Here is a 57671-nt window from a genome sequence, read left to right on the forward strand (position 1 = left end):
GGTGGTGAAGTTGGATGCGATCAACAGCGCAATCGACGACAGCGGCGACATCGCGCAGCCAACCCAGAAGGCCTGCTTCCAGCTGGCGCCGCTGCCGGGGTTGGCAATGGCCACGCCCGCGATCTTGGCAAACAGGCGAACCACGATCACGGCCAGCACCACGCTGGCAACGGGCAACGTCCAGTCGGCCTGCGCCGCCACGATGGACACCAGCACGAACATCAGCATGGTGAGCAGCGAAGCGGCCGTGCCGAGCTGCCGCTGCCAGGCCCAGGGCTTGGGGTTGAGGGTCTTGAGCAGCACGCCGCCGATCAGCGCGGCGAGCGGTGCGGAGCCGCCGACGTGCGCCGTGAGCGCGGCGCCGGCCGCAATGAGCGCGAGCAGCAGGATCGAGGTGCTCTCGCTCGTCGGGCTCATGAACCGCAGCGCCGTGCGAAGCGCCAGCGCCAGGATGGCGCCGATCACGAAAGACAGGCCAAGCACCACCGCCACCGGATAGAGCTTTTGCAGCAGGGTTTGCGGCGCGCGCTCGATGAGGCCCGCCTGCGCATAGCCGAGCGCCAGCGCATAGAAGGTGTTGAGCGTGGCCAGCGTCATGGCGCGCTCGGTCACAGGGCCCGAGGCGCGCGTGTCCATGATCACGCGGCTCAGCACGGCCGGCGAGGCGACGATGGCCATCAGTGCGATGGGGTTGGCCACCGGGTCGGGCAGGCCCAGCAGCTGCAGCGTCCACAGCACGCCGAAGTAGGTGAGCGTGGCTTCCAGCAGGCTTTGTCCCAGCACCATCGGGTTGTGGCGGAACCAGCGCAGCGGCAGCCGGCCGCCGGCTTCGAACAGCACCACGGCGGCGCCCAGCTCCAGCAGGAACAGGCTGATGCCGCGCAGCGGCCAGATGGCGCCCTCGAAGCCGGCAAAGCCGACCACCGCGCCGACGATCGAATAGCCCACCACCTTGGGCAGGCCCAGGTAGCGCTGCACCAGGTGGCCGGAAGCCGCCGCGGCGGCCAGCAAAAGCGACCAAAGCACCGTGGGCAGGCCCGCCGAGGGGCGCAGCCACTCGGACCAGAAGCCCAGCAGGTCGTTGAAGAGACTCGTCAAATTCATGCAGGTAGAAAAAAGCTTACGGGCCGGCTGCGCCAGCGTGCCCAGATGGCGCTGCGGATGCGCGCGCGGTCACCAAGGCTCACGCTGTGCGCGCGCAGGGCCAGACGGAATGCGAAATAGAAACTCACGCTCACATTGAGCGCACCGATCACCGGGATGGCCGCCACCGCCCACCACAGCGCGGGCTGCTGGAGCACCGGCATGCCCACGGAGGCCGCGGCCGCGGCTATTTGCCCGGCTGACAGTGTCACGTGGCGCACGTCCAGGCCTAGCCCGAAGAAACCCGCGAATGCGGGCAGCAGGCCAAGCATGAGTCCGAGCGAAATGTTGGAAGCGAAGCCCGAGATGTGTGTGCGCATGAAGGTGGCCCAGCGGCGGGCACGGGCGGCACCCAGAAAAGCGCCGATGCGAGGGTTGTAACGCATGGCGGAGTCCAGCCTGTGCAGGACAAAGGCGTTTTCTGTCCAGCCCGCGACGATGCTGGCGGCAAACAGCAGCACGCCCGTGAGCGCAGCGTAGAGCGCGGTGGGGCCCAAGAGCGAGAGCGATTGCAGCGTGGCCGCGGCATGCGCCGCATCGAGCAGCGGGCGGCCAAGCGCGAGCTGCACCAGAAGCGCCAACCCCAGCATCGCCGGCACCACCACACCCACATTGCCCAGCACCGCCGCCACTTGCGAGCGCACCAGGTTGGCCACCTCGTCGACAAAATCGGCCACCGCGGCGTCGGTCTTGATGTCGCGCAGGCGCGCCGCCATGGCGGGCGCCGTCATCGCGGGCTGCTTGGTGGCCAGGGTCAGGTGCAGCAGCTGGATGGCGACGAAGCTGGCGGCATACATCAGGCCCGACCAGAAGCCGCTCCAGAACGCCGACAGGCCAATGGCATAGATGCTGAACTTGAGCAGCACCGTCAATGAGGTGAGCGCGCCGCCGCCCGCGGCCTTGCGCACCATCTGCAGGTAGCTCGCGCGGTCGCGCGTGATGTAGTGCTCGCCGGTTTCGGCGCTGCGCTCGGTCACCCGGGCCGCAAGCATCGACGAGTTCGATGCAATCAGCGCGCGGATGCTGTTGCGCTCGCCGCCCGCCAGCACCAGCCGGCCCACCAGCCGCGCCACGTTGGGCGCCGGCGCGGCCGGCATCAGGCAGTCGAGCAGCTCGCGGATGCGCAGCACCCGCTCGCGCAGCTGGCGCAGCCGGAACACCAAGCCGACCGAAATGCCGTTGTCCTCGAAGTGCGCATAGACCGACGAGGCACTGGCACGGCAGGCGTCGAGCCGGTCGCGAAAGGCCAGGAAGGCGGCTTGCAGCGCCGCATCGCCCTTTTCGCCTTCTTCGCCCGCGGGCTTTTCGAACATCTGCTCGCGCAATTCGTCCAGGTCGGCCATGAGCGCGTGGAACGGCCGGGCCTCGTGATGCTCCACGCTGGTGCGCAGGCGAAGCTCGGGCGAGAAGCCGGCCGCCACCACCTGGCTGCTGCAGTAGGTGACCGCGTCCATCACCGTGTGGCGCCAGCGAGGCGTTCCGTCGGCCTCCAGGGTTGCGTCGGCGAGCAGGGCGCCGATGCGGGCAAGCTGGGTTTCGTCGAGCAGCGCGATCCAGCCCGCGTCGAACACGCCGGGCAGCACCATGCGAAAGAGGTCCGACGCGTCGGTGGTCTCGGGCGTGCCGGGCAGGATTTTCCGTCGAAGGCGTTCGGTGAGCTCGCTCACAAACGCAGTGCGCGGCGCAAAACCGTAGTCCGCCAGCAGCGTGGTCAGGTCGACCGCCTGCGTGAACGCGTGCCACCACGCGCGCAGCCGTTCGCGCAGCTCGGGCCGCGCCTCCACTGCGTCGAGCAGCAGCGACACGCGCCCCACGGCGGCCTGCGGTGACGCGCGGTCGCCGCGAAGCCAGTCGAAAACGTCGATCAGCCAGACATGGCGGTGCGCCACGTCCGCCGTCGGATCAAGCCGGGCCAACAGGCCCTGCAGGTCATGCGATGCAGCAGCCATAAAAAATGTGAAAACGGAAAACCAAATACCAGAAACACCGAGGAACCGGCTTTGCCGGGCCTCTGGTGTTGCCCCCGGCGAGGGGGGGGAGAAGCGACACGCAGTGCGCGAAGCCTGGGGGAGTACTAGTGCAATACGCGCGAGACAGGCGCGCCGCCAATGTCGGCTTCCAGCACGAACATCGGAACCGGCACGTCGAAGCGCTCGCCCTCTTCAGTCACCACGAAGAAGCTGCCGTGCATGGTGCCGCTCGGCGCCTGCAGGCGGCAGCCGCTGGTGTAGCGGAACGATTCGCCCGGCGCCAGGAGCGGCTGCTGGCCGATCACGCCAAGGCCTTTGACTTCCTGCGCATGGCCGGAAGCGTCGTTGATGAGCCAGTGGCGCGCGATCAGCTGCGCACCCACCTGGCCCACGTTCGAGATGGTGATCGTGTAGGAGAAGGTGTAGATGTTGTCCTTGGCGGAGGACTGGTCGGCCAGGTAGCGGGGCTCGACCTGGACGCTGAAGGGGCTGTGTGACATGCGCGCGATGGTAACTGGAGCCTTCTCTTGCACGGCTTTCCGGGTTTTGCGGCGGCTGCGACAATCGGCGCATGAGCACGCCGTTCCGCATCGCCCCCTCCATTCTTTCCGCCGATTTCGCGCATCTTGGCGACGAACTGACCAAGGTCATCGCCGCCGGCGCCGACTGGATCCATTTCGACGTGATGGACAACCATTACGTGCCGAACCTGACCTTCGGCCCCATGATCTGCAAGGCCCTGAAGCCCTACGCCAAGACGGCGGACGGCGAGCCGGTGCCGGTCGACGTGCACCTGATGATCCAGCCCGTCGACGCGCTGGCCGCGTCTTTTGCGGAAGCGGGCGCCGACTACATCAGCTTTCACCCCGACGCATCGCCCCACGTCAACCGCAGCATCCAGGCCATCAAGGGCGCGGGCTGCAAGGCGGGGCTGGTGTTCAACCCGGGCCTGGGTCTGGAGGCGCTGGACTGGGCCATCGACGACATCGACCTCATCCTGATCATGTCTGTGAACCCGGGTTTCGGCGGGCAGAGCTTCATCGACTCGGCGCTGCGCAAGATCGAACTCGCGCGCAAGCGCATCGAGCAGAGCGGCCGCGACATCCGCCTGGAGGTGGACGGCGGCATCAAGGCCGACAACATTGCGCGCGTGGCCTCCGCGGGCGCCGACACCTTCGTGGCCGGCAGCGCGATCTTCAACGCCAAGGACTACGGCGCGGTGATCTCGTCGATGCGCGACCAGCTCGCCGGCGTCGGCAAGAAAAAGTAAACCAAGCTCAGCGCTTGACCTTGTCGTTGTAGACGCGGTCCGTCACCGGGCCGCGGTCGGTATCGACGGCGCCGCGCTCGATGTCGTCATGGCCCTTGCGGCCCACCTCGCTCGGCTGCCCGTCCTGCGCCTCCTGGCTGTCGGAAGACTGGTCGCGCTCATGCGGCAGGCGCGGCGCCGAATCGCCTCCTTGCTCGACCTTGGTGTTGCCGCCGCCGGCGTCCCGCACCGGGTCGTCCGGTGTGCCGGGGTCTTTCGATCGGGGCTTGCTGCTGCTCATGGCGTGTTCCTCTCGGTGTCTATCTGATGAGTCGAGCCTGCACCGCTCGGCCGGCAGCGGCGGTAGGACAGCCGAGGCGGGCCCTGTAGGCGTGCCGCGCCGCTATGAAACCAGTAGCGTCTTTGCGCACAGGGCAACCCCTCCGCAATAATCGGCCGGATGTCTTCCGATGATCCTTTTGCCGGCGCCGCCACCGACAGCCTGCGCATCCACACCTTCGCCTCGCTGAACCCCGGCCCGCGGCTGCTGGTGCTGGGCGGGGTGCACGGCGACGAAACCTGCGGCACCGTGGGCATCGAGCGCGTGCTGGCCGAGCTCGACGGCGGCGCGCTCCAGTTGCTGCGCGGCCAGCTCACCTTGGTGCCCGTGGCCAATCCGCTCGCGCGGAGGCGCCTGCAGCGGGAGGGCGAGCGCAACCTCAATCGCCTGTTCAAGCCCAGCGAGGCGCCGGCCGACTATGAAGGCCGGGTGACCAATGTGCTGTGCCCGCTCATCGAACGGCACGACGTGCTGCTCGACCTGCATTCCTTCCAGAGCGAGGGCGACGCCTTCGCGATGATCGGCCCGCGCGACAACACCGGCCCGCTGGAACCCTTTGCCCGCGCCGCCGAGGAGGGGCTGCTCGCGCTCCACCTGGGCACGTCCATCGTGGTGGAAGGCTGGCTCGACATCTATGCGGCAGGGCTCGCGCAGCTCCGCGGGCGTTTCGGTCGACGAAGACGCGATCGACTTCGGCCGCGGCACCAACGAATACATCCGCAATTGCGGCGGCTACGGCGTCACGCTCGAATGCGGCCAGCACCGGGACCCGAAGGCCCCCGAGGTGGCGTGGCGCGCCATTCGCCGCGCGCTGGCGCTGCTCGGCATGGCGGAGCTGCCGCAAGGCATGCCAGCCGCGCCGCCCAGCCCGCCCCAACTGCTGCGGCTGGCGAGCGTGACAGACCGGCTGCACGAAGAAGACAGCTTCGTGCGCGACTGGGCCACCTTCGATGCGGTGCAGCGCGGCGAGCCCATCGGCATGCGCCACGACGGCACGCTGGTCAGCGCGCCGGACGACGGGTTCATCGTCTTCCCCAACGCACTGGCACTGCCCGGCGCCGAGTGGTTCTACTTCGCGCGGCCGAGCGAGCGCGTGCTCGACTCTGTGGCCTGAAGCATCTGCTCCTTCCCCTTCTGGGGAAGGCTGGGATGGGGGCGGGCAGAGCGCCCAGTAGACACGCCGCTTGCCCCCACCCCGGCCCTCCCCGGAAGGGAGGGAGAAAAGCCGGGCCGCGCCTTACGGCAGGCGCCGCAGCGCTCCTACACGGGCCGGAGGCCCTTGGCGCAAAGTCTCGAGCCTGAAGGAGTGTGTCCATGGCAGTCTCGAAAAAAGCACCCGCGCCGCGCGTCCTGTGGAAAGGCGCGATCAGCTTCGGCCTCGTCCACATCCCGGTGGCGCTGTACTCGGCCACCACCAGCCAGAGCATCGACTTCGACTGGCTCGACAAGCGCACCATGGACCCCGTGGGCTACAAGCGCATCAACAAGAAGACCGGCAAGGAGATCGCGCGCGAGAACATCGTCAAGGGCGTCGAATACGAAGACGGCGAATACGTGGTGCTGAGCGACAAGGAAATTGCCGACGCATACCCCAAGACCACCCAGACCATCGAGATCGAGACCTTCGTGCCCGCCAACGGCATTCCGTTTCTCTACCTCGAGCGCCCCTACTACGTGGCGCCCATCAACCGCGGCGCCAAGGTGTATGCGCTGCTGCGCGAAACGCTGCAGCGCAGCGGCCGCATCGGCGTGGCGCGCGTGGTGATCCAGACCAAGCAGCACCTTGCCGCGCTGGTGCCCGTGGGCCCGGGGCTGGTGCTGAACCTGCTGCGCTGGGGAACCGACATCCGGCCCTGGACCGAGCTGCCGCTGCCCTCCGAAGACGCGAAGAAGGCCGGCCTGAACGAACGCGAGATCAAGATGGCCGAACAGTTGGTGGAGGACATGAGCGCCGACTGGGACCCTGACGAATACAAGGACGAGTTCAAGGACGAGATCCTGCGGCTCGTCGACCGCAAGGTGGCCGCGGGCCAGACCGAGACCGTGACGCAGATCGAGCCCGAGGAAGGCCAGGCCGTGGAAGGCCGCGGCGCAAAGATCATCGACCTGACCGAGCTGCTGCAGCGCAGCCTGCGCAAGGGCGGCGGCGCCAAGGCTTCCACCAGGACCGCCGACGCGGACGAAGAGGAAGACGACGAAGACGAGCCCGCCAAGCCGTCTGCCAAGAGCAGGACCACGGCCAAGGCCAAGCCGAAGACCAAGGCCCACGCCAAGGCCACCGCCAAAAGTACCAGCGGCAGTGCCGCGGGCAAGCGCAGCGCTGCCAAGACAGCTCCCGCCCGGCGCCGCGCAGCATGAACGGCCGGGAGAGCGACCGGATGGAGACCAAGGCACCGCGCATCACCCATGCGGAACGCGTGATCGACACCGTGAGCGGCGTCACCAAGGGAGACCTCGCAGAGTACTACGCCACCGTGGCGCCGCTGATCCTGCCGCACCTCAAGGGGCGCCCCGTGGCGCTGGTGCGCGCGCCCGAGGGCGTGGGCGGCGAGCTGTTCTTCCAGAAGCATGCGCAGCATAGCGACATTGCCGGCATCAAGCTGCTCGACCCGGCGCTGGACCCGGGGCATGACCCGCTGCTGCAGATCGACACGGCCCAGGCGCTCATCGGCGCGGCGCAGTACAACACCATCGAGCTGCACACCTGGAACGCAACCTCGCGCGCCATCGGCAAGCCCGACCGCATGACCTTCGACCTCGACCCCGGCGAGGGCGTCGACTGGCAGCAGATCCAGGAGGCCGCGCTGCTGGTGCATGTGCTGCTCGACGAACTCGGCCTGCCTTCGTTCCTGAAGACCAGCGGCGGCAAGGGGCTGCACGTGGTGGTGCCGCTCAAGCGCGAGCTTGGCTGGGACGAGGTGCGGGGCTTTTCGCGGGCTATCGTGCAGCACCTGGCGCGCATCGTTCCAGACCGCTTCGTGGCCAAGAGCGGGCCGCGCAACCGCGTGGGCAAGATCTTTGCGGACTACCTGCGCAACGGCTTCGGCGCCACCACGGCCTGTGCCTGGTCGGCGCGCGCGCGTCCGGGCATGGGCGTGTCGGTGCCGCTGGCGTGGGAAGAACTGCCCGACCTGGGCAGCGCCGCCCACTGGACGGTGGCCACCATTGCCGACCGCATCGGCGTGGGCAACACGCCATGGGACGCCATGGAGAGCAGCCGAACGGGTCTGCGGGCCGCCATGGAGATGCTGGGCTACATGCCCTCGTGAAGCCGGCGGACCTTGCCGGCCCGCTTTGCTACTGGAGCACTTCGTTCGTCGTCACTTCGAAGCGCTGCAACGAGTTGGCGCCGAACACCATGGTGATCGGTACGTCGGCCGCATCGCGCCCGCGTGCAATCACGATGCGGCCGATGCGCGGCACGTTGTGCCGCGCATCGAAGGTGTACCAGCGGTCGCCCAGGTACACCTCGAACCAGGCGCTGAAGTCCATCGGGTACGGCACGGGCGGAATGCCGATGTCGCCCAGATAGCCCGTGGCATAGCGCGCCGGAATGTTCATGCAGCGGCACAGCGTGATGGCCAGGTGCGCAAAGTCCCTGCAAACGCCCGTGCGCTCGCGAAAGCCCTCGAGCGCCGTACGCGTGGCGCGCGCGCTCTGGTAGTCGAAGCGCAAATGCTCGTGCACGAAGTCGCAGATGGCCTGCACCCGGTGCCAGCCGGGCGCCACGCGCGAAAAGTTGTTCCACGCGAACTGCAGCAGCTCGCTGTCGACTTCGCAGTAGCGGCTCGGCAGCAAAAAGGGCAGCGTCGACACCGGCAGGTCGGCCGCCGCGTGCTCCACGGCGCTGTAGTCCACCGGGTCGGACCAGCCCGGGTCGAACACCACGGCATGGTTGCGCAGCCGGACGCTCTCCACGCCCGCGGGTATCCGCACCCGCGCGCAGTGGTTGTCGAATGCATCCATGTAGTAGTCGGTATGCAGCGGCGGGCTGATGGTGATGTGCTCGCCGTTCTGCAGGTCCGCCGCGCGCGACGGGTGGACTTGCAGCATGTAGATCAGTGCCGTGGGTGCCGTGACGGCGAGTTCAATGTCGAAACCGATCTCTATCTGCATGTCGTTCTTCCCTGTGGGCCAAGTATGTGTTCTGTCCGGATGTGCAAGCAGGCTTCGTGCCTCCTTTGTTGATGCTATCGGTGCCCCGATGCCGGGGCACGCGGGCAGATGCGCAAAGCCGCGTAGGTGCGAGCCCGGTTCTGTCGGCGCGCTCCTACCTTGCACGCCTCACCTCTCCCACAAGCGGGGGCGAGGCGTCACTACGGGTAACAGTCTGCGGCAAACATAACCTTTCGATTCGCTCGCAACGCCTTCAAATCGGCTCTTATCGCCCTTACCGGCTGCAGCGCAAGCATCACGACTTGTCCAATCTGATCTGCTGGAGCGAATCATGAATATCTCTGCCCTGTTCGATTCACTCACCGGTACTTGGGGGGATGAAATCCTGTTCTGGGTGGTGGCCGCAGTGGCAGGGTTCATCTGCCTGATTGCGTTGGTGAACGTGCTGGACCTTTTTCTCGACAACGAAGCTGACCCCCCAATGAAAGATCCTCGATGACGCCACAGAACAAGGCCGCCGCCGGACGCCGATCGAAGGCCACGGACGGCACCAATGCCAAGCAGCAGCAACTCGAAGGCTTCGCGACCGATCATGCGCCCAATCTGACGACCAACCAGGGTCTTCAGATTCCAGACAACCACAACTCGCTCAAGGCAGGTCTGCGCGGGCCCACGCTGCTCGAAGACTTCATCCTGCGCGAGAAGATCACGCACTTCGACCACGAGCGCATTCCCGAACGCGCGGTGCATGCCCGCGGCTCGGCGGCGCATGGTTTCTTCCAGGTCTACAAGTCGATGTCGCAGTTCACCTCGGCCGACTTCCTGCAGGACCCCGATGCGAAGACGCCCGTTTTCGTGCGCTTCTCGACGGTGGCCGGCGAACGCGGATCGGCCGATACGGTGCGCGACGTGCGCGGCTTCGCTGTCAAGTTCTACACCCGCGAAGGCAACTATGACCTCGTGGGCAACAACATCCCGGTGTTCTTCATCCAGGACGCGATGAAGTTTCCCGACCTCGTCCACGCCGTCAAGCCCGAGCCGCACCACGCGATGCCGCAGGCCGCGAGCGCGCACGACACCTTCTGGGACTTTGCCTCCCTCATGCCCGAGAGCACCCACATGCTGATGTGGGCCATGTCGGACCGCGCCATTCCGCGCAGCTATCGAATGATGGAAGGCTTCGGCGTTCACACCTTCCGCTTCGTCAACCATCGCGGCGAGAGCCACTTCGTCAAGTTCCACTGGAAGCCCAAGCTCGGCATCCACGGCCTCGCATGGGACGAAGCCCAGAAGATCGCCGGCAAGGACCCGGACTTTCACCGGCGCGACCTGTGGGAAGCCATCGAGAACGGCGACTTCCCCGAATGGGAGCTCGGCGTGCAGCTCATTGCGCAGGACAAGGCGCAATCGCTCGGCTTCGACCTGCTCGATGCGACCAAGCTCATTCCCGAAGAGATGGTGCCGGTGCAGCGCATCGGCCGGCTGGTGCTCAACCGCAACCCCGACAACTTCTTTGCCGAAACCGAGCAGGTGGCGTTCCACCCGGGACACGTGGTGCCCGGCATCGACTTCAGCAACGACCCGCTGCTGCAGGGGCGCCTGTTCTCGTATACCGACACGCAGATTTCGCGCTTGGGCGGGGCCAACTTTCACGAGTTGCCCATCAACAAGAGTGTCTGCCCGTTCCACAACTTCCAGCGCGACGGCATGCACCGCCAGACCATTGCGCGCGGCCAGGTGGCCTATGAGCCCAACTCGCTGGGCGACGGCAAGGAGTTCCGGGTGGACGGCGGCAGCGTCGGCTTCCAGTCGTACCCCGACGAGATGGAGTCGCCCAAGGTGCGCCGGCGCAGCCCGACCTTCGACGACCACTTCACGCAGGCGCGCCTGTTCTTCAACAGCCAGAGCGCGGCCGAGAAAGAGCACATCGTCGCGGGCTTCCGCTTCGAGCTCTCGAAGGTCGATGTGCCGGCCATCCGCCAGCGCATGGTCGACAACCTGGCGCATGTGGACGAAAAGCTCGCGCGCCGCGTGGCGGAGCCGCTCGGTATTGGTGCGCCCGATGCCAAGGCCGCCGCGGGCCGCGCGGGCTATCGCGAACACCGCATGACGCTGCCGGTCTCGGAATCGCCCGCGCTCAGCATGGCCGATACCGGCGACGGCACGATCCGCACGCGCAAGATCGCCATCCTGGTGGCGGACGGTATCGACTCCGCCTCGCTCAAGCCGATTCGCGATGCGCTCGAGCAGGCCGGCGCGCGCTGCAAGGTGGTCGGCCCGCGCCTGGGCACCGTTGCCAGCGCGTCGAAGCGGCAGATCGACATCGACATGACCTTTGCCAACGCGCCTTCGGTGATGTTCGACGCCGTGCTGGTGCCCGGCGGCAGCCTGGGCGCCGCCGCCCTTGCGGCCGCGGGCGATGCCGTGCACTTCGTGCTCGAGGCGTACAAGCACTGCAAGGCCATCTGCACCGTGGGCGAGGGCGTGCAGCTGTTGTCCAGGCTCGGCATTGCCGCCGACCCGCAACCCGGCGATCTGCCTCCCGGCGTCGTCGTGGCGGCCACGCCGGTCACCAACCTGGGCGACAACACCGCAGCCACGCAGATCGCGCAGGACTTCATCGCGGCCATTGCCAAGCACCGCCACTGGGAGCGGGCCGACATCGAATCGGTCCCCGCCTGACGCACTCCCTGAAGTAGTCCGTTTGCGCTAGGCCTTCTTGCGAATAGCCGCCGCGGGAGGGCGCTCCTAGACTTTCCCACGAGGCCTGAACGGCGCGCACTTCCGCGACGTCGACCCCCGCAACCGCGGGCACACGGGCCGCACGCGGGGGTCCAATGACGTGGTTTTCGAGAACGGGATGGGAGCGCTCGGCACGTCGTGCAGGAGTCGCGGGTGCTCTCGGGCTGGCTGGCATTCTCTTGCTGGGGCACGGGCCATTGGCCCTTGCGCAGCAGCAGGCGCCCAACGCCGAGGCGGCGGCCAGCAAGGCCGAGCAGGCCCGGCTTGCCGACACCGACACCTTGCTGGCATTGACCAGCGAGGGCGCGGTGCTCTACGGGCAAGACGCGGTCAAGCTCTCCGGCTACCAATACTGCAGCCAGGCGGTGGCGCTGGCCGAGGCCGGTGAGTTCAGGCAGAGCGTGCGGGCCGCCAGCAAGGCGCTGCATCTGGCCAATGCCACCCGCGACCCGAACCTGATGGCCATGGCCAACCGGGACCTGGCCATCGTCTACAGCTATTCGGGCCAGCTCGAGAAGGCCGAGGAATTCGCACGCGAGGCGCTCAAGCACCAGGCGCGCGACCCCAAGCTGGTGGTCGGCCCGGTGCAAAAGGTCATCGGCGACGTGCGCACCCGCCGCGGCGACTATGCCGGCGCCGTGATCAGCTACGACGAAGCGCTGGCCAACAGCTCCGCGCGCTATGCGCCGCTGGTGCAGGCCTCTCTCGTCAACGCGCTCATCGAATCGGGCGATGCGGCCAGGGCGCGCGAAGTGCTCGGCGGCATGGCGGCGCCCAAGGACGCACCGCTCACGGCGCAGCTCGACCGCACGCGCGCACGGCTGCTGCTGGCCGAGAACAAGCCGGCCGAGGCGCGCGACCTGTACCGCGCGCTCACGGCTCGCCAAGTGGGCACCGACACCGAGTACTACCGCCTCTGGGCCTGGGACGGCGTGGCGCGCAGCGAGCTTGCGCTGGGCCAGAAGCAGGCCGCGGCCGAAGCCGTGGCCCGCGCGCTTGGCAGCGTCGACCAGGTGCGCGCCAAGTTCCGCAGCGAAGAATTCAAGATGGGCCTGTTCTCGGACCTGCAGTCGGTGTTCGAGCGCGGCGTGTCCATCTACAGCGACGCGGGGGATGCGCGCCAGGCCTTCGAAGTGAGCGAGCGCAGCCCCCCGCGCGCGCTGCTCGATGCGGTGCGCGGCCGCGCAAAAATCAACGAACGCGCCTCGCACACCGTCGACCTGGCCACGCTGCAAGGCACGCTGGCGCCCGACGAGCGCGTGGTTCAGTTCCACGCGCTGCCCGACCGCCTGCTGGTGTGGGTCGTGAGCCCCGCCGGCATCGAAGCCAAGACGGTGCCGGTGCGCCGCGAAGAGCTCACCGAATTGGTGGAGGTGTTCCGCAACTCCATCGTGCGCGGCCGCCGCGCGGCCATCACCAATGCCGACAAGCTCGGCACAGCGCTGCTCGGCCCGCTGGGCCTGGCGCCCGGGCAGCGGGTGATCGTGGTGCCCCACGGGCCGCTGCACTACCTGCCGTTCCAGGCGCTGCGGCTGGGCGGGCGCTACCTGATCGAGACAAATCCGGTAGCGGTCGCGCCTTCCATCAGCATTGCGGTGCAGCTGGCGCAACGCACGCCGCGCGTGAGCGCATCGCTCACGGCCTTTGGCAATCCGCGCATCGAAGACAAGTACGACCTGCCCGGCGCAGAGGTCGAGGTCAAGCAGCTCGCGCAGCTGTTCCCGCGCAACACCGTGTACATGGGCGCGGCAGCCACCAAGACGCAGTTCCGCGAGGTGGCCGCGCGCTCGCCGCTGATGCACGTGGCGGCCCACGCAGAGGCCGACGCGGTCGACCCGCTGTATTCGCGCATCCTGCTGGCCAACGAAGGCGGCAAGCAGAATTTTCTGGAAGCGCACGAGATCCTCGGGCTGCCGATGGACGGCACGGCGCTTGTCACGCTCTCGGCCTGCGAGTCGGGCCTCGGCCGCATTGCGCAGGGCGACGAGGTGCTGGGCTTCACGCGGTCGTTTCTCTCGGCCGGAAGCTCGAGCCTGATCGCATCGCTGTGGCCTGTGTCCGACGACGCAACCGCCGTGCTCATGGGCACGCTCTACGGCGAGCTCGCCAAGGGACGCGATCTGCAGAAGGCGATGCAGGCGGGGCAACTGGCTGTGCTGAAGGACCCGAAGATGTCACATCCCTTTTTCTGGGCGCCGTTCAACCTGATCGGCAACTGGCGTCTCACGGTGGGGAGCTGACATGAAAAGACGAACCACTGCCATGTCTTGTGTTGCGCGCTGCTGTTCAGGGCGCGCCCCCGCCGACGGGGTACCTTTCTCCGCGAATGTCCCCCGGCCTGCGGCCTCCTCCTTTATTTCGCTGCGCAAGGCACCCCATCGACGTGTGCGTGATCCAGAGCGGTCGTTGATCAGCCATACGCTAGCAGCGTGCCCAAGTGCACAGGGCATCGGGTGCTCCGCGCAGCGAAATAAAGGAGGAGCCGAAGGCGGGGGACATTCGCGGAGGGGAAGTACCCGATGGCCTTTGCACGCGCCGAGAACAGCAGCGCCAAAAACACAACCAGCCCACGGTGGAGCACTGAGATGCGCGCTAGCCAACGCTCTACGCCAATTGCCTTTGCTGTCTCCGCTTTGATGGGCGCCACGTTGCTGGTAGCAGCCCAGCGCACCCACGCAGCAGAAACAGACACCAACACGCTGCTCCCCACCAAAGACCCCTGCGGCACCTGCGACCGCCCGCTCGCCCAGGCGACCGGCACCGTTGCACCGCAAAGCCTGCCGGCCGCGCCGCAACCGCCTGCCGCTTCGTTCAAGCTCAACGACCTGCGCCTGAACGGCGTCAAGGCGCTGACCAACGAAGAGCTGCAAAGCATTACCGCACCCTACATCGGCCGCAACGTCACGCTCGGCGATCTCGAAAGCCTGGCGCAGGCCATTACCGCGCGCTACAAGGAGCGCGGCTACTTTCTCGCGCAGGCCGTGGTGCCGGTTCAAACCGTGCGCGACGGCATCGTGGAAATCAGCGTCATCGAAGGCAGGCTCGGCAAGGTCGATGTCACCGTCGCACCCGACGCCCCCATCAGCGAAGCCCGCGTGCGCGGCTTTCTCGCGCCCCTGCAGCCCGGAGAAGCCGTGAGCGCGCCCGCCTACGAGCGCGCGATGCTGCTGCTGTCGGACCAGCCCGGCATTCGTGTCACGTCGGGGCTGCAGGAAGGCACGCAAAGCGGCACCACCGATCTTTCGGTCGAGGTCGTCGCGGGCCCGCGCTGGGCCTTCACGGCCGAGGGCGACAACCATGGCACCAAGGAGTCGGGGCGCTTTCGCGTCGGCGGCACCGTGCGCTATCTCAGCCCCTTCGGCATCGGCGACAACCTCGACATGCGGTTGATGGTTTCGAACAGCAATGCGCTGCAGTTCGGCCGCGTGGCCTACGAGGCGCCCATCGGCACCAGCGGCCTGCGCGCCGGCATTGGCCTTGCGCGCGTCAACTACGAGCTTGGCGGCGAGTTTGCCGAACTCGGGGCGCAGGGCAGGGCCGATGTGCTCGATTTTTCTCTCAACTACCCGTTGATCCGCCAGCGCCAGCAGAACCTCTTCCTGCGCCTGGGCGCCGACGTGAAGAACCTGACCGACGAGATGAACGCGGTCGACTTCGCGTCGAAGAAGCGTGTGCACGGCCTGGGACTTGGCTGGGCCTGGGAGAGGCGCGACGAGGTGTTTGGCGGCGGCTACTGGGCCAGCTCGGGCACGCTTTACCGTGGTGACCTTTCCATTCGCGACGAGCAGAGCCGCGCGTTCGACCAGAGCGTGGCGGGCCACCGCACCGAGGGCGGCTACACCAAGCTGAGCTTCCAGATTTCGCGGCTGCAGGCCATCGTGCCGAACCATTCGCTGTATGTGGCGCTCGGCGGCCAATGGGCCAGCAAGAACCTCGACGCTTCCGAGAAGCTCTCGCTCGGCGGTGCGCGCGCGGTGCGTGCGTACCCGTCGGGCGAACTGCTGGTGGACGAGGGCGCCATCGGCACCGTCGAATGGCGCTGGTCCCTTAACTCGGAGCTCACGCCTTTCGTGTTCTACGACGCCGCGCGCGGGAAGATTGTGCGCAACCCCTCTCCGTTCGACACCGGCCCCAACCGCCACAGCCTGCGGGGTTTCGGCATCGGTATTTCGTGGGCGCGGCCCGGCAACTTTGCGATCAACGCGACGCTCGCCTGGCGCGACGGCACACGGCCGGCGCAGACCGATGGCGGCGGCCGCAACCCGCGTTTGTACGTGCAGGCGCAAAAGGTGTTCTGACATGGCAATGCACAACCGTTCCCCACGATTCCAGCCGCGCCCGCGGCTTCGCCCGGTCGCGCTCGCACTGGTGTGCCTGGGCCTGGCGCCCGCGCTGGCCCAGACCCTGCCCACGGGGTTCTCGCCCATTGCAGGAGGCGTGTCCGTCGCGACGCCGAATGCCGCGACGATGAATATCACGCAGACCACGGCGCGGGCGATTGCGCAGTGGAACACCTTCTCCATCGGAGCGGACGCAACGCTCAATGTCGCGCAGCCGAGCACGAGCAGCGTGCTGCTGAACCGCCTCGTGGGCGGTGCTCCGGCCTCGGTCATCGCGGGCAAGATGAATGCAAACGGCCATGTCTACCTGATCAATCCGGCCGGCGTGACGTTCTCCAAGGGCTCGTCGGTCAGCGTCGGCGGGCTGGTCGCTTCGACGCTGAACATGACCACGAGCGACGAGGCATTCATGGGCGGTGCGAACCGGCTCGAGTTCGCACGGCCCAGCGGCGCCTTCGAATCGGTGGAGAACGACGGCAGCATTACGGTCGGCAACGGCGGCACCGCCGCATTGATCGGCTCGCTGGTGGCCAACCGCGGCACCATCGTTGCGAACGGCGGCACGGCCGCCATGGCCTCGGGTGAAACAGTCACGATCGACTTCGCGGGCGACGGCCTGACCACGTTGCGCGTGACGCCCGGGCTCTACAGCGGCGTCGCGAACAGCGGCACCATGCAGGCCAACGGCGGACGCGTGGCGCTGATCGCGACGACCGGTTTCGAGGTCTCGAACGGCGTGGTCAATTCACGCGGCGTGCTGCGCGCCGATTCAATGGCGTCCCGCAACGGCGAGATCATTCTCGATAGCGGTCTTTCACCCGAGGGCGTGCGCATGACCGGCGGGCTGGTCTCGGCGGTCGGCGACGGTGCCGGCCTCACGGGCGGCACGATCGACATCAGTGGCCGCGTGATCGGGCTGGAGCCCTTCGTACCCCCGCTGTCGTCCGTCCCGCCACCGCCGCCGCCAGGGTCCGACGACCGCGGCGTCATCGACGCGAGCGGCAGCGCCGGCGGCGGGCGCATCCGCCTTTATGCGAACGCGGCGGCCGAACTCGGCAACACCGGCGCCATCGCGATCGGCGCCGGCTCGATCCTGCGCGCGAACGCCGCCGCATCGGGCAACGGCGGCGATGTTCGCCTGCTGGCCGAACGCACACTGCGCGCCCACGGCAGCATCTCGGCGCGCGGCGGCTCGGCCGGCGGCAACGGCGGCTTCATCGAAACTTCCGGCGGTTTTGCCGCGCCCGACGACGGACAGGGCGGCGGCTTCAGCATCAACGGACTGCGCGTGGACGCCTCTGCGCCCGCGGGTACCGCGGGCACGTGGATCATCGACCCGTTCAATGTCGACATCGTTCCCGGCGCAGCGGCCGGCACGCTGCCGACCAACCCCTTCGAGCCGCTCGCGGCCAGCACCATCCAGGACGGCGACATCAACGCCGCCCTCAACGGCGGCACCAGCGTACGCATCACCACCGGCGACCCCGGCGCGGGGTCGCCGACCGATGGCGACATCCGCATGTTCAACGGCGTTCGCATCAACTACAGCACGGCCAACGGGCCGTTGACCTTCCAGCTCGACGCCCACCGCAGCGTGCGCGGCGACAACAACGTGGTGATCGAGTCCTCGGGCGCCGGCGGGCCGCTCAACGTGGTGTTCAACACCGACGTCAACGGCGGCGGTGCCGCGACCGGCGGGGGCAGGTGAGCTACAGCGGCGACATCTACACCAACGGCGGCAATGTGGTGATGAACGGCGCCTGGTCGGCCTCGGGGTCGGGGCCGAGCGTGAGCCTGAACGGCAACGTCATCGACACGCGCGTCGGCCGCACCGATGCCGGCGCGGGCGGCTCGGTAACGATCAACGGCAACACCAGCGGGCCCTCGGGCGGCGGCTTCACGGACGCGGCGGTCTACATCAGCGGCGTGCAGATCGCCACGTCGACCGGCAACGTCGACATCACGGGCATCGGCGCCGAAACCAGCGGCGTGCGGCTCAACTCGCGCTTCACGGGCACCGGCCTGCCGAACCGGCGCACGGACATCTCGACCACCAGCGGCAACATCACTGTGCGCGGCGTCGGCAACTTCACTGGCAACAGCAGCGAGATTCCGGGCCATGGGGTGGTGATCAACGATTCGGCGCTTCGCTCGGTCAGCGGGAACATCGCAGTGCGCGGCCTGCGCCAGGCCGACACGGATCCGGGCACGGGGGGCGACGGCGTGCTGCTGCGCACCGGCACGCAGATTGCCACCACCGGCAGCGGCAGCATCGAGATCACCGGCCAGGCCGAGGGCGACGGCGCCGGCGTGCGGATCGGGCCGCCAGCACCCGTGCCGGGCGTGTTCCCTCCGGTGCTTGCGGGCGTTTCCGTGTCGTCGGCCGGCGGCAACGTCGTGCTGCGCGCCAGCAACGACGGCAGCACGGACGCGCTGGTGATCGATGGCGCCGTGAGCGCGGGCAACGTCGTCAACCTTCGCCCCGGCGGCGTGGCGGCGGACGGCACGGCCTTCGACCAGGTCGCAACGCCGATCACGCTCGGCGGCACGGCCAGCACCGGCTTCGCGGTGTCGGCGGCCGAGTTCTCCCGCATCTCGGCCGGCAACGCGATCGTGGCCGGCAGCAATGCGCATGCGGCCGACATCAACGTGGTGGGGCCGCTCGCGCTGGCCTCGGGCCTCACGCTGCAGAACGAAGGCGGCGGCAACATCTCGCTGCAGGCGCCCATCACGGCGCCGCGCGTCGGCCTGGTGTCGGCAGGCAACATCACTCAGACCGCAGCCGCACCGATCACGGCCGGCACGCTCTTGGCCCGTTCCAACGGGGGCAGCGTGCTGCTCGACCAGGCGGCCAACAACGTGAGCGCGAACACGCTGGGCGGCGGCGCCGCCGGCGCGTTCCGCTACCAGGACGTGGATGAACTGCGCATCGGCCCCGTCTCGGTCGTCGGCTACGACGCCGCCGGCAATGCGCCGCAGGTGGTGTCGGCCGGCTCCATGGCGGCGGACACGGTGTTCGTGCGCACGCTGAGCGGCGACCTGCAGCTCGGCACGGCGGTGACCAGCACGTCGGGCGCCGACCTGGTGGCCGCGGCACGGTTCCAGAACGTGGGCGGTGCCAGCCTGGGCGGCGCGCCCTGGCGCGTGTGGGCCGACACCTGGATCGGCGAGACGCGCGGCGGCGTTGCCGGCTCGGGCCTGCTGCCGAATCTCTACAACTGCGCCTACCTGGGCCTGTGCGGTGTGAGCGTGTCGCCGGGCGACAACCACTTCATCTATGCGCAGCGGCCGACCGCGACGGTCGTGATCGGCAATGCCGCACGGGTCTCGGGCTCGGACAACCCGGTCTTCACCTGGAGCATCACGGGCCTGATCCTCGGCGACAGCGGTGCAGGCTTCAGCGGTGCGGTGGGCACCGCCGCCAACCAGTCGAGCCCGCCCGGCGCCTATGCGATCAACGGCAGCTTCACCTCGGCCGAGGGCTATCTGGTCAATGTGGTGCCGGGGACGCTCACGGTCAGCAGCCCTCCGGAGGTTCCGCCAGTCACGGTCGTCGTTTTTCCGCAGATTCCGAAGCCCGATGTGGTCCGCGACCTGCCGACCACCTGGCTGTACGACCGCAACATCGGCCCGCCGCCGATCTGCTTTGCGACCGGCCCGCTCGAAGGCGACCGCGCCTCGCAGGGCAACGATGTGCTGGCGCGCGAATGGTCGCGCGTGCGCTCGCGGCCCAACCTCACGAGCTGCGTCGACACCGAGAAGCGCAACGGCTGCGCCGACTTCTAGGGCTTGCCGTTCGTGGGCTGGCCCGCGGCCCCGAAGCGGCCCGTATACGTGCGCAGGCCCTGATGCGCCAGGTCGGACTGCGCGTCGATGTGGACCTTGCCGCCCAGCGCCTGCCAGCGCCGGCAGAACGCGTAGTCCTCGCTCAGGTAGCGGCCGTTGTCCGGCTCGGCCAGTACGTCGAAGAAGCGGTAGTGCGGCCACGCCTGCGCGGCGGTGTCGCGCGACGGCTCGGGCGTGTAGCGCAGGTCGGGCCGCGCCTCGGCCAGCCTTTCGAACACCGAACGGGCGATCAGCATGAAACCCGTGGGCGCGTCGAGCACCTCGATGAAACCATCGGCATCGACCTTGCGCTCGCCGGTCCATGCGTTGGCCGGAAAGCGCGCATGCCGCGCCTCGAAGTCGGCGCGCGTGCTGCCCGCGGGCAGGGCTTCGCGCAGGCCGTCGGCGGGCCAGCCGTCCTCCTTGAGCGGATAGACGCCGGCCACCACGTCGCGGCCGGCCAGCAGCAGCCGCAGCGCCGCGGAAGGCTCAAAGCCGATGTCCGCGTCGATCCAGAACAGATGCGTCCAGCGCGTGTCGGCCATGAACTCGGCCACCAGCCGGTTGCGTGCGCGCGGAATCAGGCTGTCGCCATCGAGGAAGCGCGTCTGCATCGAAAAGCCGTGGCTCCACGCGAGATTCACCAGGCCCAGCAGGCTGCGCACGTAGATCGAGGCCAGCGCGCCGCCGTAGCTCGGCGTCGAGATGAAGGGTCGGATGTCTTTCAGTGCGGCAATGTCGAGCATCGGAAGGGCTCCTGTCGGCAGGCGTCGAAGTCGGTAGCGTGTGTGGCGGCGCTCAGGCCGGCGAGGCGGCATGCCGCCGCGTGGAAAGCAGCGCGCGCAGTTTGGCGGGCGCGACCGGCTTGGTGAGCAGCATCACGCCGCCATGGCGCAGGCGTTGCAGCACTTCGGGGCCGGTGGCGCCGGACACAAGCACGGCGAGCGCATCGGGCTGCAGGCGCTTGGCGGCGGTGATCACGTCCATGCCGTCGTCGGCGCCGGCCAGTTGCAAATCGCACAGCACCGCGTCGAAGCGCTGGTCACCGGTGCCCAGCCGCGCAATGGCCTCGGCGCCGGTGGCGATGCATTCGACCTCGCACCCCCATTGCTCCAGCAGCGCGCGGCTGCCGTCGAGGATCACGGGGTCGTCGTCGACCACCATGCAGTGCAGGCCGGCGAGCGGCGTGAGTGCGCGCGGCGCGGCTGCCGGCGCGGTGGCTTCGGCCGCCTGGGCGGCGGGCAGGGTGAGCGCAAAGGTGCTGCCCGCCTGCAGCGCCGAGCGCACCGTGATGCGGGTGCCGAGCAGCGCGGCAATGCGCGCGCAGATGGCAAGGCCCAGCCCGAAGCCGCGGCGCCGGTCGCGCTCGGTATTGGCCACCTGGTAGAACTCTTCGAAGATCCGGCCCTGGTGAATGGGCGCAATGCCCACGCCGTTGTCGCGCACTTCGATGCGCACGTTGTCGCCGTCGGCCCGGCTGCGCCGCGCGGCCACCAGCACCGTGCCGCCGGCGGGCGCATGGCGCAGCGCGTTGGCCACCAGGTTGCCCACGATGCGCTGCAGCAGCGCCGCATCGCTGCGCACCGCAAGCCCGCGGTCGCTCCAGCGCAGGCGCACGCGGGTCTCGGCCGCGGTGGGGGCGTGCTGCGCATCGAGCTGGTCGAACAGAGCGGCCAGGGGCACCTTGGTGATCGCCGGCGTCAGCACCTGGGCGTCGAGCCGCGAGATTTCGAGCAGGTCGTCGAGCAGCACGCCCATGAATTCGGTGCTCTCCTGCAGGCGCAGCACGGCCGGGCGCTGCGCCTCGGTGGCGCTTGGCAGCAGGCCATCGATGAAAAGCCCCATGGCGTGCAGCGGCTGCCGCAGGTCATGGCTGGCCGCGGCCAGGAACCGTGCGCGCGACAGCGCCGCCTGCTCGGCTTCGGCCATGCGCTGCAGCGCCACCGCCGTGGCTTCGCGCACGCGCTCCTCGCTGACCTGTCGGTTGCGCTGCAGCCGCTCGGCCAGGCGATCGATGTCGTGTGCGAGCACGGCCAGCTCGTGCGCGTGGCCCTTGCCGGACGATGCCGCGGAAACGCTCCGCGGCTCGCCCTCGACCACGTCGCAGCGCGCTTCGAAGTGCCCGGCCTCCAATGCCGCCACCGTGCGCGACACGCGCCGCAGCGGCCGAGCCACCGTGCGCGCCATGTGGCGCACCGAGGCCCATGCCGCGAGCAGCGCCACCATCGCAATGCCGATGCCCGCCATGAGCGAGCGGCTGCGCTCGCGCGCGTAGGCCGTGGTGTCCCGGAAGGTCTGCACCAGGCCGATAGGCGTTTCGCCCGCCGCGGTGGAGCCCGCAGGCGCGAAGGCACTGGCGCGCGAAGCCTCGCGCAGCGTGACGGGCGAGGTGAACATGCGCAGCTGCGCAAGCGCCGATGCCTTGGGGCCGGCGGTGACGAACACGCCCGCGCTGTTGCTGATCTCGACTCGCATCACCTGTCCGCCGCGCAGCGCCGCGTTGGCCACGTTCTGCAGCGCGGGCAGGTCGCCGGCATAGAGGCTCAGGTCCGACATGGCGGCCACCTGGCGCGCCACGGCCTGGCCTTCGGCATCGAAAGCCGCTTCGAGCGTTTGCAGGCGGTTGTGCGTGAACCAGCCGGTGAGTGCCAGCGCCACCGCGGCGCACGGCACCACGCCAAGGCGGAACAGGTCGCGCTGCAGGTTGCCCCGCACCACCAGCGTGGGCGTGGACAGGGGCTGCGGCTGCGCCGGCGAATCGGCGTGCGAGCCTTCGGGCGTCGTCCCCTTGTCGCTCATCGCGTGACGGTGAGCCGCTCGGTCAGTTCCCGCTCCTCCGGCAAGCGCAGTCCGAGTCCGCGCGCCACGGTCACGTTGACGCGCACGGTGGCGGGCGTGGCCGATTCCACCAGCGGGCCGGCGCCGGCACTTGCCAGCTTCTGGCCGAGCAGCCGCGCCTGCCGCGCGAGCTGCGCCGGCGTGGAGACCGCCGCCGCAAGCCCGCCGGAACGCACCAGCCCTTCGCTGGCGCCGAACACCGGCAAGCCCGCTCCGGCGCCCGCGCGCAACACCGAGAGCGTGGCGGCCTGGCTGTCGCCGATCAGGTCGGGCAGCACCATCAGCGCGTCGCTGCGGGGCACCACCGAATGCAGCGCCGCGGCCAGCGACCTGGCGTCGGGCGCGTATTCCACCTGCACGTCCCACGGCGGGTTTGCGCCCTGCGCCGCGCGCTGCAGCTCACGCACCAGCGGTTCCGATTCAGGCGTGGCGACCACGCCGATGCGGTACTTGTTCGGCAGCACCGCACCCACCAGCGCAAGCTGGTCGCCCATGGCGGGGTCGCGCAGCAGCACGCCCACGCGCCTGTCGCCGCGGCGCAGGGCCGGGCTGCTGGCGCGCAGGGTCTCGTAGTCGAGCCGGCTCAGCATCGCGAGCACCAGCGGCTGCTGGCCGGGTCGCTCGAGCGCCGCGCGCGCGGCCGGCACGCCGACCGCCAGGGTCATGCCGGCGTCCGCCGGCGCCGTGCGGAGCCCGCGCGTTCGCACGCCGGCATTGGCGGCCCGGTCAGGCTCGGCGGCGGCTGCTTCCAGGGCTTGCGAGGTGTCCGCGCCGCCCTGCGGAAGCCGCACCAGGTCGAAGCGGCCGCCGGGCTCCTGGCCCGCGCGAAGATGCTGCACGAACTCCGAGTGCGCCGCGAGGTCGTCGCCCATCAGCACCGTGAGACCTGTGGCCGATGCAGCGGCGGCGGCCAGCTGCACCATGCCGCAGGCCAGCGCGGCGCGAGCGCCGCAGCGCAGCCGTTTCCGGAAGAGCGAGATGAAAGGGTTCACGGCAACAAACATGGACTGCTTCCGCAGCAAGACAGAGCAGTACCCAATGTAAGGAAGCCCCCTGCTTGGCGCGATAAGGCGGAGGGCTTATGTCGGCACCCGCCAGCGCTTGCAGGCGTGATGAAGTGCACAGCGCGGCGGCTGCTTGGCCTATGTCCGATGGACTAGGGCCTGCAGGACCCTAGGCTTCGGCGTTGAGCAGCGCCGCCGCGCGCTGCGCCTGGATGGCCTGGCGCAGCACCCGCGGAGAAACCGGCTTGTAGAGCACCGCGATGCCGGCGCTGGCCACTTCGCGCAGGCGGTCGGGCTTGGTTTCTCCGGTGACCAGCAGGCGTGCCGTGCCGGGTCCGATGCCGCGCGGATGGCGTTCGAGCGCCGCGATCACGTCCAGCCCGTTGTCGCCGCCCTGCAAGAGCAGATCGCTCACCACCACGTCCGGCGGCCGCTCCCACGCGTCGGCCAGCGCGAGTGCTTCGGCACGCGTTTGCGCCGCCTGCACCTCGGCGCCCCAGTTGGTGAGCACCACCGACAGGCCTTCGAGAATGGTGCGCTCGTCGTCGATCACCAGGATGCGCAACTGCTCGAAGCTGGGTTCCTCCTCGACGGCGCTGGGAGCCGGCGCCACGTCCAGCGCGGGCAATGCGGCCGGCGCCGATCGCACCAGCACCCGCACACAGGTGCCCTTGTTCGGCCGCGAAGTCAGCTCGACGCGGGTGTTGAGCAGCTCCGTCAGGCGCTGCACCGTGGCAAGCCCCAGGCCCATGCCGCGCTGGCCGCGCGGTGCCTGGCGGCCGGTGGCCTCCACCTGGTAGAACTCCTCGAACACGCGCGCCTGGTGCTGCACGGCAATGCCCACGCCGGTGTCGACCACGTCGATGCGAACGCCCTTGCCGCGCCGGCGGGCGCCGATCAGCACGCCGCCTTCGATGGTGTGGCGCAGCGAGTTCGACACCAGGTTGTTGAGAATGCGCGAGAGCATCACGTAGTCGCAGCGCACCCAGAGGTCGGTCTTGCGCGCCACCAGCCGGAGGCCCTGCTGCTCGGCCACGGGACGGAAGTTGCGGCTGATTTCATCGAACAGCTGGTCGAGCGGAAAGTCAGCCCACTGCGGCTGCAGCACGCCGGCATCGAGCTGCGAGAGATTGAGCAGCTCCGAGAACAGCCGGTCGAGCGAATCGACGCACTCGCGAATGTGGCCGATGCGCTGCAGGCGCACGGGGTCGGTCTCGCCGTTGGCCAGGCCGTCGGAGAACAGCGTGAGCGCGTGCAGCGGCTGGCGCAGGTCGTGGCTGGCGGCGGCCAGCAGGCGCGTCTTGGCCTGGCTCGCGACTTCGAGCTGCTGGTTCTTGCGCGCGAGTTCGGCCGTGGCCTCGCTGATGCGGCTTTGCAGCAAGCGGTGGCTTTCGGCCAGTGCGCGCGCCGCCTGGTTGAAGCCGTGCTGCAGGTGCCGCACTTCGGAGGTGCCTTCGATGGTCACGCTCGCGGCCTCGCCGGCGCCCAGGCGGTCGACCGCCTTGCCCAGCGCGCGGATCGGCTCGCTGATGCGCCGCGCGGCCCACCAGCCCGCCAGCCCCACGCCCACCAAGCTGGTTGCGAGCACCAGCACCACGTTGAGCCACACCGAGCGCCGCGCGTCCTGCACGGCGTCCAGGCTCATCTCGACCATGACCTTGCCGCTGTGCTTGCCGTCCTCGCTCACGATCGGCACCACCACCTGCAGGCCCTCGCCACGGGCGCGGTCGACGGTTTCGGAGTTGGCGACGATCTCGCCGTCGTCCGACCAGATCTGCACCTGCTGCACATGCGGCTGGTAGGTGCCCGACTGGGCCGTGCGCTGGAGAATGCGGCGGTCCATGCGCACCAGCGGAGCTTGCGCCGCGGTGGCGACCTGCAGCGCCACCGTTTGCGCATTGGCGCGCATCAGCTCGGTGAGGTTGTCCAGGTGCTGGCGCGTCAGAACGGCAATGGCCGCCAGTGTGGCGGCGGTTGCCGGCACCAGCGCCAGCAGGATCAGCTGCTGGGCGAAGGTGAGGCGCGCAAGCCCCCGGACGACGCGGAAGTTCCAGTTCATGGGGGCATTGGGCGCATGAAGATCGAGCTTACGGGCGCTGGTTACGGTGCGAAAGATGGGAAAAACATCACAAAAAAGACTTGTATTTGATATCTAATCGTGTCCGCGTTTGTCCATGTTAGACCCGCTGACCCGCAGCGGCTCATGTTCCGTGCCCAAAAATGCAGGCCTCCCCCAGCTGCGCCCGGAAGGCTTCCGGCGCCATTGACGCCTTTCGTGCCCCGCACCGCAGCCCGCGGTTCAGGCGTGCTGCCGCCGTGGCGGTGCGCCGCGGCGCACTTGCCTTGGCGCTGCTCGCCGGCCTGCCCTTGGTGGCCGCCTCGCAGCCCGCGCTGCAGCCCGATGCACCGGTGCGCTTCGGCATCCTGCCGCTCGGCGGTGCTTTCGAATCGCGCAGCGACTGGGACCCCCTGCTGGCCGAACTGAGCCGGGCCATCTCCCGGCCGGTGAGCGTGCTCTCGGTCAATTCGTATGAAGCGCTGGAGCAGGCCATCCGCCGCGACGAGGTCGACATGGCGTTCCTGTCCGGAAAGATGGCGCTCGACGCCGTGACGCAGCGCCGCATGAAAGTGGTGGCCCAGGTGGTGCGGCACGATGGCCTGGCGGGTTACCGCGCCCTGCTGCTCACCCGCAAGACACCGCCGTTCAATACCAAGAAGAGCCTGCTCGGGGAGCCGGAGCGCTGGCGCCTTGCGCGCGGCGAGCGGCAGTCGGTCTCCGGCTTCATCGTGCCGCAGCTGCAGTTCTTCTTGCCCAACCACATCGCGATGGAAACCCGTTTCCTGAGCGAGATCGTCGGCACCCACCAGGCGACCGCTCTGGCCGTGGCCAACAACGAAGCCGATGTGGCCACCAACAACACGGCCGATTTCGAACGCTTCAAGCAGCGCTTTCCGGCCGAGGCGCAGCGGCTGCAGGTGCTGTGGGAATCGGAGCTCATTCCGCATGCGCAGATCGTTGTGCGGCGTGAATACCCGCCGGAGCTGCGCAGCAGCGTGCAGGCCTTCCTGGTCGGCTACGGCCGCGCCAAGGGGCCCAAGGGCGATGCGGAGCGGGCCGTGCTCAAGTCGCTGCACGACCTGGCCGGCTTCGTGGCGGCGGACAACAGCTCGCTGCAGCCGGCCGCCAAGCTCGCCTATCAGCTGGCCAGGCAGAACGCCATGACCGCGCAATGGGTCAACGACGAGGCGCGGCAGGCGCGGCTGAAGCGCATCGAAAGCGGCTATGCGGAGCAGGTCACCGTCCTTCGGGACCTGTCGCCCTGACATGCGTGTTCGCGCGCTGCCTCGCGCTGTCGGGTGGCTTGCCGCCATGGCAATGCCGCTCATGCTGGTTGTTGCCGCGCTCTTGCTGGCGCCGGGCGGCGCCGGTGCCACCGAAAAAGCGGCCGCTCCCACCAAGCCCGTGCGCTTTGGCGTGCTGCCGCTGGGGGGCGCGGTCGAGTCGCGTGCGTTGTGGATGCCGCTGCTGGCCGACATGAGCCAGGCCATCGGCGTGCCGGTGACTGCTTACTCCGTGGCGTCGTACGAAGAGCTCGACCGCGCCATCAAGCGCGATGAAGTCGACATGGCGTTTCTTTCGGCCAAGATCGCGCTCGAAGCCGTGATGCAGCGGCGCATGAAGGTGGTGGCGCAAATCGCCCGCCGGCCCGGCATGCCCACCCACCGCGCGGTGCTGCTCACGCGAAAGACCGGCGTGCCCAACACGCTGGAAGCGGTGCTCGCAGAGCCCGAGCGCTGGCGCCTCGCACGCGGCGACAGCCGCTCGGTGACCGGCTTCCTCATGCCGCAGAGCCAGCTTTTCCTGCCGCGCAACATCCAGATGGAAACCCAGTTCCGCGGCGAGTTCGTCGGCAACCACCAAGCCACCGCGCTCGCAGTGGCCAACGGCGATGCCGACGTGGCCACCAACAACACCACCGACTTCGAGCGCTTCAGGGAGCAGTTTCCCGTCGAGGCCGCGCGGCTGCATGTGGTGTGGGAGTCCGACCCGCCGCCCGGCGCGCAGATGGTGGTGCGGCGCGACTACCCACCCGCGTTCCAGGCCAAGCTGCAGGCTTTCCTGATCGGCTACGGCCAAGGCAAGGGCCCGCGCGCCGATGCCGAGCGCGAGGTGCTCAAGACGCTGCGCGCTGCCTACGGCTATGCCCCGGCTGACGACAGCGCACTGCTGCCCGAGGCGGCGCTTGAATACCAGTTGGGCAAGCAGAACGCGATGGCGGCTGCATGGGTGAACGATGCGGCGCGCGAGCAAAGGCTGCGGCGCATCGAGCAGGCGTACAAGGAACAGGTCGAGACGTTGCGTGCGGCGTCTGCGGCCGCACGTTGAACGAGGCGTGCTGGCGCCCGCCTAGTCCCTTCGCCGTAGCTCCAAATCCCTCCGCCTAGGCCGTTAGGCGGATTTGCCGCCGGCCTTGCGCGCCGGAAACTCCGTGCTTCTTTCGGGCAGCCCTTGCCTTTGACGGAGTGCGGATGAGTTGGCGAACAAAAGTGGTCTGGAGCGAGGGGATGCTGCTGCAGCCCCAGCACCTGCAGCAGAGCGAGCGTCATGGCGACCATGCGCGGCATGTGCTTTTGCGTTCGACCACGCCCTATGCCTGGGGTTTCGCGGAGATCGAGATCGACCAGGCCGCGCTCACACTGGGCAAGCTCGCACTGGTGCGCGCGGTGGGCATCTTCGGCGACGGCACGGTGTTCGACATGCCGGCGGTCGATCCACTGCCCGAGCCCATCGACATTCCGCCAACCATGCGCGACGAGGCCGTGATGCTGGCGCTGCCCGTGCGCCGTGCCGGTGCCCGCGAGGCCGACGCTGAAGAATACGAAGAGCTGGTGCGCCACCGCGTGCTCGAGTCTGAAGTGCCCGACTCCAACACCGCCGGCGAGCGCACCGCCATGCTGCAACTAGGCCAGCTTCATACACGCCTGATGCGCGCCAGCGAGGCGACCGATGCATGGACCACGCTGGGCGTGGCCCGCGTGGTCGAGCGCCGCGTCGACAACCAGGTGCAGCTCGACCGCGCCATGCTGCCGCCGCTGCTCGACGTGGCGGGCCATGCGGTGATCCGCTCGTGGCTCGACGAATTGCTGGGTCTTTTGCGCCAACGCGGCGAGGCGCTGGCCGGCCGCATGACGCAGGGCGGCACGGGCGGGGTGGCCGAGATTGCCGATTTCATGCTGCTGCAGACAGTCAATCGCAACGAAGCCGTCTTCGCGCATCTGGCCAAGAGCGCCATGCTGCACCCGCAGCATTTCTTCGAGCATGCGCTCGGGCTGGCCGGCGACCTGGCGAGTTTTCGCGATTCGCGTCGCGTCACACGCTTCGGGCCCTATATCCACGACGACCTGGCGCTGAGCTTCCGACCGGTAATGGACGACCTGCGGCGCAGCCTCTCGATGGTGCTGGAGCAGTCGGCCGTCCGCATCGAGCTGCACGACCGCAAGCACGGCGTGCGCGTGGCGGTGGTCACCGATGTGGAGCTGCAGCGCAAGGCGACCTTCGTGCTCGCGGTGAATGCCAACATGCCGAGCGAGGCGCTGCGCGCGCGCTTTCCCACGCAGGTCAAGATCGGCCCGGTCGAGCGCATCCGCGACCTGGTCAACCTGGCGCTGCCGGGCGTCACGCTCACGCCCATGCCGGTCGCGCCGCGCCAGATTCCCTTTCATACCGGCGCCAATTACTTCGAGCTCGAAACGCGCAACAGCGACCTGTGGCGCCAGCTGGAGCAATCGGGCGGCATCGCGATGCACATCGCGGGCGACTTTCCCGGCCTCGACCTCGCCTTCTGGGCCATTCGTTCCTAGCCGCATCGGGCTGACGGAAACGGAACACCATCATGACCACACCAGACCCCTTCGCCGCTTTCGAGTCGGAGCGCACGGTCATCAAGCCCAAGCCGCGCACGCCGGCCGGCACGCCGCCGCCCGCGGCTGCGCCCGCGCCGTTCTTCGGCGGTGCCGATCCGACACCCGCCGCGGATGTAGGCGAGATCGGGCTGCTCAACCCGCTGGTCTCCGCGGCGGGCAAGCTGCTGGTGCTGATCGGCAAGCTGCGCAACCTGGTGCAGCCGCCCAACGTGCCGGCCCTGCGAGCCTCCACCGCGGACGCGGTGAACCAGTTCGACGCCGCCGCACGCCGCGCCGGTGTGAGCAACGAATCGGTTCTGGCCGCGCGTTATGTGCTGTGCACGGCGCTTGATGAAGCCGTGGCCAACAACCCCTGGGGCGTGCAGGCGGGCTGGAACAAGCAGAGCCTGCTGGTGCAGTTCCATAACGAGACCTGGGGCGGCGAAAAAGTGTTCCAGCTGCTCGCCAAGCTCGCGCAGGACGTGCCCACGCACCGCCAGCTGCTGGAGCTGATCTACAGCGTGCTCGCGCTGGGCTTCGAAGGCCGTTACCGCGTGGTCGACAACGGCCGCGCGCAACTCGATTCGGTGCGGCAGCGGCTGGCCGATCTCATCGCCAAGGACCGCCCGCCGCTCGAGGCCGAGCTTTCTCCGCATTGGCGCGGGCAGGGCGCAGGCACGGTGCGGCTGCGTGAATCGCTGCCGCTGTGGGTGTTTGCGGCGGGCTTTGCGCTGCTGCTCGCGCTGGCCTGGTTCGGCCTGCGGCTCACGCTCAACTACCGCTCCGACACCACCTATGCCGCCGTGTCGGGCCTGCGCGTGCCCAACATACAGATTGCGCCGCCCGCCGTGCCGGCCAAGTCGCCGCGGCTTGCGCGCTTTCTGGAGCCCGAGATCAAGCAAGGACTGGTGACAGTGACCGACGAGGCCGACCGCAGCGTGGTGCGCCTGCGCGGCGACTCCTTCTTCGGCTCCGGCAGCGCCGAGCCCATGGCCGCATCGCTGCCGGTGCTGCGCCGCATCGGCCAGGCACTGGCCGAGGTGAAGGGCGAGGTGCTGATTACCGGCCACTCCGACAACCAGCCGATCCGCTCGCTGCGCTATCCGTCCAACTGGCACCTGTCGGCCGCGCGCGCCGATGCGGTGAAGGGCGCGCTCACCACGCAGGTAGAGCCGGCGCGCATGCGCTCCGACGGCAAGGCCGACGCCGAGCCCGTGGCCGCCAACGACACCCCGGCCAACCGCGCGCGCAACCGGCGTGTCGACATCGTGCTGTTGTCGGAGCCCGACCGGATGGCTTCGGCGGGAGTGACGAAATGATCAAGAAAATCTTCGGCTTCCTGTTCAGCCCGCTGCTGCTGACCATCCTCGCGCTGGTCATCGTCTCGCTGCTGATCTGGTGGATCGGCCCGCTGGTGAAGATCGGCGCGTGGGTGCCGCTCGAGAGCGACCTTGCACGCGCATTGCTGATCGGAGCCATCGTGCTCATCGTGGTGCTGCGCGCGCTCTACCGCCGCTGGCGCGCGCGCCGTGCGAGCCAGCACCTGACCGACGGCTTGATGAAGGCGCCGTCTGCGAAGACGGACGCGCCGGTCAACGGCGAACAGAAGATCCTCGACACGCGCTTCAGCGAAGCCGTGGCCACGCTCAAGCAGATGCGCCTGCATGCGGCCGGCAAGAAGCCCGGCTGGCGCGACTGGCTCTCCATCTCCGGCGGCAGCTATCTGTACGACCTGCCGTGGTACGTGTTCATCGGCGCGCCCGGCGCGGGCAAGACCACCGCGCTGGTCAACTCCGGCCTTTCGTTCCCGCTGGCCGAGAAGTTCGGCCCCGGCGCCATCCGCGGCGTGGGCGGCACGCGCAACTGCGACTGGTGGTTCACCGACGAAGCCGTGCTCATCGACACCGCCGGCCGCTACACCACGCAAGACAGCCACCAGTCGGAAGACAAGAGCGCGTGGGAAGGCTTTTTGGGCCTGCTCAAGAAGGCGCGCCCGCGCCGGCCGCTGAACGGCGTGTTCCTCACGGTGAGCGTGGCCGACCTGCTGAGCCAAGGCCCCGAGCAGCGCACGCAGCTGGCCGCTTCCATTCGCGCGCGGCTGCTCGAGCTGGATGCGAAGCTCACCACGCGGCTGCCGGTGTACGTGCTCGTCACCAAGAGCGACTTGCTCTACGGCTTTACCGACTACTTCGACGACCTTGGCAAAGAGCAGCGCGCGCAGGTGTTCGGCTTTACGCTGCCGGCCGACGAGAATGTGCAAGCCGACGAGAAGGGCCTCTCCACCGCCTTCAACCGCGAGTTCGCGCTGCTGCACAACCGCGTGAACGACGGGCTCATCGCGCGCATGCAGCGCGAGACGGACGGCACGCGGCGCGCGGCGATCTTTGGCTTTCCGGCGCAGTTCGGCTCCATCGGCTCGATGCTGTCCGACCTGCTCGACCAGGTGTTCACCGGCTCGCGCTTTGCCCAGCCGCCGTGGGTGCGCGGCGTCTACTTCACCAGCGGCACGCAAGAGGGCAGCCCGATCGATCGCGTGATGGGCAGCCTTGCGCGCAGTTTCGGCCTGGAGCGCGCCATGCTCGCGCCGCAGAAGTCGAGCGGCCGCAGCTACTTTCTCACCGCGCTGCTGCGCGAGGTGGTATTTCCGGAGCAGCGCCTGGCCGGCGCCAACGTGAAGCTGGAGCGTCGGCGCCACACGCTGCGCATGGCCGGCGTTGCGGCCATGACGCTGGTGACGCTCGCGCTGCTGGCTGGCTGGGGCTACAGCACGCTGCAGAACGTCAACTACCTGAAGTCGGTCGAGGCGCGTGTCGAGCCTGCGCGCCAGACCCTTGCGGCGCTGCCTTCGCGGGTGCAGAACCTGGTCGAGGTAGCGCCCGTGCTGCAGGGCCTGCGCGACATCTGGAAGACGCCCGACAACCGCCAGGGCGACGAGCCGCTGTCGATGACGCTGGGCCTCTACCAGGGCGACAAGCTCGATGCGGCCGCCATGCTCACGCACCAGCGCGCGCTCAACGATGCCTTCCTGCCGCAGATCGCCAAGCGCATCGAAGACCAGCTGCGAACTGCGCAGAAGGACAACCTCGAATACACCTACGAGGCGCTCAAGAGCTACCTCATGCTCTACCAGCCCGAGCATTTCGATGCCGAGGCGCTCAAGGCGTGGATCACGCTCGACTGGGCGCGCAGCCTGGACCGCGGCATTCCCGAAGACCAGCGCCAGGCGCTCGAAGACCAACTCGACGTGCTCATTGCCCAGGGCCCGCCGCGCTCGCCGCTCAAGATGGACGAGAACCTGGTGCGCAGCGTGCGCGCGGTGCTTGCGAGCTACCCGCTGGAGCAGCGCGTGTTCAGCCGCCTCAAGCGCCAGCGCGCCACCAAGGACATTCCGGGCTTCAGCATCGCCACCGCCGCCGGCCCCTCGGCGCCGCTGGTGTTCGAGCGCATCAGCGGCAAGCCGCTGACCGAAGGCGTGCCGGGCATGTTCACCTACGACGGCTATCACAAGCGCTTCCAGAACGAGGTGACGGTGCTCACCGGCTTGCTCGCGCAGGAAGACCCGTGGGTGCTGGGGCAAGACCGCAGCGCCACCGACCGCATGCGCGACGTGGCCGCGCTCGGCGCGCTGACCGACCGCGTGCGCCGGCTGTACCTGGCGGAATACGTCAAGGTGTGGGAGACGCTCCTGGCCGACGTGCGGCTGATTCGCGCCACCGGGCTCGAGAAGAACATCGAGGCCGCACGCATTCTCTCGGGCGTGGGTTCGCCGCTTGCCAACTTCTTGCGCGCGGTGGTGAAGGAAACCACGCTCATTCCCGCCGACCAGCCCAAGGACGTGGTGAGCAAGGCAACCGCCACGGTTGCCAACACGCGCAAGGGCCTCGAAGACCTGTTCGGCGGCGACCCGAACAAGCCGGTGGCCAGCGGCAAGCGCATCGAGAGCATCGTGGACGACCGCTTCGAGCCGCTGCGCCGCCTGGTCACGCCCGTTGCGCCCAACCAGCCCGCGCCCATCGACGAGGCGCTCAAGCTCTTCAACGAGGTGTACGTGTACCTCAACGCCGTCGACACGGCCGTGAAGGGCCGCACCTCGCCGCCGCCCGGCGACGTGGCCGGCAAGCTCAAGTCGGACGCCGGGCGCCTGCCCGAGCCGGTGCGCACCATGGTCGAGAACCTGAGCCAGTCGGGCGCCGCGCAGGCGCAGGTGGCCGAGCGCGGCAACCTGAGCCAGGACCTGCGCCCCGTGACCGAGTTCTGCAACCGCGCCATCGCGGGCCGCTACCCCTTCGTGGGCAGCAGCAAGCGCGACGTGCTGCCCGAAGACTTCGGCCAGATGTTCGGCGCCGGTGGCCTGATGGACGACTTCTTCCAGAAGCGGCTGGCCGCCTTGGTCGACACCAGCACCAAGCCGTGGCGCTACAAGCCGGTGGCCGAGCGCGGCGCCGTCACAACGCAGGCGCTGGCGCAGTTCGAGCGCGCCGCGCGCATCAAGGACATCTTCTTCCGCGGCGGCGGCCGCGGCCCTTCGATGCGGCTGGACTTCAAGCCGGTGGAGATGGACGCGGGCATTACGCAGTTCATTCTCGACGTGGACGGCCAGCTCGTGAAATACGCGCACGGCCCCGTGGTGCCCATGGCCGTGCAATGGCCGGGCCCCAAGGGCAGCAACCAGGTGCGCATTCAGGTGAGCCCGCCTTCGACCACCGGCAGCTCCGGCTCCGCGGTCGATGGGCCGTGGGCGCTGTTCCGCGCGCTCGACGACGGCCAGCTCGAAGCCGGCGATGCGCCCGAGAAGTTCTTCATCACCTTCCAGGTCGGCCCGCGCAAGGCGCGCTTCGAGGTAACGACGAACAGCGTGCAGCACCCGATCCGCTGGAAGGAACTGCGTGAGTTTTCTTGTCCGGAGGGGTTGTGAGCGACGCGCTTGCTTTTCCTTCTGCTTCTGCATTGCCCGGATGGTTCGGCAAGTTGCCGGGCATGGGTGACTTTGCGCACCGGCGGTTGCCCGAGTCGTTTCTCTCTGAATGGGACCACTGGCTGCAGCGAGGGCTGGCGCGGTTGAAGGACCGGCATACGGACTGGATGGCGCATTACCTGCAGGCGCCGGTGTGGTGCTTTGCGCTGGGGCCGGGAGTGGCGGGCGAGGGCGCCTGGATCGGCGTGATGATGCCTTCGGTCGATGGGGTGGGGCGGTACTTTCCGATCACGCTGGCGGTCGAGATCGATGCTTCTGTTGGCGATGCGCTGCAGGGGATGCGCTGCGGGGTGTGCTGCTGTGGTGGGAGCGGGGGACGCAGGCGGCGCTGGAGGGGCTTGAGGGGGATATGGATGCGCTGGGGTTCGATGCTTTGCTTGAGCGGTTGTTTGTTGCTGAAGGTGGGGAGGTGAGGGAGGGGGGCTGGAGTCGCTGGCTTTGCCTGGGGCGGGGAGGTCCTTGTGGCTGGACGATCCTGCTGCTTCGGCTGACGCCGGGGTGATGGTTGCTGGGTTGCCTTTGGATGGGGAGTTCGAGGCTTTGTTTGTGGGGGAGGGGGAATGAACTCCTTGCTTCGTTTTGTTGTCCGAGGCCGGGTCTCGCCCCGGCGGGCGACTCACTTTCTTTGCTTCGCCAAAGAAAGTAAGCAAAGAAAGGCGCGCCCTACTGTCTGCGTCCCCTGCGCTTCGCTGCGGGAAACCTGCGGTGCTCGACTCCGGCGGGGGCCGCAGAACTCGCTTCGCTCAAACAGCTGCGGCCCTGATCCCGCCTCCATCTGCGCTCCTCGGCGCATACAGAAGGGGTGGGGCGGGCAGCCTTCGCTCTCGCTCGGCCCCAACAGCCAAGACCAACAGCCAACTGCCCAGCTCATCCCAACCACTGCGGCGCGCAGCGCCGCAGTGGCTTGGTGGCCGAGCGAAGCAAAGGCCCGTTCGGTTTCCAAGCCCCTCTGTATGCGCCGAGGAGCGGAGGGTTTTGCGGATCAGGGCTCGCAGCTGTCTGAGCGAAGCGAGTTCTGCGAGACCCCGCGAAACCCGAGCACCGCAGGTTGCCCGCAGCGAAGCGGAGGGTCGCAGACAGTGGGGTCGCCTTTCTTTGCCTACGTTTCTTTGGCGAAGCAAAGAAAAGTAGGTCGCCCGCCGGGGCGACACCCGGCCTCGGAAAGCAAGCCCCCGTCAACGTCCATACGGGAGCCAGCCAATGACCGAAACACCAAAACCAAACACGCCGACAGAAGACGACCGCACCCAGGTCATGTCGCGGCCAGCCCAACAAACAGACACCTCGGTAACGGTAATCACAGCCAGCCCCACAAGCCTGTCCAACGCCCCCATCACAAGCCCAGCCACAGAAGCCAACGAAGCCGGCCTCCTCCCCGTAGGCAGCCGCCTCGCAGAATTCGAAATCACCCGAGTCGTAGGCCAGGGCGGCTTCGGTGTCGTCTATGAAGCCTGGGACCACGCCCTCGAACGCGTCGTCGCCATCAAGGAATACCTGCCCACATCGCTCTCGACAAGGCAGCAGGACGGAACAGTCGTCCCCCTGTCGGAGCGCCACCGCGAAACCTTCGACCTCGGCATGCGCAGCTTCATCAACGAAGCCCGCCTGCTCGCGCAGTTCGACCATCCCTCGCTGCTGAAGGTCTACCGTTTCTGGCAGGAGCGCGGCACCACCTACATGGTCATGCCGTTCTACCGCGGCGACACGCTGCGCCAGGCGCTGGGGTCCATTCCGGCGGGCGTGGACGAGGCCTGGCTCATCCGCATCATGGACGGCGTGACGCAGGCGCTCGGCGTGATGCACGGCGCCAACTGCTATCACCGCGACATCGCGCCCGACAACATCATCCTGCTCGAAGGCTCGGGCCGGCCGGTGGTGCTCGACTTCGGCGCCGCGCGCCGCGTGATCACCGACAAGACGCAGGCGATCACGGTGATCCTCAAGCCGGGCTACGCACCCATCGAGCAGTACGCAGAAATGCCCGACATGTCGCAGGGCGCGTGGACCGATGTCTATGCACTTGCGGCGGTAATGCATGTGGCCGTTTGCGGACGCGCGCCGCCGCCCTCGGTGGCCCGGCTCCTGTCCGACAGCTATGTGCCGCTGGCGAGCAACGAAATCCTTCGCCAGCGCTACAGCCTGCGACTGCTGCAGGCCATCGATGCGGGCCTGGGCGTGCGGCCCGAGTCGCGGCCCCAGTCGATGGCCGAGTTCCGCGCGGCACTCGACCTGGAGGTGGGCCACAGCATCGCGCCGGTGCCGCGAACCTCGCCGCCTGTGACCCCTGGCTCGCGAAAGACCGCCGGCAATGCCGACGCGCCGACCATCATCGGCGGCGGTGGAAAGACGTCAGTGCCGGGTTCGCACGATGGCGGTGGCTCAGGCAAAAGCAAGGCCGTGCCCGTCATCGCATCGCTGGCGGTGGCCGCCGTGGTGGCTGGCGGTGGTTGGTGGTGGTACCAGGGCCGCACGGCCGCGGAAGGCGACAGCGGCGGCGGCAAGCAGGCGATCGTTGCGCCACCACCGCCGCCCGAGATCCGCGTGACCGAAGCGCCCCCGCCACCGCCGCCTCCTCCGCCGGCACCCCGCACGCCGCTCGACTCGCTGCAGTCGCTCGCCGCGGGTGCGGCGCCGGGTTTCGACGTGGCGGCCGCGCCGAAGAAGCCGGAGGTCGCAATCGGCAAGGACAGGCTCGCCTTCGAAGTGCGCAGCAAGCGCGACGGCTTTGTGTACGTGTTCCTGCTGTCCAGCGGCGGCGAGATGTTCTTGCTGTTTCCGAACCTGCTCGACAAGCACAACAAGATCACCGCCGGCAGCCCGCTCTCGCTGCCGCGCGCTTCGTGGCCCATGGATGCCGGCGGCCCCGCCGGCACCAACCAGTTCGCGGTGCTCGTGAGCGAGCACGAGCGCGACTTCGGCGCCTCTGGCGTCCAGAACGACGGCGTGTTTCCGCAGTTTCCCCTTCCCGTGCTGGCGGCGCTCGAAGCCACGCGCGGCACGGGGCCGTCGCCTTTGCTGGGCAAGCCGGTGTGCGCGCCCAACACCCCCTGCAACGACGTTTATGGCGTCGCGAATTTCAAAATCGTCGAGAAGTAATCGTCTGTAGAGCATTGGCCCGAAGGGGCCGTCTTTCCGGACAAGGAGGCTTTCATGTACACGCAGTCGCCGATTTTCATTTCTTCCGCCCTTCGCTGGGCTGCCGCCGCCGCGGCTGTGTTCGCAGCAGGCTGCGTCAACACGCCGCCGGCAAGCCCCGCTGACGCCAGTGCCAACACCGGGCCAGCTAGCTCCGGCGCCACGGCAAGCGGAGCGCCCGCGGCCGCATCGCGTCCGGCCCCCGTCGGCTCGAGCGTGGCCGGACAGGCGCGCACCTTCTCCACCCAACTGGCCACCTACACGTCGGTGAGCTTCGATGCCGTGCCCGGCTGGGCGCGCGACGATTTCTCGGACAGCTGGCCGGCGTTTCTCGGCAGCTGCAAGGTGCTCACTGGCCGCGGTGCCGAGTGGAAGGACGTGTGCGCGCGCGCCCTCAGGGTCGACAGCAAGAACAGCACGGCCATCCGCGCCTTCTTCGAGCAGGAGTTCTCGGCCTACCAGATCCGCGATGACGACCGCAAGCCCGACGGCGTGGTCACCGGCTACTTCGAGCCCGAGATTGCGGGCAGCCGGCAATACGCGGCGCCCTTCATCTACCCGGTGTACGGCCAGCCCGAAGACATGCTGTTTGCCGACGCGCGCAAGCTGCCGGCCGGCAACGGCACGGTGGCGGCGCGGGTCGAAGGCCGCAACGTGGTGGTGCAGACCGGGCTCAGCACGCGCGATATGGGCGCGCCGGGTCTCTACGCGCTCGACCTCTCGGCCATCACGCGCGACACGCTCGATCGCAAGGTGCGCCTGCGCATCGAGGGCAAGCAGCTGCTGCCGTACTACACGCGCGAAGAAATCGAAACCAAGGGTGCGCCCAACGCCAAGGTGCTGGCCTTCGTGAGCAGCGCCACCGCGCTCTACGAAATGCAGATCCAGGGCTCGGGCCGCATCAAGCTGGCCAACGGCGACATCATTCGCGTGGCCTACGCCGAGCAGAACGGCCAGCCCTTCCGTCCCACGCTGGCGCAGGCGCCCAACGGCAAGCCCCGCAGCCCGGTGAAGGTGCGCGGCTCTTCCATCGAGCTGGACCTGGACGACGGCGATGACGACGAAGACGCCGGCGGCACCTCGACCAACACCATTCGCACGCGCGGCTTCACGCTCGCACGGCCCACCGCCAGCGGCGCCGTCGTGGTGCCGGGGCGGCGCACGGCCGGGCCGGTCATCGGTTCGGGCATCAAGGACCCGAGCTACGTGTTCTTCAAGGAATCGACATCGCCCGCGGGTGGGCCGGTGGGTGCGTTCGGCGTGCCGCTGTCGGCGGGCCGTTCGATTGCGGTGGATCCGCGCAGCACACCGCTCGGCTACCCGGTGTTCGTTTCTACGCGCGCGCCCGGCACCGGCGCGCCGATGCAGCGGCTGACCATTGCGCAGGACACCGGCGGTGCAATCCGCGGCGCGGTGCGGGCCGACTATTTCTTCGGCAACGGCCAGCAAGCCGCCACCAACGCGCGTCGCATGAAGGAGCGCGGTCAGCTCTGGATCCTGCTGCCGCGCGGCCTGGCCGTGGCCTCGGCAGCGGTGTCTTCGGCCATTCGCACGCGCGGCGGTCCGGTGGGCGCCGGCTTGCCGCAATGCCTGGTGCCGACCGAAGGCGTGTGCGTGGACGACTAGCCCGACTGTCTTTCGAATCCTTGTCGTCTCATGCAGGAAACCCTGTCGTCCGCGGAAAGTACGGAGCTCGTCCGCCTCTGGCGGCGTCGGCAGACGCTGTCCTCGAACGACATGGGCACCATGTACCGCATCGTGGGCGATGCGCTGGTGGCCTGCAATCCGCCGGAGCTCCAGGTGCTGGGCGACGGCCGGCAGGAGCTGGTGGCGCAGTTCATCTACGTGAAGGTGCTGCGGCTCGATGCCGACCCCGACGAGGCCGATGAGCGCGCGAGCCACAGCGCGCCTTCCAGCGCCTTTGCGCTGTGCGCCTATTTCAGGCGCTACCTCATCGACTGCACGCGCGCGAGCTCGTTCCGCCGCAAGCTCTCGATCGGCGACCAGGTCACCGAGGCGCAGCTTGAAGACGCTATCGGCTCGGGCGATGACCCGGGCGACTGCCTGGCCGAGCACGGCCTGAGCGCCGGTTCGGTGCAGCAGGCCGCGCGCGCGTTCATTGCCGAGCTGCCCGAGCCCGAGCGCATCCTGCTGTGCGAAGGTTTCGGCAAGGAGGCCGAAGGCGGCTTGTCGGGCATTGCCTCGCGCCACGCCATTGCCTCTTATCACTACCGCGCGGGCCGGCTGGGCCTGGTGCACAAACGCGAAGGGCTCACCGCGGACTATGCCAAGACCCGCCTCGGCGGCTGGATCCAGCAGACGCTGGGCATTGCCATCGAGCCCGACAACATGGCCGCGATCCTGCAGGTTTTCAAAATCCTCGGTGCTGAAGCGTCTTATGCCTGAAGACATAGCCATTCAGGAACAGACCGCCATGAACACCGAACTCTGGCCCCCTCTCAGCGTGATCCGAAGTGCGTTCCAGGCCGGGGGCGCCGCGCCCGCGATGCCCGACGCCCCGGGGCACGAAGCCGGCACGGCCACCGTGGCCATGCCGGGAACGGCACCCCGCGCCGCGCAAGGCACCGCGGCTGCGCCGCCGCGTGCCGTGCTCGACCTTCTGCTTCCGCTGACCGAATTGGCCCGGCGCCGCGAGGCTGTTGCCCAGCGTGCCTTCACGGCGCGCTGGGCGCCGGGCCGCCTTCTGAGCGTGGTGCACGAAGGGCGCCTGCTCGGCGTGCTGCTCGACCGCTGCATCCACGGCAACCTGTGGCAAGGCTGGATGGCCGCGGGCGAGGCGGACTGGGCCGGCGCATACGACGTGCTGCTCGAGCCCGACGACGAGCCCTTCGAGCCCGCCTTCGGATTGATCCAGGCGTGGAACGTTCTCACGCTCGAACCCAGCCCGCAGCTTTGCGCGCGCGTGCTCGGCGAAGTCTCGGCCACGCGGCTGGCAGCGATTCGCGCGGTGCACGACGAGTGGGCTGCGCAAGCGCCGCTGGCCATTGCGCCCGAGCCCGGGCACATCGCATTGCGCACCGTGGGCGGCGTGTTCTCGGTGCTCTCGGGCACGCCTCTGGGCGTGCAAGATCCACGCGCCGACTACCAGGCGCTCTATCGCGATGCCGCATCGCAACTGAGCACCGCCTTGCAGCCGGCTTCGCACGGCGGCAGCGCATCGGCCACGGCACCGGGCACGCCGCGCGCCAGGCCGCAGCCAAGGCCCGATGGCGGCTGGTGGGGCAGCATCCGCCGCTGGTTCGGTGCCGAAGGCTGGGTGCGCCCAGCCTTCGCGGTGCTCGCGCTGGTTGTGGTGGTGCAGAACGTGGGCCTGCCCGGCGGGCGCAACGCCGAGGACGACGAAGTGCGCTTCCGCAGCGTGCCCACCGTGCCGGAGGCCGCGCCAGCAGCGAACCTGGTCGTGCGCTGGAAGGACGGCGTGCGCATCGACGAGGCCGACAGGCTCTTGCACGCGGCGCAGGCCGAGGTGGTCGGCGGGCCGGGTGGGAACGGCGTCTGGCGGCTCCGCGCGGCCGATCCGGTCGGGGGTCTCGCGGTGCTCGCGGCATCGCCGCTGGTCGAGTCGGCCGGTCCCACTCCGGAGCGGCCATGATGTTCAGGCTGCGTGCGCTTTTCTCCCTCCCCGCTGGGGAGGGCAGGGGTGGGGGCATGCGGCGCATCCATCGGGCGCTCTGCCTGCCCCCATCCCAGCCTTCCCCGGAAGGGGAAGGAGCCATGCGATCGCGTTGTTTGCGGCTGCTCTTGTTGCTGGCGCTGCTGGTCTCCGGCACCGCCGCCTTCGCCACCCAACGCGCGCTGCTCGTCGGTGTCTCCGAACTCGTCAACCAGCCGCAGGCGCTATGGCTCCAAGCGCCGCGCAACGACGTGATGCTCATGCGGCAGACCCTGGTGAAACAGGGCTTTGCGCCCACCGATGTCACGGTGCTGGCCGACGGTGTTGCGGGCGCCTCGCTGCCCGAGGCCGAGCGCATCAACGAGGCGTTGGCCCGGCTGCTCGAGCAGTCCCGTCCGGGCGACTTCGTGATGCTCTATTTTTCAGGCCACGGCACGCGGGTGCGCGACAGCACCAAGCGCTACCAGGAACCCGATGGCCTGGCGGAAAACTTTCTGGCGCGCGACGCCCGCGGCACGGATGCGTCCGGCGGCAGCTTGCCGGGCGGCCTGCGCGATGTCGACTTCGACCGCTGGATCCGCGCCTTTCTGGGCAAGAACGTGTTCGTGTGGTCGGTGTTCGACACCTGCTCCGCGGCCTCGATGACGCGCAGCGGCGCCGCACAGCCGCCGGAAGACGCCGGCCCCGCGGACGATGAAGTGCGCTTTCGCGGCGTGCGTGCCGGCCAGCTTGCCGCGAGCGGGCCCGCTGCGGCACCGCCGCCGATGCAGGCGCTGCCCGAGGCTGCGGCCGGCGTGCCCCGCGCGCGCTATGTGGCCTTCTTCGCCTCGGAGAGCCACCAGGTCACGCCCGAACTGCGCTTGCCGCGCAAGGCGCGCAACGCGCGACCCCAGGGCCTGCTGACATGGGCCGTGGCCGAGGCGTTGCAGCAGAAGCCCGCGACCTGGCGCGACCTGTTCAACGGCGTGCTGGACCTGTATCCGCCGGTGATCGAAGAGCTCGAATCGCGCTTTCCCGCGCGCGAGTTGCCGTCGCCGGTGGCGGAGGGAAACCTCGACCTGCCGGTCTTTGCCAATGCCTCGGCCCCTCTTTCCACGCGCCCCGTGTGGCGTGCCGAACGCGCGGGCGGCAGTCTCACGCTCAAGGTCGGCCTGCTCGACGGACTGGAGCCGGGCCAGGAGCTTCGCATCGTCGCCACCCTGGCCGACGGCCTCCAGCGCACGGCGCAGGGCAGGCTGGCGCAAGCCGATCTCGGCAGCGCGCGGCTGGCTGTCTCCCCGGCCTTGGCTGAACTCGCGCAGGCCACGTCATGGAGCGTGACGCCGATGGGCGAGCCGGCCTCGGCGGCATTGCGGGTGCGCAGCGATTCCGCACTGCCCGGCGGGCTCAGCCTCGACTACCCCGCCTCCATCCGCACGGCGGGCGAGGCGCAGGCCGATGTGCGCTGGGTCGACCTTGGCGCGGCCGGCGGCCGGCTGGAGTTGCTGTCTCCCGCATTTGCTGCGGCTGCGGAGGCAGGCTCTGCGTCGTCCGGCATCGTGGTGCGAGACATGGCCGAAGCCCGCGTGCGGCTCCAGGCACTGGCACAGCTCAAGTGGATGTCGCGCCTTGCCGAGCTGGCAAAGGATGGGCGGCTCGACGGTTTCGATGCCGTGCTCGAAGTACGCGACGACAGCCGCGTGCTGCGCAGCGCGAATGTGCGCGACACCGCCGGCGGCGCCTTGCAGCTGCGGCCGGGAGAGCGCGCCGAGCTCATGGTTCGCAACGGTAGCGGCCAGTCGATCGATCTGGTGGTGGTCGGTGTCGATGCGCAGGGCGTCCTGCGGTCCGTCTATCCCGAAGACCAGGGCGAAGCCAATCGCTTCGAACGCGGCACGCGCGAGTCGCCGGCCTCCAAGCGCTTTGCGCTGCCGTGGCTCAAGCCCGGGCGCCCGGCCAGGCTGCTGGTGCTGGCAACGCCGGCCCAGGCACGCAGCGCACCGCGCCTGTTCGGCGCCGGCACCGCGGAAGCATTGACCCACACCGCGGAGCTGCGGGTGCGCGGCCAGCTCACGCCCGAGCGCGAGCGCCAGGTGTACGGCGCCCTGCTGCGCTGGACGAACCCGGCCGCGCCCTGACCTGATCCATCCGCACACATCCACCGAATCACACATCACCGAGAAGGAGAAGCCCATGTCCATGACTTCCAACGGAGTCCCCGATCCCGACGACGCACTGCGCATGCTCGATCTTGCGTTGGGAGGTGCGAGCGGCTGCGACCTCGTCATGCTGATCGAGCACTCGGGCACCCCTATCGAGGGCGAACTGCCGCGCCAGTTCGAGGACGGCAAGCCGCGACTGGAAATTGCCGGCTATTTCTGGGGCGGGCATCAGCACTCGCAGTCGGGCCGCGCCGCGGCGGCGCGCGCGTTGTCGAACTTCATCGTCGTGCGCCGCACCGATGCGGCCACGGCCTCCATCGCGAGCCTGCTGCGAGTCAATGCGGAAGCCGGCAAGGTGGTTGTGAGCGTCTACAAGTCGGGCGGGGACGTTAAGTCGACCGAGGCCCAGGCCATGCTGGAGTTCACCATGGAGAAGGTGCGGGTGACCAGCCACATGTTGCTCACCAACAGCGTGCTGGGCGTGCCGACCGAAATCATCAGCTTCGCATTCAGGCGCTTCAGCATCCGCTCGGCACCGCAAAAGGAGGCGGGCGCGCGCGGCGCGGTGCGCGAGTGCGTGTTCGAGTCCGCCGAGTGATCGAAACCAACCGGGGCCCCACACCATGACCGCATCCGAACTGCTGAAGGCCGCCGATCCGGTGGCCGCGCTCAAGGCACTGAGCGACGAAGTGCGCGCCAAGCCGTCCGACAGCAAGCACCGCGTCTTCATGGCGCAGTTGCTCTGCGTGCTGGGCCAATGGGAGCGCGCGCTCAACCAGCTCACCGTGGCGGCCGAGCTCGACGCGCTGGCCGTGCCGATGAAGCAGGTGTATGGCGAGGCCGTGCGCTGCGAGGGCCTGCGGGCCGAAGTGTTCGCGGGCAAGCGCACGCCCATGGTGTTCGGCCAGCCGGACGAATGGCTGGCGCTGCTGATCGAATCGCTGCTGCGCCAGGGCCGCGGTGAAGACGGCATGGCCGAAGACCTGCGCCAGCGCGCCTTCGACGCCGCACCGGCCATCGGCGGCACCATCGACGGCGCACCCTTCGAATGGCTGGCCGATGCCGACATGCGCCTCGGCCCGGTGCTCGAAGCTTTCGTCAACGGCAAGTACTACTGGATTCCCTATGTGCGGCTCGCGCACGTCAAGATCGAGCCGCCCGAAGACCTGCGCGATTGCGTCTGGATGCCCGCGCACCTGCAGTTCGAAAACGGCGGCGAGACGCTTGCGCTGATTCCGACGCGCTACGAGGGCAGCGAGAAAAGCGAAGACGGCGAGCTGCAGCTCGCACGCAAGACCGAGTGGCGCGAACTGCGTCCCGAGGTGTGGATCGGCAGCGGCCAGCGCGTGCTGGGCAGCGACGCCGGCGAGTACGCGCTGATGGACGTGCGCGAGATCCTGTTCACGCCGGGCGCCAGCGCCGCCGCCGCGGAGGCCGGCACGCCTGCCGAGGACGGCACCGATGGCTGAACTCACCGCGCAGGAGCGGCTGCAGCCGTCGCTGCTCGACCGCCTCGTCGACCATGCACCCGACGAGAAGCGCGAGAGCGACGACAAGCGCACGCTCACCAAGCAGGCGCTGCGCCAAGCGGTGCTGCGCGACCTCGGATGGCTTTTCAATGCCACCAGCTACGGCCTTGCCATGGACGACAAGCGCTTTCCCAATGCGGCGCGCTCCGTCATCAATTACGGATTGCCTATGCTGTCTGGCCAGTACACCTCGTCGGTGCAGCGTGTCAGCATGGAGCAGGCTTTGAAGAACGCAATCCTGCAGTTCGAGCCACGCATCCTGTCCCGCACTCTCGAAGTTGAACTCGTCATGGAAGGCTCGGCATTGGACTCCCACAACAGCATCGGCCTGCAGATCCGCGGCATGCTGTGGGCGCAGCCCGTGCCGCTCGAGTTCCTGATGCGCAGCCGCGTCGACCTGGAAGAAGGCCGCATAGAGATCGTGGACATGGCGCAATCCCAGAGGTAAGTCCGCCATGGACCCCAGGTTGCTGAACCTGTATGAACAGGAACTGCGCTACTTCCGCGAAAGCTCTTCGGAGTTTGCGCGCGCCTTTCCGAAGATTGCGCATCGCCTGGGCATTGAAGGTCAGGAGGTTGCCGACCCGTATGTCGAGCGGCTGATCGAGGCCACCGCATTTCTCTCGGCACGCGTGGGGCTGAAGCTCGATGCCGAATACCCGCGCTTCACGGGGCATCTGCTCGACATCGTCTATCCGCACTTCCTGGCGCCCACGCCGGCCATGGCCATTGTGTCGGTGGTGCCGGACGCCGACGACGCCAAGCTTGCCACCGGCCCGACGCTGCCGCGCGGCAGCGGGCTGCGCGCGCGGCAGGCGGTGGGGCAGAACACGCATTGCGAATTCCGCACGGCCAGTGCCCTGCGCGTCTGGCCCATCGAAATTCTGCGGGCCCAGTACTTCACCTATGCGCCGGACCTGCCGCTGAATGCGCACCCGCAGTCGCGCGCGATTCGCGGCGGGTTGCGCATTGCGCTGCGCGCCACGGCGGGGCTGAACTTCAGCCAGATCGCCATGGACGAGCTGCTGCTGCACTTCGGCGGCGCCGAAGACGTGGCGTGGCAACTGCACGAATGCGCGCTGGGCCAGCCCGTGGGCGTGCTGGTGCGGCCGATGGCGCCCGGCGGCGCAATGCAGGGCGCGATGAAGACGCTGCCCGGCAGCGCCATCCAGCCGGTGGGCTTCGAGGAAGACGAGGCGCTGCTGCCGGTCACGGCCACCGGCTTCTCGGGCTTCAGGCTGCTGCAGGAGTACTTCGCGTTTCCGCAGCGATTCCAGTTCGCCCGCATCGGCGGCCTGCAGCCGCTGCTGGCGGACATGGCCGTGACGGAAGTCGAGGTCGTGCTGCTCTTCTCGCGCGGCGATGCGGCGCTCGAAAAACTGGTGAGTGCGGACAACGTGCAGCTGCATTGCGTGCCGGTGGCCAACCTCTTCAGCAAGCGGCTCGACCGCGTACCCGTGTCGGAAGGCGTGAGCCAGTTCCACCTGGTGCCCGACCGCACGCGCCCGCAGGATTTTGAAGTGCACACGGTGACCGAGGTCACCGGGCACGGCGCACCCGGCACGGCGGAAGTGGCCGCCGAACAGTCGTTTCGCCCGTTCTATTCGGCCTTTCATGGCAGCCGCCATGCGCACCCGGCCTACTACACGACCACGCGCGAGCCGCGCATGCTCTCTGTGCGCCAGCGCACCGAGGGGCACCGCAGCAGCCATATCGGCTCCGAGGTGTACATGCAGATCGTCGATCCGCAGCAGGCGCCGTATTCGACCGCGCTGCGCCAGCTGGCGGTGACGGCGCTGTGCACCAACCGCGACTTGCCGCTCCTGATGCCGCTGGGCCGCGACAACGATTTCGATTGCATCGACTCTTTTCCAGCGCAGCGCGTGCGAATGGTGCGCGGGCCTTCGCGGCCGGTGTCGCCCGTGGTCAGCCAGGGCCTCGGTTGGCGCGTGGTCGACCACCTGGCGCTCAACTACCTGTCGCTCTCGGACAGCACGCCCGAGCAGGGCGCCGCCGCATTGCGAGAAACCTTGATGCTCTACGCCGCGCACGCGGATGAAATGCGCCAGGGCCAGGTGCGCGGCCTGTTGTCGGTGAAGAGCAAGCCCGTGGCGCGCAGGCTGCCGCTGCCCGGCCCGATCGCGTTCGGCCGCGGTCTCGAAGTGACGCTCGAGGTCGACAAGGATGCGTTCCACGGCCACAGCGTCTTTCTTTTTGGCGCCGTGATGGCGCGCTACCTGGCGCGCCACGTGGAGGTCAACCACTTTGTCGAGGCCGTGCTGCGTATTGCGGGCAAGGGCGAAATCATGCGCTGGAGGCCGCTGTGCGGGACACGCCAGATTCTGTGAGCGCCGCCCAGGGCGGGTCCGTCGGCGCGCGCGTGGACAACGCGCTGCGCGAGTGGTCGGCCGAGCCCTGGGCCTTCGACTACTTTGCGGTGCTGCGGCGGCTGGAATCGATTGCCGCAACCACGCCGCGCTGGGGCCGCGCGCTGTTGCCGAATGCGGAGCCGGTGCGCGTGGGGCAGGAGCCTTCGCTTTCGTTTGCGCCCGCCAGCTTCAGCCGCTTCGAGCCCGCCACCGCCTATTCACCGCCGCGCCTGCGCCAGCATTTCTTCAGCTACATCGGCCCCAACGGCCCGCTGCCGGTGCACCTGAGCGACTTCATTCGCGAGCGCAGCATCAACCAGGGCGACCCGACGTGGCTGGCTTTCCTGGACAGCTTCTCGCATCGTTTCTCGCTGCACTTCTACCGGGCGTGGGCGCAGTCGCGGCCGGCCGTGGCGCTCGACCGGCCGAACGAAGACAGGTTCAGGCTGCAGGTCGGTGCGCTGGTCGGCATCGGCGCGCCGGGGCGCATCGGGCGCGACGAGGTGCACGACGACGCGCGCCTGCATTTTTCAGGCTGGCTGGCGCGGCGCGTGCACAACGTGGAAGGCGTGGAGTCGGTGCTGTGCCGCTACTTCGGCGTGCCGGTCAAGCTGGAGCGCTGGGTCGGCCACTGGATGAGCCTGCCGACCGGCGAGCTCACGCGGCTTGGCCAGGGCGAGACCTCGCGCTCCATGGGCATGGGCGCCATGCTCGGCACGCGCGCGTGGGACCGGCAGCACCGCGTGCGGCTGCACGTGGGCCCGCTCACGCTCGACCAGTACCGCATGTTTCTTCCCATCGGCGATGCGCAGCCCGTGCTGCAGCGCTGGATGCAGCAGCTGCTCGGCGACGAGCTCGAGTGGGACGCGCAGCTTGCACTGCAAGGCGCGCAGGTGCCGCCCACGCGGCTGGGCCAGGCGAAGGGCAATGCGCCGCGCCTCGGATGGATTGCGTGGCTCGGACAAAGGCCGCGCTCGCGCGACGCGGCCGACGTGCGCATTGCAAGCCAGCCGGCCGGCGCGAACCAGCGGCCGCACGCGCTTCCACTTCAATAAACCCATCTTCATTCGTCTTGAAGAGATACGGAGTTCTCCATGAGTGAAATCAGCCGCACCGCCCTTTTCGGCAAGCTCAACTCGCTGGCCTACAAAGCCATCGAAGGCGCCACGGTGTTCTGCAAGATGCGGGGCAATCCGTATGTGGAGCTGGAGCACTGGTTCGCCCAGCTGTTGCAGGCGCAGGACTCGGACCTGCACCGCGTGATCCAGCACTACGGGCTCGACGTGTCGGTGATTGCCAAGGACCTGACGGCCGCGCTCGACCGCCTGCCGCGCGGAGCCACTGCCATCAGCGACTTTTCTCCACACATCGAGAACGCCATCGAGCGAGCCTGGACCTACGCCACGCTGCAGTTCGGCGAGGCGCAGGTGCGCACCGGCTACATCCTGGTGGGCATGCTCAAGACGCAGAGCCTGCGCAATCCGCTCTTCGGCCTGTCCAAGCAGTTCGAGAGGGTCAAGGTCGAAGACCTGGCCGACAACTTCGTGAAGATCTGCGACACCTCGCCCGAATCGCAGATGCGCGCGCAAGACGGCACCGGCATGGGCAGCGGCGCACCGGGCGAAGACTCGGGCGCCATGGCGCCCGCTGCCATGGGCAAGGGCGATGCCCTCAAGAAATTTGCTGTCGACCTGACCGAGAAGGCCAAGAAGGGAGAAATGGACCCGGTGACCGGGCGCGACGAAGAAATCCGCCAGATCGTCGACATCCTGATGCGCCGCCGCCAGAACAACCCGCTGCTCACCGGCGAGGCCGGCGTCGGCAAGACCGCGGTGGTCGAAGGCTTTGCGCAGCGCCTTGCGCGCGGCGACGTGCCCCCGCAGCTGAAGGACGTGAAGCTGCTCACGCTCGACATCGGCCTGTTGCAGGCCGGCGCCAGCATGAAGGGCGAGTTCGAGCAGCGCCTGCGCCAGGTGATCGACGAGGTGCAGAGCTCGCCGACTCCCATCATTCTTTTCATCGACGAGATCCACACGCTGGTGGGCGCGGGCGGCGCAGCCGGCACTGGCGACGCGGCCAACCTGCTGAAGCCGGCATTGGCGCGCGGCAATCTGCGCACCATCGGCGCCACCACCTGGGCCGAGTACAAAAAGTACATCGAGAAAGACCCGGCGCTCACGCGGCGCTTTCAGGTGGTGCAGGTGCCCGAGCCCGACGAGGTGAAGGCCATCCTGATGCTGCGCGGCGTGGCCAGCGTGCTTGAGAAGCACCACCGCGTGCAGCTGCTCGACGAGGCCATCGAAGCGGCCGTGAAGCTGAGCCACCGCTACATCCCCGCACGCCAGTTGCCCGACAAGGCCGTGAGCCTGCTCGACACCGCCTGCGCACGCGTGGCGGTGTCGCAGCACGCCACGCCGCCCGAGGTGGAAGACTGCATGCGCCGTATCGAGGGGCTCACGGTCGAGCAGGAGATCATCGGCCGCGAGGCCACCATCGGCATCGACGTGACCAAGCGCTCGGCGCAGGCGGAGGCGCTGCTGGTCGAGTCGAAGCTGCAGCTCGAAGGATTGAATGCGCGCTGGCAGGAAGAAAAAGGGCTGGTCGACCGGCTGCTCGAACTGCGTGCGAAATTGCGGGCAGGGAACAAGCCGGTGGATGCTGCACCGGCCAATGGCGAGGCCAATGCCGACGTGCCCCCACCCCAGCCCTCCCCCAGCGGGAGAGGGAGCGAAGACCGGGCCGCGCTGCTCGAAGAGCTGCATGCGCTGCAGGCAAAGATCCATGCGGTGCAGGGCGAATCGCCGCTCATCCTGCCTTCGGTCGACGAGCAGGCCGTGGCGTCGGTGGTGGCGGACTGGACGGGCATTCCCGTCGGCCGCATGGTGAAGAACGAAGTCGAAGCCGTGCTGAAGCTCGCGGACACGCTCAACCAGCGCGTCATCGGCCAGAAGCACGGCCTGGAAATGATCGCGCGCCGCATTCAAACGTCTCGCGCGCGGCTCGACAACCCGCAAAAACCCATCGGCGTGTTCATGCTGTGCGGCACCTCGGGCGTGGGCAAGACCGAGACCGCGCTGGCACTGGCCGAGGCGCTGTACGGCGGCGAGCAGAACATCATCACCATCAACATGAGCGAGTTCCAGGAGGCGCACACCGTCTCCACGCTCAAGGGCGCGCCGCCCGGCTACGTAGGGTATGGCGAGGGCGGCATCCTGACCGAAGCCGTGCGCCGCCGGCCCTACAGCGTGGTGCTGCTCGACGAGGTCGAAAAGGCCCACCCCGACGTGCACGAGATCTTCTTCCAGGTCTTCGACAAGGGCTGGATGGAAGACGGCGAGGGCCGCATGATCGATTTCAAGAACACGATCATCCTGCTCACCACCAATGCCGGCAGCGAGCTGGTGATGAGCATGTGCCGCGACCCCGAGCTGCTGCCCGACTCGAACGCGCTGGCCGATGCGCTCAAGGCGCCGCTCATGAAGGTGTTTCCGCCCGCGCTCTTGGGCCGCATCGTCACCATTCCCTACTACCCGCTGTCGCCCGAGATGATGAAGAAGATCGTGCGGCTGCAACTGGGCCGCATCAAGAAGCGGGTGGAAACCAACCACGGCGTGCCCTTCGAATACAGCGACGCGGTGGTCGACCAGGTGGTTGCGCGTTGCCAGGACCCGGAGTCCGGCGGGCGCGTGATCGACGCGATCCTGACCAACACCGTGCTGCCGACGATTTCGGTCGAGTACCTGCAGCGCCTGGCGTCGGGCGGTGAAATTCGCCGCGTGGCGCTGGATGTGAAGGACGCCGACTTTACCTACGCCTTCGACTAGCGCGCAGCAGCGCCCGACGCCACGCCTGAAGAGAACACAACACATGTCGCATGATTTCCGCATCGAGAGCGAGTCGCCCGCCAAGGACGACCTCATGTTCTGGTCCATCGCCGGCCACGAGGCGCTGGCAAGGGCCTCGACCTACGAGCTCACGGTGCTTTCGGAGAATGCCTTCATCGACGCCAAGGACATCCTCGGCCATGCCTTCGACGTGGTGATCGATTTCTCCGATGCCGACGGGGCCACGCACGAGCGCCATTGCCAGGGACATGCGGTGCGCTTTACCCGTGGGCAGCAGTTGGGGCGCTACTTTCGCTACCAGATACGGCTGCGTTCGTGGTTCTGGCTGCTGACCAAGCGCACCAACTCGCGCATCCTTCAGGACAAGCCGGTGCTCGGAATCCTGGATGCAGTGTTCGAGGACAGCCCGATCAAGCGCTTCAAGAAGACGCGCACCGACAACGTGGTGGGCACGCACCCGGCCCGCCGCTATTGCGTGCAGTTCCAGGAGAGCGACTACAACTATCTCTCGCGTCTCCTGGAGGCCGAAGGCATCTACTACTGGTTCGATGCCCACGATGCGCCCGGCACGATGCACCTGTCCGACGCGAGCGGCATTGCCCACGAGAAGCTTGCAGCAGAGGCCAAGCTGCGCTTTGCATCCCCGGACGTGAGCGAGGCGCGCTTCAACGAAATCAGCGAATGGATCGATGTGCGCCGCTTCGACAGCGGCAAGTACGCCTCGCGCGACGTCGACTACAAGGCGATCAAGAAGCCGCTGAGCGTGGACGTCGACGTGCAGGAAAAGCACGAACTCTCGGACCTCGAAGTATTCGAATACCCGGGCAACTATTTCACCGGAGAAGAGGTGGACGCCGCGGTCAAGGTGCACCTGGAGGAGTTCGACGGGCGCCGCGAGCGGCACTGGGGCCTTACCTCCTGGCCCGACGTTGCGGCAGGGCGAAGCTTCGACTTCGAGGGCGACCGGGGCGGCCTGCGTGACGGCGAGTACGTCATCGGCGGCTGCGTGTTCGTGGCCAGCCATCGGGGCTACGAAGGCGCCAGTGACGACGCAGAGTCGCAATCGGCCGCGGCGCTGCTGTCGGAGGCGATCCTCGACGACGCCGTCAATGCCGACGTGATGGCCGCCTTCACGGAGCTCCTGGAGCGGCAACCGTCGCTGCGAACCGGGGCACGGGGTGCCAGCGCCTTCCTGATTACTGCGTTGCCGGTCGAGCGCACGTTCCGCCCGCCCCGGCTGACGCCGCGCGTGACGATGCCGGGCCCGCAGAGCGCCATCGTCTGCGGCCCCGAAGGCGAGGAGCTCCATGTGGACGAGGGCCGCGTGATGGTCCACTTCCATTGGGACCGCTACAACGACGGAGACGGCAAGGCCACCTGCTGGATACGCTGCTCGCAACCCTGGGCCGGCAAGGGCTGGGGCGGCTACTTCACGCCGCGCATCGGGCAAGAGGTGATCGTCGAGTTCATGAACGGCGACCCGGACCGGCCCGTCATCACCGGCCGCGTCTACAACGACGACCAGCCCATTCCGTACAAGTCGCCCACGCAGAGCGGATTCAAGACCCGCTCCACGCCGGGCGGCGGGCCCGCGAACTACAACGAGATCATGTTCGAGGACAAGAAGGGGCACGAGCTCCTCAACATCCACGCCGAAAAGAACATGGCGACCACGGTGGAGAACGACGATTCCGGCCACGTGATGCGCGACCAGAGCCTGACCGTCGATCGCCACCGCACGATCATGGTGAAGGGCAAGGAAGAGCACACGGTCATGAAGACGCAGATGAACCACGTGGTTCAGGCGCAGACCAACAAGTTCGACGCCGACACCTTCACCACCACGCTGGGCAACCAGACCGTCGGCACCAAGGGAAAGCAGGACACGGTGGTGAACGGCGCCGTCACTTCGCACACCAACAGCACCTACACGCTGACCACCGTAGGCGCGTTCTCGCAGACCTCGGCATCGATGACCGTCAATTCGGTGGGCGCGGTTGCACTGACCTCGGGCGCGAACATCGCAATAAGTTCAGTGGGCGAGCTGAAGCTGGCGACCAACGCGGACCGCGTGGACGCGAGCGTCGGCGCGCACAGCATCTTCGCCAACTCGATCAAGGCGGTGTCGAATTCGAACCTCGAGATGTTCGCCGTGGGCAACATCAACGCCACGTCGAACGGCTCCAACACCACTGTGCTGGGGCCCAACTCCAGCGGCTATATCGGCGTCAACAGCGAAGCCAACATGGGCATGGCGCGCTCGACCTTCATGGGGCTGTCGATCGACACGATGATGGGCCTGAGCATGGCTTCGTGCCTGGCGCTGCAAATGGAGACGGCGGCGGCGCTCAAGCTCGGCTTTGCAGGCGTGGACCTGAGCATCTCGCCTGTCGATGTGGAGCAGCGCGCGGCCAAGGTCATCATGCCCGGCGGCGGTGCGGGCGCGGGAGCCGGCGGGGCGTTTGCCATGGGCGCGTCCATCGGCGCGGCAATCGGCGCGGTCGCCTATTCGATCGCGGCCGCCTACACCGACATCAAGGCCACCAACCAGCAGTACACGGACGCAGCGGCCGCGCTCGAAGAAGCCGCAACGCAGGCGAAGAACCTCGGGCTGCACGGCATGGCATCGCGCCTCAACGCAGCCAAGGGAATCGCCGAAGCGCGCAGGGACAACGGCTGGGCCAACCCCGACAACATTCGCCTGCATTCGGCGCCGGCCGACAAGGCGGCGCAGTACACGAACGACAAGCAGCTGGGCGCGCCGCCCGATGCAGTTGCGGACAGCGGCTCGAAGATAGCCGCGGGCTCGTCGAAGATGCCCACCGCGGCGCCCCAGCCGGCCGCCTCGAAGGGGCTGCCCACGCCGCCGGCCTCGGCCGACTGAGCGCCGCTTCGCACACCGCGCCCAGGACACCACCCGTTCTTCATGCAGATACTCAAGCCCCATGTCGCCGCACTGAGCTTCCGGCCGATCGAGTACCGGTCCAAGGCCGGCCTGTGCGTCAGCACGATGCTGTTCGCACCAATGTCGCCGGACGACGGCGGCCTGCTGCGCGAGCAGTCGATGTGGGACTGCATCACCAAGCTGATGGCGCTGCCCCTGGTCGACGAAGGCATTGCCAAGCTCACGCCCGAATACCTGGTGGTCGGCCGCGTGCATGCGGGCGAGGCCGGTTCGCGCGGCGCCGTGGCGCGTGTGCGGCTAGGTAGTGCAGGAAAGGCCGTGATGGCCTTCTCGCCGCGTTACTGGGACGGCGCGCGCGTGGTGCAGTCGGAGGTCTACCAGCCGGTGGCGCTGGACTGGGCCAATGCGTACGGCGGCCCTGCGGTGGCCGACAACCCGCTGGGCATGGGCGCCGCAACGGTCGGCGGCGTGCATTGGCTGCCGCCGCTGGAGCTGGCCGGTTCGCGCATCACCGCACCGGGCGACGTGGTGCAGCCCGCGGGATTCGGTGCGCTCGACATGATGCATCCGCAGCGCGCCGCATTGCGCGGCACCTACGACGAGAACTACCTCAAGCAGCATGCGCCGGGTTTCCCTCCTGACGTGGACTGGCGGCACTTCAACATGGCGCCACGGGACCAGTGGCTGGAAGCCCCGCTGCGAGGCGACGAGGCTTTTACGCTCGAGAACCTGCACCCGACCAAGCCGCTGCTGCAGGGCCACCTGCCGGGCCTGCGGGCGCGCGTGTTCGCCAACTACCGGCTGCCGCCCGAGCAGGTGGCGCCAGGCGGGGAGTCGCACAAGTTCAAGGAAGTGCCGATGCGGCTCACCACCGTGTGGTTCTTTCCTGAAGTGGAGCGCATGCTGCTGATCTGGCATGGCCTGGCCGAAGTGGCGGAGTACGACGGCAGCGACATCGATCATTTGATGACTGCCGTCGAGCGTCTGGGCCAGCCGCGCGGCGGCGCCCACTATGCCGACGTGCTGGCCCGCCGCACAGACCCGGTGCAAGGCGGCATCGAAAGCCTGAACGATGCCGACCTGGTGCCGGAGGACATCGACACCATCGACCCCGGGTTCGAGAAGACCGCCGAGATCTACAAAATGGACGGCCTCCAGGCCGATGCGCAGTTCCGGCGCGCGGAGATCGACGTGGCCCTTGCGCGCGAGAAGGCCGTCGCCTTCGGCAAAGACCCGGATGCGCTGGGCCTGAAGCCGCCGGTGCGCGAGAAGCCGCCGACCCTGGCCGAACTGCCCGCCTACATCAAGGCCAGCCAGAAGGAAGCCGAGGTGCAGCAGATCGCCGCCGCCGAAGACATGCTGGCGCAGCTGGAGAAGCTGCTCGCGTTGGGCGGTGAAGAAAGAAAACGCATGGCCGAACTGGCACACCGCGGCCCGCCGCTCTACACCGCCGAGAAGCACCTGGCCGAGCTCAAGGCTCAGTTCGGCAAGCTGCCGATGCCCGAACCCCAGTTGCTGGAAAAGCTGCGCGATCGCCAAGGCGCCGAGCGGCTGGGCTATTTGCAGTCGGCCCACATGCAGCCTCCGGCCTTCGCGCTCCAGGGAGAGGAGGGGGCCCGCCGACGGCAAGAGGTGCAATGGTTGGCAGAGCAAGGCCACCGCACGCTGCCGTGGATCGATCTCACCGGCGTCGACCTGTCGGGCCTCGACCTGCACGGCTTCGATTTTTCGGGCGCGTGGCTGGAGAGCGCGAACCTTCGCAAGGCCAACATATCGGGCTGCAAGTTTGCCGGCGCGGTACTCGCGCATGCCGACATGCAGGGCTGCATGGCCATCGGGGCCGACTTCACCGGCGCCAACCTGGGCCGCGCGCAGCTCGCAGGCGCTGTGTTCGACCGCTCCAACCTGGGCGGCGCCATGTTGATGCGCACGCCGCTTGCCGGCACGCAGATGCGGCGCACCAACCTGGCCGGCGCCAACCTGCTCGAAACAGAGTGGGGCGTTGCCGACTGGAGCGGCGCCCAGCTTGCAGGAAACGTCTTCTACAAGCTCGCGTTGCAGGGGCTCGACCTGCGCGAGGCCGACCTCAGCGGTGCCAATTTCATCGAGTGCGATCTGCGCGGCGTGGACCTTTCCGGCGCGCTGCTGCAGTCGACCACCTTCGTTACCTGTCAGCTGCAGGGCGCACGCATGGTTGCCGCCCGTGCCAAGGGAGCGGTGTTCGTGAAGAACACCGTGCTCGACGGGCTGGACGCGAGCGGCGCCGACCTGTCGAACGCGAACCTCGGCGAATGCAGTGCCATCGGCCTTCGCGCACCCAAGGCGCTGCTCGACGGCGCCAACCTGGGCATGGCCGACCTGCAAGGTGCCGACCTGCGGCTGGCATCCGCCAAGGGCGCGCTCTTTCGCAAGACGCGCTTCAGCCGTGCGCGGCTGGCCGGTGCCAATTTTCATGATGCCGTCTTCAGCTACGCCAACCTGATCGGTGCGGACCTGCGGCGCGCCAATCTCTTCGGCACCGACCTCACGCGGGTGGCGCTGAGCGGCGACACGCAGTTCGACGGCGCGTTGCTCACGCGCAGCCGCACCTGGCCGCGCCTGAATGCCGAGCAGCAGGCCTTGGCCGCGGCGCGCGATGCAGCGAGCCGTTCAGCGGGCAGTTCGACAGGAGATACGGCATGAAGGTAAGCGCCGAACTCCTTTCGCTGGGCGCCGGCCTTGGCGAGGCCTTCGAGGGGCAGGACTTCAGCGGCGGCCACTACGCCAAGACCTTCCTGGGCGGCGGCATCTTCACGCAGTGCCGCTGGGGCGGCGCCGACCTGCGCGAGGCCGATGTGCGGGAGGCAGTTTTCGACCAGTGCGACATGGGCGGTGCGCTGTTCGCAGGCGCCAACCTGCGCCATGCGGTGTTCAACCGCTGCAAGCTCGACCACGCGGACTTTCGCAGTGCCAATCTGCACTCCACCACCTTCAACGAATGCGACCTCACGCATGCGCAGTTCGGCGAGGCATCGATGACCATGGCGAGGTTTCATGCTTGCGCGCTCGACCATGCCGGCATGCAAGGCGCGAACCTCGAGTCCGCGGTTTTCTCGCAATCGAAGCTGATCGACGTCAACGCCGACCACTCCCATTGGATGCACACGGTGGTGACCGGCTGCGACCTCAGCCTGATGACCTGGGTGGGCGCGCCGATGACTCGCGTGGTGTTCTCGAAATTGAGCCTGCAGAACATGCGCTTCGACGGCGGCAACTACGAGTCATGCCAGTTTGCCGACGCAAACCTGAGCGGTAGCAGTTTTGCAGGTGCGAAGCTGCGGCAATGCAACTTCCAGGGCAGCACCTTGAACGGCTGCGACTTCAGCAACGCGCAGGCGCCGCAAGCCATCTTCTGCGCCACCAAGGGCGAGGGGGCGCGCTTCACCAAGGCGCAGTTGGGCCAGGCACTTTTTACCGAGGCTGCGCTGCCGGGTGCCCACTTCGGCGCCGCGCAGCTGCACCAGTGCCACTTTGCGCAGGCCAAGCTGGCGCGTGCGGTGTTCGCAGGCGCCGATTGCACCTATGCCGATTTCCGGCATGCCGACCTGCAAGGCGCCGACCTGCGCGATGCCGAGTTGTTCCGCGCCGTCTTTCATCGCGCGCAGCTGCAAGACGTGCAAGCCACCGA

38 protein-coding genes and 1 pseudogene (2 of these 39 running past the window's edge) are annotated in these 57671 nt (G+C 68.3%); 30 read left to right on the top strand and 9 right to left on the bottom strand.

Annotated elements, in window-relative coordinates; genetic code table 11:
• The 3 genes from M0765_RS11275 to apaG form a co-directional block, all read right to left on the bottom strand.
• On the bottom strand, positions 1-1104 hold the 5' portion of the coding sequence (locus M0765_RS11275) for a cation:proton antiporter (RefSeq protein ID WP_258503750.1). Its footprint begins 168 nt before the window's first position; only the first 1104 of its 1272 coding nucleotides appear in the window; it begins with the start codon at positions 1102-1104; the stop codon falls past the left edge of the window.
• Entirely contained in the window at positions 1101-3092 is a 1992-nt protein-coding gene (locus tag M0765_RS11280; protein ID WP_258503752.1) for a site-specific recombinase, read from the bottom strand. Before M0765_RS11280 ends, M0765_RS11275 begins: the two co-directional genes overlap by 4 nt.
• Positions 3093-3217: 125 nt before the next feature.
• The gene (apaG, locus tag M0765_RS11285) at positions 3218-3613 is read right to left on the bottom strand and encodes a Co2+/Mg2+ efflux protein ApaG (RefSeq protein WP_258503754.1); all 396 of its coding nucleotides are present in this window, start codon (positions 3611-3613) and stop codon (positions 3218-3220) included.
• A 71-nt stretch (positions 3614-3684) separates the two neighbouring features.
• Between apaG and rpe the strand changes: the two genes are divergently transcribed.
• Positions 3685-4383, top strand: coding sequence for a ribulose-phosphate 3-epimerase (rpe, locus tag M0765_RS11290; protein WP_157611760.1), 699 nt, complete (start codon positions 3685-3687; stop codon positions 4381-4383).
• Between the two features lie 7 nt (positions 4384-4390).
• Here rpe and M0765_RS11295 read toward each other — a convergent pair whose 3' ends face one another.
• On the bottom strand, positions 4391-4663 hold the full coding sequence (locus tag M0765_RS11295; RefSeq protein ID WP_258503755.1) for a hypothetical protein: 273 nt from the start codon (positions 4661-4663) through the stop codon (positions 4391-4393).
• A gap of 159 nt (positions 4664-4822) precedes the next feature.
• Here M0765_RS11295 and M0765_RS11300 point away from each other — a divergent pair.
• The 3 genes and pseudogenes from M0765_RS11300 to ligD all read left to right on the top strand — a co-directional run bounded on the left by M0765_RS11300 (position 4823) and on the right by ligD (position 7971).
• A pseudogene (locus tag M0765_RS11300) lies at positions 4823-5816 on the top strand (succinylglutamate desuccinylase/aspartoacylase family protein).
• A gap of 200 nt (positions 5817-6016) precedes the next feature.
• Positions 6017-7060 (top strand): non-homologous end joining protein Ku, encoded by a 1044-nt coding sequence (gene ku / locus M0765_RS11305; RefSeq protein WP_258503757.1) that lies wholly within the window; start codon positions 6017-6019, stop codon positions 7058-7060.
• A 20-nt stretch (positions 7061-7080) separates the two neighbouring features.
• Positions 7081-7971 (top strand): non-homologous end-joining DNA ligase, encoded by an 891-nt coding sequence (ligD, locus tag M0765_RS11310; protein ID WP_446751547.1) that lies wholly within the window; start codon positions 7081-7083, stop codon positions 7969-7971.
• A gap of 28 nt (positions 7972-7999) precedes the next feature.
• On the opposite strand, the gene M0765_RS11315 is transcribed toward ligD, so the two are convergent.
• Entirely contained in the window at positions 8000-8818 is an 819-nt protein-coding gene (locus M0765_RS11315; RefSeq protein ID WP_258503758.1) for a transglutaminase-like domain-containing protein, read from the bottom strand.
• A 331-nt stretch (positions 8819-9149) separates the two neighbouring features.
• Between M0765_RS11315 and M0765_RS11320 the strand changes: the two genes are divergently transcribed.
• The 6 genes from M0765_RS11320 (at position 9150) to M0765_RS29215 (ending at position 19686) form a co-directional block, all read left to right on the top strand.
• The gene (locus M0765_RS11320) at positions 9150-9317 is read left to right on the top strand and encodes a hypothetical protein (protein ID WP_258503759.1); all 168 of its coding nucleotides are present in this window, start codon (positions 9150-9152) and stop codon (positions 9315-9317) included.
• On the top strand, positions 9314-11500 hold the full coding sequence (gene katE, locus M0765_RS11325; RefSeq protein ID WP_258503760.1) for a catalase HPII: 2187 nt from the start codon (positions 9314-9316) through the stop codon (positions 11498-11500). The genes M0765_RS11320 and katE overlap by 4 nt, the downstream gene beginning before the upstream one ends.
• 257 nt (positions 11501-11757) lie before the next feature.
• Complete coding sequence (locus M0765_RS11330) at positions 11758-13800, top strand: CHAT domain-containing protein (RefSeq protein ID WP_258503761.1); 2043 nt, start codon at positions 11758-11760, stop codon at positions 13798-13800.
• Positions 13801-14145: 345 nt separating this feature from the next.
• The gene (locus tag M0765_RS11335; RefSeq protein ID WP_258503763.1) at positions 14146-15858 is read left to right on the top strand and encodes a ShlB/FhaC/HecB family hemolysin secretion/activation protein; all 1713 of its coding nucleotides are present in this window, start codon (positions 14146-14148) and stop codon (positions 15856-15858) included.
• Position 15859: 1 nt separating this feature from the next.
• Positions 15860-17608, top strand: coding sequence for a two-partner secretion domain-containing protein (locus tag M0765_RS11340; RefSeq protein ID WP_258503765.1), 1749 nt, complete (start codon positions 15860-15862; stop codon positions 17606-17608).
• The gene (locus M0765_RS29215; RefSeq protein WP_258503766.1) at positions 17605-19686 is read left to right on the top strand and encodes an MBG domain-containing protein; all 2082 of its coding nucleotides are present in this window, start codon (positions 17605-17607) and stop codon (positions 19684-19686) included. The genes M0765_RS11340 and M0765_RS29215 overlap by 4 nt, the downstream gene beginning before the upstream one ends.
• On the opposite strand, the gene M0765_RS11350 is transcribed toward M0765_RS29215, so the two are convergent.
• From M0765_RS11350 to M0765_RS11365, 4 genes are all read right to left on the bottom strand, one after another.
• Positions 19683-20471: a hypothetical protein gene (locus M0765_RS11350; protein WP_258503768.1), complete on the bottom strand. Its 789-nt coding sequence runs from the start codon at positions 20469-20471 to the stop codon at positions 19683-19685. The two genes, M0765_RS29215 and M0765_RS11350, sit on opposite strands and share 4 nt — an antisense overlap.
• Positions 20472-20523: 52 nt before the next feature.
• The gene (locus tag M0765_RS11355) at positions 20524-22524 is read right to left on the bottom strand and encodes an ATP-binding response regulator (RefSeq protein ID WP_258503770.1); all 2001 of its coding nucleotides are present in this window, start codon (positions 22522-22524) and stop codon (positions 20524-20526) included.
• Positions 22521-23555, bottom strand: a complete 1035-nt coding sequence (locus tag M0765_RS11360) for an ABC transporter substrate-binding protein (protein WP_258503771.1) — start codon at positions 23553-23555, stop codon at positions 22521-22523. The genes M0765_RS11355 and M0765_RS11360 overlap by 4 nt, the downstream gene beginning before the upstream one ends.
• A 181-nt stretch (positions 23556-23736) precedes the next feature.
• Positions 23737-25626: an ATP-binding response regulator gene (locus tag M0765_RS11365; protein ID WP_258503772.1), complete on the bottom strand. Its 1890-nt coding sequence runs from the start codon at positions 25624-25626 to the stop codon at positions 23737-23739.
• 257 nt (positions 25627-25883) lie between these two features.
• On the opposite strand from M0765_RS11365, the gene phnD reads away from it, so the two are divergent.
• The 20 genes from phnD to M0765_RS11465 all read left to right on the top strand — a co-directional run.
• Complete coding sequence (gene phnD / locus M0765_RS11370; RefSeq protein ID WP_258503774.1) at positions 25884-26891, top strand: phosphate/phosphite/phosphonate ABC transporter substrate-binding protein; 1008 nt, start codon at positions 25884-25886, stop codon at positions 26889-26891.
• Positions 26892-26937: 46 nt separating this feature from the next.
• Complete coding sequence (locus M0765_RS11375) at positions 26938-27954, top strand: phosphate/phosphite/phosphonate ABC transporter substrate-binding protein (RefSeq protein WP_446751548.1); 1017 nt, start codon at positions 26938-26940, stop codon at positions 27952-27954.
• Between the two features lie 143 nt (positions 27955-28097).
• Positions 28098-29429 (top strand): type VI secretion system baseplate subunit TssK, encoded by a 1332-nt coding sequence (gene tssK, locus M0765_RS11380; protein ID WP_258503775.1) that lies wholly within the window; start codon positions 28098-28100, stop codon positions 29427-29429.
• A gap of 32 nt (positions 29430-29461) precedes the next feature.
• Positions 29462-30790 carry a DotU family type VI secretion system protein gene (locus M0765_RS11385; protein ID WP_258503777.1) on the top strand — a complete coding sequence of 443 codons (1329 nt, stop codon included), beginning with the start codon at positions 29462-29464 and terminating at the stop codon, positions 30788-30790.
• Positions 30787-34386 (top strand): type VI secretion system membrane subunit TssM, encoded by a 3600-nt coding sequence (gene tssM / locus M0765_RS11390; RefSeq protein WP_258503778.1) that lies wholly within the window; start codon positions 30787-30789, stop codon positions 34384-34386. The genes M0765_RS11385 and tssM overlap by 4 nt, the downstream gene beginning before the upstream one ends.
• Complete coding sequence (gene tagF, locus M0765_RS11395) at positions 34383-34859, top strand: type VI secretion system-associated protein TagF (protein WP_258503779.1); 477 nt, start codon at positions 34383-34385, stop codon at positions 34857-34859. Before tssM ends, tagF begins: the two co-directional genes overlap by 4 nt.
• 787 nt (positions 34860-35646) lie before the next feature.
• On the top strand, positions 35647-37542 hold the full coding sequence (locus M0765_RS11400) for a serine/threonine-protein kinase (protein WP_258503781.1): 1896 nt from the start codon (positions 35647-35649) through the stop codon (positions 37540-37542).
• 54 nt (positions 37543-37596) lie between these two features.
• A complete protein-coding gene (gene mltA / locus M0765_RS11405) occupies positions 37597-39207 on the top strand; it encodes a murein transglycosylase A (protein WP_258503782.1) in 1611 nt (536 codons plus the stop codon).
• 111 nt (positions 39208-39318) lie between these two features.
• Positions 39319-39987: a hypothetical protein gene (locus tag M0765_RS11410; protein WP_258503783.1), complete on the top strand. Its 669-nt coding sequence runs from the start codon at positions 39319-39321 to the stop codon at positions 39985-39987.
• Between the two features lie 28 nt (positions 39988-40015).
• Positions 40016-41194 (top strand): hypothetical protein, encoded by a 1179-nt coding sequence (locus tag M0765_RS11415; RefSeq protein WP_258503784.1) that lies wholly within the window; start codon positions 40016-40018, stop codon positions 41192-41194.
• Positions 41195-41316: 122 nt separating this feature from the next.
• Positions 41317-43332 carry a caspase family protein gene (locus M0765_RS11420; RefSeq protein ID WP_258503785.1) on the top strand — a complete coding sequence of 672 codons (2016 nt, stop codon included), beginning with the start codon at positions 41317-41319 and terminating at the stop codon, positions 43330-43332.
• A 55-nt stretch (positions 43333-43387) separates the two neighbouring features.
• A complete protein-coding gene (locus M0765_RS11425; protein ID WP_258503786.1) occupies positions 43388-43954 on the top strand; it encodes a type VI secretion system tube protein Hcp in 567 nt (188 codons plus the stop codon).
• 25 nt (positions 43955-43979) lie between these two features.
• Positions 43980-44825, top strand: a complete 846-nt coding sequence (locus tag M0765_RS11430; RefSeq protein WP_258503787.1) for a type VI secretion system accessory protein TagJ — start codon at positions 43980-43982, stop codon at positions 44823-44825.
• Complete coding sequence (gene tssE, locus M0765_RS11435; RefSeq protein ID WP_157611784.1) at positions 44818-45333, top strand: type VI secretion system baseplate subunit TssE; 516 nt, start codon at positions 44818-44820, stop codon at positions 45331-45333. The genes M0765_RS11430 and tssE overlap by 8 nt, the downstream gene beginning before the upstream one ends.
• A 7-nt stretch (positions 45334-45340) precedes the next feature.
• The gene (gene tssF / locus M0765_RS11440) at positions 45341-47233 is read left to right on the top strand and encodes a type VI secretion system baseplate subunit TssF (RefSeq protein WP_258503788.1); all 1893 of its coding nucleotides are present in this window, start codon (positions 45341-45343) and stop codon (positions 47231-47233) included.
• A complete protein-coding gene (tssG, locus tag M0765_RS11445; RefSeq protein ID WP_258503789.1) occupies positions 47230-48309 on the top strand; it encodes a type VI secretion system baseplate subunit TssG in 1080 nt (359 codons plus the stop codon). The genes tssF and tssG overlap by 4 nt, the downstream gene beginning before the upstream one ends.
• A gap of 39 nt (positions 48310-48348) precedes the next feature.
• Positions 48349-51078: a type VI secretion system ATPase TssH gene (tssH, locus tag M0765_RS11450; RefSeq protein ID WP_258503790.1), complete on the top strand. Its 2730-nt coding sequence runs from the start codon at positions 48349-48351 to the stop codon at positions 51076-51078.
• Between the two features lie 43 nt (positions 51079-51121).
• Entirely contained in the window at positions 51122-53983 is a 2862-nt protein-coding gene (locus M0765_RS11455) for a type VI secretion system Vgr family protein (protein WP_258503791.1), read from the top strand.
• Positions 53984-54025: 42 nt separating this feature from the next.
• Positions 54026-56686 carry a DUF2169 family type VI secretion system accessory protein gene (locus tag M0765_RS11460; RefSeq protein ID WP_258503792.1) on the top strand — a complete coding sequence of 887 codons (2661 nt, stop codon included), beginning with the start codon at positions 54026-54028 and terminating at the stop codon, positions 56684-56686.
• A protein-coding gene (locus M0765_RS11465) for a pentapeptide repeat-containing protein (RefSeq protein WP_258503793.1) crosses the window boundary here: on the top strand, positions 56683-57671 show its 5' portion. Its footprint extends 64 nt past the window's final position; only the first 989 of its 1053 coding nucleotides appear in the window; it begins with the start codon at positions 56683-56685; its stop codon lies beyond the right edge, outside the window. Before M0765_RS11460 ends, M0765_RS11465 begins: the two co-directional genes overlap by 4 nt.

Source organism: Variovorax sp. S12S4 (genome assembly GCF_023195515.1).
Classification (GTDB): Bacteria; Pseudomonadota; Gammaproteobacteria; order Burkholderiales; family Burkholderiaceae_C; genus Variovorax.

Excerpts from the sequence above, each read along its gene's own strand:
- M0765_RS11280 (WP_258503752.1), bottom strand. The coding sequence starts at position 3,092 with ATGGCTGCTGCATCGCATGACCTGCAGGGCCTGTTGGCCCGGCTTGAT.
- apaG (WP_258503754.1), bottom strand. The coding sequence starts at position 3,613 with ATGTCACACAGCCCCTTCAGCGTCCAGGTCGAGCCCCGCTACCTGGCC.
- rpe (WP_157611760.1), top strand. The coding sequence starts at position 3,685 with ATGAGCACGCCGTTCCGCATCGCCCCCTCCATTCTTTCCGCCGATTTC.
- M0765_RS11295 (WP_258503755.1), bottom strand. The coding sequence starts at position 4,663 with ATGAGCAGCAGCAAGCCCCGATCGAAAGACCCCGGCACACCGGACGAC.
- ku (WP_258503757.1), top strand. The coding sequence starts at position 6,017 with ATGGCAGTCTCGAAAAAAGCACCCGCGCCGCGCGTCCTGTGGAAAGGC.
- ligD (WP_446751547.1), top strand. The coding sequence starts at position 7,081 with ATGGAGACCAAGGCACCGCGCATCACCCATGCGGAACGCGTGATCGAC.
- M0765_RS11315 (WP_258503758.1), bottom strand. The coding sequence starts at position 8,818 with ATGCAGATAGAGATCGGTTTCGACATTGAACTCGCCGTCACGGCACCC.
- M0765_RS11320 (WP_258503759.1), top strand. The coding sequence starts at position 9,150 with ATGAATATCTCTGCCCTGTTCGATTCACTCACCGGTACTTGGGGGGAT.
- katE (WP_258503760.1), top strand. The coding sequence starts at position 9,314 with ATGACGCCACAGAACAAGGCCGCCGCCGGACGCCGATCGAAGGCCACG.
- M0765_RS11335 (WP_258503763.1), top strand. The coding sequence starts at position 14,146 with ATGCGCGCTAGCCAACGCTCTACGCCAATTGCCTTTGCTGTCTCCGCT.
- M0765_RS11340 (WP_258503765.1), top strand. The coding sequence starts at position 15,860 with ATGGCAATGCACAACCGTTCCCCACGATTCCAGCCGCGCCCGCGGCTT.
- M0765_RS11350 (WP_258503768.1), bottom strand. The coding sequence starts at position 20,471 with ATGCTCGACATTGCCGCACTGAAAGACATCCGACCCTTCATCTCGACG.
- M0765_RS11355 (WP_258503770.1), bottom strand. The coding sequence starts at position 22,524 with ATGAGCGACAAGGGGACGACGCCCGAAGGCTCGCACGCCGATTCGCCG.
- M0765_RS11365 (WP_258503772.1), bottom strand. The coding sequence starts at position 25,626 with ATGAACTGGAACTTCCGCGTCGTCCGGGGGCTTGCGCGCCTCACCTTC.
- M0765_RS11375 (WP_446751548.1), top strand. The coding sequence starts at position 26,938 with ATGGCAATGCCGCTCATGCTGGTTGTTGCCGCGCTCTTGCTGGCGCCG.
- tssK (WP_258503775.1), top strand. The coding sequence starts at position 28,098 with ATGAGTTGGCGAACAAAAGTGGTCTGGAGCGAGGGGATGCTGCTGCAG.
- M0765_RS11385 (WP_258503777.1), top strand. The coding sequence starts at position 29,462 with ATGACCACACCAGACCCCTTCGCCGCTTTCGAGTCGGAGCGCACGGTC.
- tssM (WP_258503778.1), top strand. The coding sequence starts at position 30,787 with ATGATCAAGAAAATCTTCGGCTTCCTGTTCAGCCCGCTGCTGCTGACC.
- M0765_RS11400 (WP_258503781.1), top strand. The coding sequence starts at position 35,647 with ATGACCGAAACACCAAAACCAAACACGCCGACAGAAGACGACCGCACC.
- mltA (WP_258503782.1), top strand. The coding sequence starts at position 37,597 with ATGTACACGCAGTCGCCGATTTTCATTTCTTCCGCCCTTCGCTGGGCT.
- M0765_RS11410 (WP_258503783.1), top strand. The coding sequence starts at position 39,319 with ATGGGCACCATGTACCGCATCGTGGGCGATGCGCTGGTGGCCTGCAAT.
- M0765_RS11415 (WP_258503784.1), top strand. The coding sequence starts at position 40,016 with ATGAACACCGAACTCTGGCCCCCTCTCAGCGTGATCCGAAGTGCGTTC.
- M0765_RS11420 (WP_258503785.1), top strand. The coding sequence starts at position 41,317 with ATGCGATCGCGTTGTTTGCGGCTGCTCTTGTTGCTGGCGCTGCTGGTC.
- M0765_RS11425 (WP_258503786.1), top strand. The coding sequence starts at position 43,388 with ATGTCCATGACTTCCAACGGAGTCCCCGATCCCGACGACGCACTGCGC.
- M0765_RS11430 (WP_258503787.1), top strand. The coding sequence starts at position 43,980 with ATGACCGCATCCGAACTGCTGAAGGCCGCCGATCCGGTGGCCGCGCTC.
- tssE (WP_157611784.1), top strand. The coding sequence starts at position 44,818 with ATGGCTGAACTCACCGCGCAGGAGCGGCTGCAGCCGTCGCTGCTCGAC.
- tssF (WP_258503788.1), top strand. The coding sequence starts at position 45,341 with ATGGACCCCAGGTTGCTGAACCTGTATGAACAGGAACTGCGCTACTTC.
- tssH (WP_258503790.1), top strand. The coding sequence starts at position 48,349 with ATGAGTGAAATCAGCCGCACCGCCCTTTTCGGCAAGCTCAACTCGCTG.
- M0765_RS11455 (WP_258503791.1), top strand. The coding sequence starts at position 51,122 with ATGTCGCATGATTTCCGCATCGAGAGCGAGTCGCCCGCCAAGGACGAC.
- M0765_RS11460 (WP_258503792.1), top strand. The coding sequence starts at position 54,026 with ATGCAGATACTCAAGCCCCATGTCGCCGCACTGAGCTTCCGGCCGATC.